The organism is Propioniciclava tarda (assembly GCF_900182665.1).
GTDB classification, from domain to species: domain Bacteria; phylum Actinomycetota; class Actinomycetes; order Propionibacteriales; family Propionibacteriaceae; genus Propioniciclava; species Propioniciclava tarda.
The window spans coordinates 1-55273 of record NZ_FXTL01000005.1 but is presented as its reverse complement, the minus strand read 5'-3'; the positions used below and the strand labels follow the sequence as shown (position 1 = coordinate 55273).

At 69.1% G+C, this 55273-nt stretch carries 59 protein-coding genes and 2 tRNA genes (1 of these 61 cut by a window edge); 38 read left to right on the top strand and 23 right to left on the bottom strand.

The window, feature by feature from the left end; translation table 11 throughout:
• A protein-coding gene (locus FN821_RS05785; RefSeq protein ID WP_131171770.1) for a UPF0182 family membrane protein crosses the window boundary here: on the top strand, positions 1-245 show its final stretch. 2635 nt of this gene lie to the left of the window's left edge; only the last 245 of its 2880 coding nucleotides appear in the window; its start codon lies off the left edge, out of view; it ends in the stop codon at positions 243-245.
• A gap of 12 nt (positions 246-257) precedes the next feature.
• On the opposite strand, the gene FN821_RS05780 is transcribed toward FN821_RS05785, so the two are convergent.
• The 4 genes from FN821_RS05780 to FN821_RS05765 form a co-directional block, all read right to left on the bottom strand.
• Positions 258-1610 carry a M16 family metallopeptidase gene (locus FN821_RS05780; protein WP_131171769.1) on the bottom strand — a complete coding sequence of 451 codons (1353 nt, stop codon included), beginning with the start codon at positions 1608-1610 and terminating at the stop codon, positions 258-260.
• Positions 1610-2899 carry a M16 family metallopeptidase gene (locus FN821_RS05775; protein ID WP_131171768.1) on the bottom strand — a complete coding sequence of 430 codons (1290 nt, stop codon included), beginning with the start codon at positions 2897-2899 and terminating at the stop codon, positions 1610-1612. The genes FN821_RS05780 and FN821_RS05775 overlap by 1 nt, the downstream gene beginning before the upstream one ends.
• A 50-nt stretch (positions 2900-2949) precedes the next feature.
• Entirely contained in the window at positions 2950-3579 is a 630-nt protein-coding gene (locus tag FN821_RS05770; protein ID WP_131171767.1) for a hypothetical protein, read from the bottom strand.
• Between the two features lie 216 nt (positions 3580-3795).
• Positions 3796-3869 (bottom strand) — tRNA-Met (locus FN821_RS05765).
• 136 nt (positions 3870-4005) lie between these two features.
• On the opposite strand from FN821_RS05765, the gene FN821_RS05760 reads away from it, so the two are divergent.
• From FN821_RS05760 to serA, 6 genes are read left to right on the top strand one after another with little or no spacing between them, the layout of a single operon-like run.
• Positions 4006-5565, top strand: a complete 1560-nt coding sequence (locus FN821_RS05760; protein ID WP_131171766.1) for an ABC transporter substrate-binding protein — start codon at positions 4006-4008, stop codon at positions 5563-5565.
• Between the two features lie 10 nt (positions 5566-5575).
• Positions 5576-6526, top strand: coding sequence for an ABC transporter permease (locus tag FN821_RS05755; protein WP_131171765.1), 951 nt, complete (start codon positions 5576-5578; stop codon positions 6524-6526).
• Complete coding sequence (locus FN821_RS05750) at positions 6523-7335, top strand: ABC transporter permease (RefSeq protein WP_131171764.1); 813 nt, start codon at positions 6523-6525, stop codon at positions 7333-7335. Before FN821_RS05755 ends, FN821_RS05750 begins: the two co-directional genes overlap by 4 nt.
• The gene (locus tag FN821_RS05745) at positions 7332-8162 is read left to right on the top strand and encodes an ABC transporter ATP-binding protein (RefSeq protein WP_131171763.1); all 831 of its coding nucleotides are present in this window, start codon (positions 7332-7334) and stop codon (positions 8160-8162) included. Before FN821_RS05750 ends, FN821_RS05745 begins: the two co-directional genes overlap by 4 nt.
• Positions 8163-8176: 14 nt before the next feature.
• Entirely contained in the window at positions 8177-8950 is a 774-nt protein-coding gene (locus FN821_RS05740; RefSeq protein ID WP_131171839.1) for an ATP-binding cassette domain-containing protein, read from the top strand.
• A gap of 58 nt (positions 8951-9008) precedes the next feature.
• Positions 9009-10199, top strand: a complete 1191-nt coding sequence (serA, locus tag FN821_RS05735; RefSeq protein ID WP_131171762.1) for a phosphoglycerate dehydrogenase — start codon at positions 9009-9011, stop codon at positions 10197-10199.
• Here serA and FN821_RS05730 read toward each other — a convergent pair.
• From FN821_RS05730 to FN821_RS05715, 4 genes are read right to left on the bottom strand one after another with little or no spacing between them, the layout of a single operon-like run.
• Positions 10196-11011: an inositol monophosphatase family protein gene (locus FN821_RS05730; protein ID WP_131171761.1), complete on the bottom strand. Its 816-nt coding sequence runs from the start codon at positions 11009-11011 to the stop codon at positions 10196-10198. The genes serA and FN821_RS05730 overlap by 4 nt on opposite strands.
• A gap of 52 nt (positions 11012-11063) precedes the next feature.
• On the bottom strand, positions 11064-12083 hold the full coding sequence (gene rsgA / locus FN821_RS05725; protein WP_131171760.1) for a ribosome small subunit-dependent GTPase A: 1020 nt from the start codon (positions 12081-12083) through the stop codon (positions 11064-11066).
• Entirely contained in the window at positions 12083-13321 is a 1239-nt protein-coding gene (aroA, locus tag FN821_RS05720) for a 3-phosphoshikimate 1-carboxyvinyltransferase (RefSeq protein WP_338324574.1), read from the bottom strand. Before aroA ends, rsgA begins: the two co-directional genes overlap by 1 nt.
• Positions 13322-13349: 28 nt before the next feature.
• Positions 13350-13955 carry a DoxX family membrane protein gene (locus tag FN821_RS05715; protein ID WP_131171758.1) on the bottom strand — a complete coding sequence of 202 codons (606 nt, stop codon included), beginning with the start codon at positions 13953-13955 and terminating at the stop codon, positions 13350-13352.
• Positions 13956-14133: 178 nt separating this feature from the next.
• Here FN821_RS05715 and FN821_RS05710 point away from each other — a divergent pair, with 178 nt between their 5' ends.
• Together FN821_RS05710 and rsrA are read left to right on the top strand one after the other, a co-directional pair.
• Positions 14134-14763, top strand: a complete 630-nt coding sequence (locus FN821_RS05710; protein ID WP_131171838.1) for a sigma-70 family RNA polymerase sigma factor — start codon at positions 14134-14136, stop codon at positions 14761-14763.
• Positions 14753-15064: a mycothiol system anti-sigma-R factor gene (gene rsrA / locus FN821_RS05705; RefSeq protein WP_165489272.1), complete on the top strand. Its 312-nt coding sequence runs from the start codon at positions 14753-14755 to the stop codon at positions 15062-15064. The genes FN821_RS05710 and rsrA overlap by 11 nt, the downstream gene beginning before the upstream one ends.
• Positions 15065-15132: 68 nt before the next feature.
• On the opposite strand, the gene FN821_RS15020 is transcribed toward rsrA, so the two are convergent.
• Positions 15133-15207, bottom strand: coding sequence for a 50S ribosomal protein bL37 (locus FN821_RS15020; protein ID WP_131171837.1), 75 nt, complete (start codon positions 15205-15207; stop codon positions 15133-15135).
• A 113-nt stretch (positions 15208-15320) separates the two neighbouring features.
• Here FN821_RS15020 and FN821_RS05695 point away from each other — a divergent pair, with 113 nt between their 5' ends.
• Positions 15321-16769: a sensor histidine kinase gene (locus FN821_RS05695; RefSeq protein WP_131171756.1), complete on the top strand. Its 1449-nt coding sequence runs from the start codon at positions 15321-15323 to the stop codon at positions 16767-16769.
• Between the two features lie 37 nt (positions 16770-16806).
• Positions 16807-17022, top strand: coding sequence for a helix-turn-helix domain-containing protein (locus FN821_RS14870; protein WP_206662020.1), 216 nt, complete (start codon positions 16807-16809; stop codon positions 17020-17022).
• On the opposite strand, the gene FN821_RS14865 is transcribed toward FN821_RS14870, so the two are convergent.
• The gene (locus FN821_RS14865; RefSeq protein ID WP_131171836.1) at positions 16995-17198 is read right to left on the bottom strand and encodes an ATP-binding protein; all 204 of its coding nucleotides are present in this window, start codon (positions 17196-17198) and stop codon (positions 16995-16997) included. The genes FN821_RS14870 and FN821_RS14865 overlap by 28 nt on opposite strands.
• 63 nt (positions 17199-17261) lie before the next feature.
• Between FN821_RS14865 and FN821_RS05680 the strand changes: the two genes are divergently transcribed.
• Positions 17262-17624, top strand: coding sequence for a hypothetical protein (locus tag FN821_RS05680; protein ID WP_131171755.1), 363 nt, complete (start codon positions 17262-17264; stop codon positions 17622-17624).
• Between the two features lie 83 nt (positions 17625-17707).
• Here the strand turns inward: FN821_RS05680 and FN821_RS05675 are convergent, their stop codons facing one another.
• Positions 17708-17956, bottom strand: coding sequence for a WhiB family transcriptional regulator (locus tag FN821_RS05675; protein ID WP_131171754.1), 249 nt, complete (start codon positions 17954-17956; stop codon positions 17708-17710).
• Between the two features lie 218 nt (positions 17957-18174).
• Between FN821_RS05675 and FN821_RS05670 the strand changes: the two genes are divergently transcribed.
• On the top strand, positions 18175-18549 hold the full coding sequence (locus FN821_RS05670) for a hypothetical protein (protein WP_131171753.1): 375 nt from the start codon (positions 18175-18177) through the stop codon (positions 18547-18549).
• Positions 18550-18577: 28 nt separating this feature from the next.
• On the opposite strand, the gene FN821_RS05665 is transcribed toward FN821_RS05670, so the two are convergent.
• Positions 18578-22429 carry a multifunctional oxoglutarate decarboxylase/oxoglutarate dehydrogenase thiamine pyrophosphate-binding subunit/dihydrolipoyllysine-residue succinyltransferase subunit gene (locus FN821_RS05665; RefSeq protein WP_131171752.1) on the bottom strand — a complete coding sequence of 1284 codons (3852 nt, stop codon included), beginning with the start codon at positions 22427-22429 and terminating at the stop codon, positions 18578-18580.
• A 163-nt stretch (positions 22430-22592) separates the two neighbouring features.
• Positions 22593-22664, bottom strand: a tRNA-Arg gene (locus FN821_RS05660).
• 108 nt (positions 22665-22772) lie between these two features.
• On the opposite strand from FN821_RS05660, the gene lysA reads away from it, so the two are divergent.
• The 19 genes from lysA to FN821_RS05565 all read left to right on the top strand — a co-directional run bounded on the left by lysA (position 22773) and on the right by FN821_RS05565 (position 40953).
• Positions 22773-24203: a diaminopimelate decarboxylase gene (lysA, locus tag FN821_RS05655; RefSeq protein ID WP_131171751.1), complete on the top strand. Its 1431-nt coding sequence runs from the start codon at positions 22773-22775 to the stop codon at positions 24201-24203.
• Positions 24200-25498, top strand: coding sequence for a homoserine dehydrogenase (locus tag FN821_RS05650; protein WP_131171750.1), 1299 nt, complete (start codon positions 24200-24202; stop codon positions 25496-25498). The genes lysA and FN821_RS05650 overlap by 4 nt, the downstream gene beginning before the upstream one ends.
• A gap of 1 nt (position 25499) precedes the next feature.
• Positions 25500-26105 (top strand): bifunctional phosphoserine phosphatase/homoserine phosphotransferase ThrH, encoded by a 606-nt coding sequence (thrH, locus tag FN821_RS05645; protein WP_131171749.1) that lies wholly within the window; start codon positions 25500-25502, stop codon positions 26103-26105.
• 230 nt (positions 26106-26335) lie between these two features.
• The gene (rho, locus tag FN821_RS05640; protein ID WP_131171748.1) at positions 26336-28120 is read left to right on the top strand and encodes a transcription termination factor Rho; all 1785 of its coding nucleotides are present in this window, start codon (positions 26336-26338) and stop codon (positions 28118-28120) included.
• Positions 28121-28282: 162 nt separating this feature from the next.
• Positions 28283-28498, top strand: a complete 216-nt coding sequence (rpmE, locus tag FN821_RS05635; RefSeq protein WP_131171747.1) for a 50S ribosomal protein L31 — start codon at positions 28283-28285, stop codon at positions 28496-28498.
• Between the two features lie 79 nt (positions 28499-28577).
• Positions 28578-29654 (top strand): peptide chain release factor 1, encoded by a 1077-nt coding sequence (prfA, locus tag FN821_RS05630; RefSeq protein ID WP_131171746.1) that lies wholly within the window; start codon positions 28578-28580, stop codon positions 29652-29654.
• Positions 29654-30532: a peptide chain release factor N(5)-glutamine methyltransferase gene (gene prmC, locus FN821_RS05625; RefSeq protein WP_131171745.1), complete on the top strand. Its 879-nt coding sequence runs from the start codon at positions 29654-29656 to the stop codon at positions 30530-30532. The genes prfA and prmC overlap by 1 nt, the downstream gene beginning before the upstream one ends.
• Positions 30529-31566 carry an L-threonylcarbamoyladenylate synthase gene (locus FN821_RS05620; RefSeq protein WP_241660127.1) on the top strand — a complete coding sequence of 346 codons (1038 nt, stop codon included), beginning with the start codon at positions 30529-30531 and terminating at the stop codon, positions 31564-31566. The genes prmC and FN821_RS05620 overlap by 4 nt, the downstream gene beginning before the upstream one ends.
• A gap of 57 nt (positions 31567-31623) precedes the next feature.
• Entirely contained in the window at positions 31624-32967 is a 1344-nt protein-coding gene (locus FN821_RS05615) for a sugar transferase (RefSeq protein ID WP_131171744.1), read from the top strand.
• Positions 32933-33424 (top strand): hypothetical protein, encoded by a 492-nt coding sequence (locus FN821_RS05610; RefSeq protein WP_131171743.1) that lies wholly within the window; start codon positions 32933-32935, stop codon positions 33422-33424. The genes FN821_RS05615 and FN821_RS05610 overlap by 35 nt, the downstream gene beginning before the upstream one ends.
• Before the next feature lie 117 nt (positions 33425-33541).
• Positions 33542-34408, top strand: a complete 867-nt coding sequence (gene atpB / locus FN821_RS05605; RefSeq protein WP_131171742.1) for a F0F1 ATP synthase subunit A — start codon at positions 33542-33544, stop codon at positions 34406-34408.
• A gap of 48 nt (positions 34409-34456) precedes the next feature.
• Entirely contained in the window at positions 34457-34681 is a 225-nt protein-coding gene (gene atpE, locus FN821_RS05600; protein ID WP_131171741.1) for an ATP synthase F0 subunit C, read from the top strand.
• Between the two features lie 10 nt (positions 34682-34691).
• The gene (locus tag FN821_RS05595; protein WP_131171740.1) at positions 34692-35225 is read left to right on the top strand and encodes a F0F1 ATP synthase subunit B; all 534 of its coding nucleotides are present in this window, start codon (positions 34692-34694) and stop codon (positions 35223-35225) included.
• On the top strand, positions 35222-36016 hold the full coding sequence (locus FN821_RS05590) for a F0F1 ATP synthase subunit delta (RefSeq protein WP_131171739.1): 795 nt from the start codon (positions 35222-35224) through the stop codon (positions 36014-36016). Before FN821_RS05595 ends, FN821_RS05590 begins: the two co-directional genes overlap by 4 nt.
• Before the next feature lie 33 nt (positions 36017-36049).
• A complete protein-coding gene (atpA, locus tag FN821_RS05585) occupies positions 36050-37672 on the top strand; it encodes a F0F1 ATP synthase subunit alpha (protein ID WP_131171738.1) in 1623 nt (540 codons plus the stop codon).
• A gap of 3 nt (positions 37673-37675) precedes the next feature.
• Positions 37676-38584 carry a F0F1 ATP synthase subunit gamma gene (locus FN821_RS05580; protein ID WP_131171737.1) on the top strand — a complete coding sequence of 303 codons (909 nt, stop codon included), beginning with the start codon at positions 37676-37678 and terminating at the stop codon, positions 38582-38584.
• Between the two features lie 25 nt (positions 38585-38609).
• A complete protein-coding gene (gene atpD, locus FN821_RS05575) occupies positions 38610-40070 on the top strand; it encodes a F0F1 ATP synthase subunit beta (RefSeq protein ID WP_131171736.1) in 1461 nt (486 codons plus the stop codon).
• Position 40071: 1 nt separating this feature from the next.
• Positions 40072-40488 (top strand): F0F1 ATP synthase subunit epsilon, encoded by a 417-nt coding sequence (locus FN821_RS05570; protein ID WP_131171735.1) that lies wholly within the window; start codon positions 40072-40074, stop codon positions 40486-40488.
• Positions 40489-40512: 24 nt separating this feature from the next.
• The gene (locus tag FN821_RS05565) at positions 40513-40953 is read left to right on the top strand and encodes a DUF2550 domain-containing protein (protein WP_131171734.1); all 441 of its coding nucleotides are present in this window, start codon (positions 40513-40515) and stop codon (positions 40951-40953) included.
• On the opposite strand, the gene FN821_RS05560 is transcribed toward FN821_RS05565, so the two are convergent.
• The gene (locus FN821_RS05560) at positions 40944-41594 is read right to left on the bottom strand and encodes a cob(I)yrinic acid a,c-diamide adenosyltransferase (protein ID WP_131171733.1); all 651 of its coding nucleotides are present in this window, start codon (positions 41592-41594) and stop codon (positions 40944-40946) included. The two genes, FN821_RS05565 and FN821_RS05560, sit on opposite strands and share 10 nt — an antisense overlap.
• 70 nt (positions 41595-41664) lie before the next feature.
• Between FN821_RS05560 and FN821_RS05555 the strand changes: the two genes are divergently transcribed.
• The gene (locus FN821_RS05555) at positions 41665-42282 is read left to right on the top strand and encodes a peptidylprolyl isomerase (protein ID WP_241660126.1); all 618 of its coding nucleotides are present in this window, start codon (positions 41665-41667) and stop codon (positions 42280-42282) included.
• 107 nt (positions 42283-42389) lie between these two features.
• Here the strand turns inward: FN821_RS05555 and FN821_RS05550 are convergent, their stop codons facing one another.
• Together FN821_RS05550 and FN821_RS05545 are read right to left on the bottom strand one after the other, a co-directional pair.
• Positions 42390-43193, bottom strand: a complete 804-nt coding sequence (locus FN821_RS05550; RefSeq protein WP_131171731.1) for an alpha/beta fold hydrolase — start codon at positions 43191-43193, stop codon at positions 42390-42392.
• The gene (locus tag FN821_RS05545; RefSeq protein ID WP_131171730.1) at positions 43193-43465 is read right to left on the bottom strand and encodes a hypothetical protein; all 273 of its coding nucleotides are present in this window, start codon (positions 43463-43465) and stop codon (positions 43193-43195) included. The genes FN821_RS05550 and FN821_RS05545 overlap by 1 nt, the downstream gene beginning before the upstream one ends.
• Before the next feature lie 31 nt (positions 43466-43496).
• Here FN821_RS05545 and nucS point away from each other — a divergent pair, with 31 nt between their 5' ends.
• Positions 43497-44192, top strand: coding sequence for an endonuclease NucS (gene nucS / locus FN821_RS05540; protein WP_131171729.1), 696 nt, complete (start codon positions 43497-43499; stop codon positions 44190-44192).
• Here nucS and FN821_RS05535 read toward each other — a convergent pair.
• The 3 genes from FN821_RS05535 to mce form a co-directional block, all read right to left on the bottom strand.
• Positions 44189-45265 (bottom strand): AI-2E family transporter, encoded by a 1077-nt coding sequence (locus tag FN821_RS05535; protein ID WP_131171728.1) that lies wholly within the window; start codon positions 45263-45265, stop codon positions 44189-44191. The genes nucS and FN821_RS05535 overlap by 4 nt on opposite strands.
• A complete protein-coding gene (locus FN821_RS05530; RefSeq protein WP_131171727.1) occupies positions 45262-46431 on the bottom strand; it encodes a DivIVA domain-containing protein in 1170 nt (389 codons plus the stop codon). The genes FN821_RS05535 and FN821_RS05530 overlap by 4 nt, the downstream gene beginning before the upstream one ends.
• Positions 46432-46583: 152 nt before the next feature.
• A complete protein-coding gene (mce, locus tag FN821_RS05525) occupies positions 46584-47036 on the bottom strand; it encodes a methylmalonyl-CoA epimerase (RefSeq protein WP_131171726.1) in 453 nt (150 codons plus the stop codon).
• A gap of 211 nt (positions 47037-47247) precedes the next feature.
• Here mce and FN821_RS14210 point away from each other — a divergent pair, with 211 nt between their 5' ends.
• Together FN821_RS14210 and FN821_RS05520 are read left to right on the top strand one after the other, a co-directional pair.
• On the top strand, positions 47248-47403 hold the full coding sequence (locus tag FN821_RS14210; protein ID WP_165489271.1) for a hypothetical protein: 156 nt from the start codon (positions 47248-47250) through the stop codon (positions 47401-47403).
• 2 nt (positions 47404-47405) lie between these two features.
• On the top strand, positions 47406-48041 hold the full coding sequence (locus tag FN821_RS05520) for a PH domain-containing protein (protein ID WP_131171725.1): 636 nt from the start codon (positions 47406-47408) through the stop codon (positions 48039-48041).
• A gap of 54 nt (positions 48042-48095) precedes the next feature.
• Here the strand turns inward: FN821_RS05520 and pgm are convergent, their stop codons facing one another.
• Positions 48096-49724 (bottom strand): phosphoglucomutase (alpha-D-glucose-1,6-bisphosphate-dependent), encoded by a 1629-nt coding sequence (pgm, locus tag FN821_RS05515; protein WP_131171724.1) that lies wholly within the window; start codon positions 49722-49724, stop codon positions 48096-48098.
• Between the two features lie 135 nt (positions 49725-49859).
• On the opposite strand from pgm, the gene FN821_RS05510 reads away from it, so the two are divergent.
• Both FN821_RS05510 and FN821_RS05505 read left to right on the top strand, forming a co-directional pair.
• Complete coding sequence (locus FN821_RS05510; protein ID WP_241660125.1) at positions 49860-50744, top strand: tetratricopeptide repeat protein; 885 nt, start codon at positions 49860-49862, stop codon at positions 50742-50744.
• Complete coding sequence (locus FN821_RS05505) at positions 50744-51829, top strand: NAD-dependent epimerase/dehydratase family protein (protein WP_131171723.1); 1086 nt, start codon at positions 50744-50746, stop codon at positions 51827-51829. Before FN821_RS05510 ends, FN821_RS05505 begins: the two co-directional genes overlap by 1 nt.
• Here FN821_RS05505 and FN821_RS05500 read toward each other — a convergent pair.
• The 3 genes from FN821_RS05500 to FN821_RS05490 are packed head-to-tail and all read right to left on the bottom strand — an operon-like array spanning position 51816 to position 55194.
• Positions 51816-52571 carry an NUDIX domain-containing protein gene (locus FN821_RS05500; protein WP_131171722.1) on the bottom strand — a complete coding sequence of 252 codons (756 nt, stop codon included), beginning with the start codon at positions 52569-52571 and terminating at the stop codon, positions 51816-51818. The genes FN821_RS05505 and FN821_RS05500 overlap by 14 nt on opposite strands.
• Positions 52568-54583, bottom strand: a complete 2016-nt coding sequence (gene glgB, locus FN821_RS05495) for a 1,4-alpha-glucan branching protein GlgB (protein ID WP_131171721.1) — start codon at positions 54581-54583, stop codon at positions 52568-52570. The genes FN821_RS05500 and glgB overlap by 4 nt, the downstream gene beginning before the upstream one ends.
• 2 nt (positions 54584-54585) lie before the next feature.
• Entirely contained in the window at positions 54586-55194 is a 609-nt protein-coding gene (locus FN821_RS05490) for a phosphotransferase (protein WP_131171720.1), read from the bottom strand.
• Between the last annotated feature and the right edge of the window lie 79 nt (positions 55195-55273).

Genomic DNA, 55273 nt, shown 5'->3' with positions numbered 1-55273 from the left:
GCGAACTGCCGGCCGGCACCCCGACGACCCCGACCGGGCCGACCGCTCCGACGACGCCGACCACGCCGACGACGCCCACGGGTCAGGTGGACCAGGCTGCCGCCAACGCGGCCCTGGACGCGGCGTCCGAGGCCATGACGGCGGCGGACGCGGCGCTCAAGAACGGCGACCTCGCGACCTACCAGGCCAAGGTCAACGAGGCCAAAGCGCAGATCGCGAAGGCGCTGCAGGCGATGGGCCGCTGATCGCCTCGCGCGCTAGCGCCCGACGACCTGAACGTCGAAGCCGGCGGCCCTGAGGTCGGGTTCGAGGGCGTCGGCATCGCCGACCACCACGACGGTGAGATCGTCGGCCGGCAGCAGCTCCGCGGCCGCCTCGGTCGCGGACTCGGGCGTCACGGCCGTCCAGCGTCGCCGCAGGTCGTCGACGAACGTGTGCTCCAGCCCGGCAGACAGCAGCGTGAGGACGCCGTTGCAGACCCCGGACGCCGTCGCGTACTGCAGCGGCTGGACCCCCATCAGGTAGCGCCGCGAGCGGTCCAGCTCGTCCGCGGTGAGCGGCTTGGCGTCAACGGCCAGCAGCGGGCCGGCCAGGGCCACGGCGTCCGCGACAACCTCATTCCGGAACGATCCGGACAAGACGGTGTAACCGCCCGCACGCAGGGGGGCGTTGGTGAGGTGGACGCCGTACGTGTAGCCCTTCTCCTCCCGCAGCACCACGTTGAGGCGGCTCAGGAATGCGCCGCCGAGCACGTGGACCGCCAGCTGATAGTCGGCCCAGCGCGGATCCGTCCGGTCGATGGTGAAGCGTCCGATGCGCACGTCGGCCTGGACCGCGCCGGGCCGATGCACGAGAACCGCGACGCGCTCGCGGCCACGCACTGACTCACCGGCGACGAGGCGCTGCGCCGGGTTCGTCCAGGTGCCGAACGCCGCGGTGACCAACTGACGGACGTCGGCGGGCAGGTCGCCGGCCACGACGACGGTGGCACGCGTCGGCCCGTAGCCGGTCTGGTGGAAGCGACGAACGTCTTCCCCGGTGATCGTGGTCAGGGCCTCCTGCTCGCCGCCCTTGCGCCGGGAGGCGCGGCAGGCGGGGTCGATCAGCGCGATCCGGGCCTCGCGGTCGGCTCGCGACGAGCCGTTGGCGAGCCGTTGCTCGAGGTCCGCCAAGGCGAGGGAGCGCTCACGGTCGACGTCGGCGTCCGACAATTCTGGCTCGCGGACGGCCTCGACGAGCAGCGTGAGGGCCGTGCCGAGGTGGGTGGCCGGGACATCGAGGTAGGCCTGGGTGCCCGCGTAGGTGACGGTGGCCTCCAGGACGGCGCCGCAGTTCTCGACGGCGTCGGCGAACGAGGTTCCGGGGTGGGTCCGGGTGCCCTGATCGAGGCAGGCCGCAGTGAGCGCCGCGACGCCCTCCTTGTCGGCCGGCTCGGCCGTGAGCGGCAGGTCGAGGGCGAGCCCCACGGAGATGACGTGCTGGCCCGGCAGGTGGTACGCGCGGACGGTCAGGCCGGTGTCGAGGGTGAAGACGTCGGCGTCCGGGAAGGACCAGGGACCGGGCGCGCCGAGCTCCGGGCGGGGACGCAGGCTGAGTGTGTCGGCTGTCATCAGAGTTCGCCTTCCGTGGCGCGTTCGTAGGTGAGGACGGCGCGCGCGTCCGGTGCCAGCCAGGCACGTGCCGCGTCGCGCACCTCCTCGGCGGTGATCGAGCAGAACTCAGCCACCCGGCTGTTCACCAGGTCGGGGGAGCCGTGCAGCGTCGCGTAGCAGCTGAACAGATCCGCGCGGGACTCGACCCGAGCGAGTTGGCTCAGCCATTCGCGTTCGAACTGGACGCGGGAGCGGCCGAGTTCTTCGTCCGTGGGGCCTTCGGCGAGGAACCGCTCGACCTCGGAGACGACGGCGGATTCCAGCTGGGGGAGCGGCGTCCCCTCCAGTGCCCGCGCATAGGCGTAGGCGAACGAGGTACCCCCGATGAGCCCGAGCGCGGCCGCGCCGGCCCCCGACGACAGCTGCTCGGAGTGCACCAAGCGGCGGTAGAGGCGCGACGTCTGGCCCCCACCCAGGATGTCGAGCGCGATGTCGCAGGCGTCGAAGGCCCTGGTGCCGCGGGCCGGGAGCCGCCAGGTCAGGTAGACCGCGCCCTCTGGCACGGGCTGCGTCACCGTGCGCCGGGGCACGCCGACCAGCGGAGGCAGCGCTACGGACTCCTCGCGGCTCGGACGCACCGCGGCGGGAATGCCGCCGAAATAGTGCTCGACGCGGGCGAAGGTGTCCTCGGGCTCGACGTCCCCGACCAGCGTGAGGACGCAGTTGCCCGGCTGGTAGAAGCTGCGGAAGAAGCGGGTCGCCGTCTCGGTCGTGGCGGCGTCCAGGTCGGCCATCGAGCCGATGACCGTGTGGGCGTACGGATGACCCGGTGGGAACGTCAGCGCCAGGGCGTGCTCGAAGACGTCGCCGTAGGGCACGTTGTCGTAGCGCTGCCGCTTCTCTTCTTTGACGACCTCGCGCTGGTTGTCCAGATTCTCCTGGCTGAGGGCGGCCGGCAGGGTCGCCATCCGGTCGGCCTCGAGCCACAGGGCGAGATCCAGCGCGCCCGTCGGCACGGCCTCGAAGTAGTTCGTCCGGTCGAAGAACGTCGTGGCGTTCACGGACGCCCCCGCCGCCTGCATCGCCCCGAGATGGTCCCCGGACGCGACGTTCGCCGACCCCTGGAACATCAGGTGCTCGAACAGGTGGGCGAAGCCGCTCTCACCGTCGACCTCGTCCCGGGAGCCCACGTCGTACCAGAGGTTCACCGCGACCACCGGCACCGCGTGATCGGGGCTGACGATGACGCGCAGCCCGTTGGGCAGCGTGCGTTCAATGAGGGGATACCCCAGCTCGAGGTTGGTCACTGCGCTATGGAAGCACACCCGGACGCCGACCGTCGGCGGTGTCTTGTCGGCTACCGCTTGCGGCGACGCCGAAGGCCGGGCGTGGTGGGTGGCACGAGTGCCAGCATCAGGCCACCAAAGACGATGCCGCCGCCGACGATCGGGGTCAGCGGCGAGCTGAGCACCTCGGCCGCCCGGGGCTTGGACGCGACCCGTGCGCTGGAGCTGGCGGTGCCGCCTGCGCCGTCGGTCGTAGCGCTCGGCGTGGCCGTGGACGCACCGGAGCTGCGGGTGGCGCTGGTCGCCTGGCCGACAGCAGTCGTCGAGGTTGCCGGGGCTGGGACCGGGGCGGTGTGGTCGCCGCTGGGGGCGGCCTGCGGTGTGAGGTTGCTCGCCGCGGGGCCCACCGACTCGCTCGTTGAGCTCGCAGTCTGTGCGGTGCTCGGCGCCGGGGCGGACGAACCCGCCGGGGACGTGCTCGACGAGCTGGGCTTGCCGGGGGCCGTGGGCCTATTTGACTGGCCCAGCCCCTTGCCGGGTGGCGTGGAGGAGGTCGTCGCGGGCGTGACCGACGGCGACGGGGACGCCGAGGCTCGGTCGGCGGCCTTGTCGGCAGCCTTGGCGGCGGCAGCGGTGGCTTGGTCGGACGCGACCGAGGGGAGTGCGGTGGGCAGGCCGACCGACGGGGTGGGCTGGGACACGGCGATGGCGCCTCCCGCGATCGCACAGAGCACGCCGAGGCGAGCCCTGGTGCTCCAGGGCGTCCGTCTGGGACTTTCCCTCACGCGACCCCGCTCTCGGTTGGGCGAACTGCCGCTCCAGGATAGGGAGCCACTGTTAAGTGAACACGTCCCTTGGAGGGTGACACGCGCCCTCAACAGCAAGAGGGACGCCGTCCGGCGTCCCTCTTGAGTTCGTAGCGGGGATAGGATTTGAACCTATGACCTCTGGGTTATGAGCCCAGCGAGCTACCGAGCTGCTCCACCCCGCGTCGGTACGCCTATCGTACGGGGCCGTCGTGGCAGAGCCAAATCGACGCCATCCGCAGCCCCGGCCCAGATCGGTTCCTTTTCAACTGTCCGGTACGATTGTGTGGCGCATTCGCCGCAGGTCTACCAGGAGGGTCCATGGTCACCCGGACGCCGCACGCTCGCTTCTTCCCCCGACGCCTGGCCGTCGCCCTCACCGCGTTGACCCTCGCGGCCATCAGCGCGTGCAGCCCCGCCAGCTCGTCGTCGACGGGCTCGTCAGCCGGCACCCCGACCGTCCACGCCCCGGCCGCCAAGACCCTCACCGTCGCCGCTACCGCCGAGCCGTCCACCCTCGACATGACGGCCGGACCCGCTGTCGCCCCCGCACAGGTGCAGCTGTACAACGTCTACGAGACGCTCGTGAAGATCGACGGGGACGGTGCCCTACAGCCGCTGTTGGCGCAGCGCTGGAGCGTGAGCACCGACCGCACGGTCTACACCTTCTACCTGAACCCGGCCTCCAAGTTCGCCTCCGGCGAGCCGGTGACGGCTGACGCTGTTGCGAAGAACATCGAGCGCATCCGCACCTCCAAGACCGTCGGCGCCAAGTATTCCGCAGCCATGGCCGTGGTCACCGGCGAGAAGGCCGTCGACTCGTCGACGCTCGAGGTGACGCTGTCGCGTCCGTCGAACACCTGGCTGTACTCCATGGCCGACACCGCGGGAATGATCGCCGACCCGGCTTCCTTCGACAAGCTGGGCACTGAGTCCGCGGGCTCCGGGCCCTACATGCTGGACAAGTGGACGCGCGGCGACAGCATCGCGCTGAAGCGCAACCCCAACTACTGGGCCAACCCGGGCCGCTTCGACTCCGTGGTCTTCAAGTACTTCCCGGACCCGAACGCCATGAACGCCGCGATGATGGCCGGCACCATCGACATCATCAGCAACGAGCAGGCCCCGGACGCCTTGAGCCAGTTCGCCGACACAGCCAAGTACACGCTGCTCGAGGGGGCCACCAACATGGAGGTGACGCTGGGGCTGAACAACTCCAGCCCCGCGTTGAAGGACCTCAAGGTGCGCCAGGCCATCGCGATGGCCATCGACAAGAAGAAGCTGATCACCAACACCGAGGCCGGCCACGGCACGGTCATCGGCTCGATGGTCGTGCCCACCGATCCCTACTATGAGGACCTCTCGGGCATCAACGCCTATGACCCGGCCAAGGCGAAGCAGCTGCTGACCGAGGCCGGCGCGACGAACCTCACCCTGCGCTTCAAGCCCGCCGCGCTGCCGTACGCGACGGCGGCCGCCCAGCAGGTGGCTGCCGATCTCAAGGCTGTGGGCATCAACACGACGATCCAGGAGCAGCAGTTCCCGGCCGCCTGGGTGGACGCCGTCTACATCAAGGCCGACTACGACCTGACGATCGTCGGACACGCCGAGGCGCGCGATCTCGTGACCTACACGAACCCCGAGTACTACTGGCGCTACAACAACCCGGCCTTCACCGCGCAGTACCAGGCCGCCGACAGCGCCGCCGCCGACGCCTACGCCCCCGAGATGAAGAAGGCTGCGAAGATCCTGGCCGACGACGCGGCGTCCGTGTGGCTCTACATGATGCCGAACCTGGTGGTGACCAAGGCGACCGTCACCGGGCTGTCGAAGAACGCGACCACGGACTCCTTCGACGTCACGACCATCGCCACCCGCTAGCCTCTGGGTCGTGATCGCGACCGTCGCACGGAGGCTGGGTGTCTTTGCCCTCAGCCTCGTCGGCGCTTCGCTCGCGATCTTCATCATCTGCCAGGCGCTGCCGGGCGATCCCGCACGGATCCTGCTCGGCGACGGCGCGTCGGCTGAGCAGATCGCCGCGAAGGCCCACGAGCTGGGCACTGACCGGCCCGCGATCGTTCGCTACCTGACCTGGGTCGCCGGCATGCTCCGCGGCGACTTCGGCACGTCGTACGCCAGCGGGGTGGCGGTGTCCGGCCTCATCGGCCCGACGCTGCCCGTCACCGGCGCGCTCGCCGGGTTCTCGTTGCTGGTCTCGGTCGTCATCGCCCTGCCGTTCGGCATGCTGGCGGCCCTGCGCCGCCGCCGCTGGGAGGGCGTCGCGGTCAGCGCCGTCGCCCAGGTCGGGATGGCCATCCCGGCGTTCTGGGCGGGCATCTTGCTCTCGATCCTGTTCGGGGTCGTCTGGCGGGTGCTGCCACCCAACGGCTACATCCCGCTGACCACGGACCCCATCGGGTGGGCGCGCAGCCTCGCCCTCCCGGTGCTCGCCCTCGCCCTGGTGCAGGCCGCAGTGTTGGTGCGCTACGTCAGGAGCGCGTTCATCGACGTGCTGAGCGAGGACTACTACCGCACCGCCCGCGCCGTCGGCTGGTCGCGCTGGGGGGCACTGCTGCGCCACGGCGTCCGCAACGCGTCTCTCAGCCTGGTGACGGTCCTGGGGCTGCAGCTGGCATCCATCCTGGTGGGCGCCATCGTGATCGAGCAGGTGTTCGTCCTGCCCGGGCTGGGGTCGCTGCTGCTCACCTACGTCCGGCAGAAGGACGTCATGGTCATCCAGGGCGTCGTGATGCTGCTCGTGCTGGCCGTGCTGCTGATCAACGCGCTCGTCGAGGTCAGCTACGTCCTGATCGATCCGCGCCTACGGACGGCCGAGCGATGAGCCGGCTCCAGCTGCGCCTCGGCTTGGTCCTCGTTGCCTTGGTCGCCGTCATGGCCCTGGTGTCGGTCTTTTGGACGCCGTTCGATGCGCTCTACAACACGAGCTTCCCGCGGCTGCGTCCGCCCGAGTGGCCCAACGTCCTCGGCACCGACCGGCTCGGCCGGGACGTGTTCAGCAGGCTGCTCGTGGGCGCCCAGTCCTGCCTGGTCGTCGGGGTCATCTCGGTGGGGATTGCGACCCTGCTCGGAGTCCCCGCCGGCATCGTCACGGCGCAGCTGCCGAAGGCGGCGTCCGAGGTCGTGATGCGCGCGACGGACGTGGCCCAGGCGTTCCCGGCCCTCTTGCTGGCCATCCTGCTGGCCGGGGTGTTCGGCGGCGGGACCGTGACGGCGATGGTCGCGATCGGCCTGGCGGCGGTGCCCCAGTTCATCAGGATCGCGCGCGCCGGCGCGCTGTCGGTGCTGGCGTCCGACTACGTTCTCGCGGCCCGCTCGTGCGGCTCGAGCCGACTCACCATCGCCCGGACGCACGTGCTGCCAAACATCGCGCCACTGGTCGGCGTCCAGGCATCGGTCACGTTCGCCATGGCGATCCTCGCTGAGGCGGCGTTGTCGTACCTCGGGCTGGGCACCCAGCCGCCGACGCCCAGCTGGGGCTCGATGCTGAAGGACGCCCAGAGCGTCTGGTACGGCAGCCCCCTGCAGGCCGTCTGGCCGGGGATCGCGATCGCGCTGGCCGTGCTGGGCTTCAACCTGCTCGGTGACGGACTGCGCGACCTGCTGGACCCGAAGCTGCGGGAGGTCACATGAGCCTCTTGCGGGTCCGCGACCTGACGGTCGCTTTCGGACGCCGACCGCCCGTCGTCCGGGGCATCAGTTTCGACGTTGAGCCTGGCCAGCGCGTCGGACTCATCGGCGAATCGGGCTGCGGCAAGACGGTGACCTCGCTCGCCGTGATGGGGCTGCTGCCCGACAACGCCCGCATCAGCGGGTCGATCCGCCTCGGCGACGTGGAGGTGGTGGGCAGCTCCGACCGGGCCATGTCGGAGCTTCGCGGCGACGAGCTGACCATGATCTTCCAGGAGCCGATGACGGCGCTGGACCCCACGATGCGGTGCGGACGCCAGGTCGCGGAGGTGCTGAGGCTGCACTCGACCGCAGCCCCGGGGGCCGCCCGCGAGCGGGTGCTGGTGATGTTGGGCGAGGTGGGCTTCGCCGACCCGGAGCGGATCGCGAACAGCTTCCCGCACGAGCTGTCCGGCGGCCAGCGGCAGCGGGTGGTGACCGCGATGGCGCTGATCAACTCACCGGACCTCGTGATCTGCGACGAGCCGACCACCGCCCTCGACGTGACGGTGCAGGCCACGGTGCTCAAACTGCTGGACCGCGTGCTGGCCTCGCAGAACGCCGCCTGCCTGTTCATCAGCCACGACCTCGCGGTGGTCTCGGAGCTGTGCTCCGACGTGCTGGTGATGCTGGACGGCGAAATCGTGGAGCGCGGCACGGCGTCCGGGATCTTCACCGACGCCCAGCATCCCTACACGAAGGGCCTGGTCGCGACGTCTCGCCTCGATCTGGTCGAGCCAGGCAGCCGTCTGCCCCTCGTCGAGGACTTCTATGCGGGAGCCGAGCGATGACCGCCGACAAGGAGATGTTCGCCGCGGTCGGCCTCACCCGGGTCTTCGGTCGGGGCGCCGGACGCGTCCTCGCGCTGGAGGGCGTCGACCTCACCGTTCGCCGCGGCGAGCGGCTCGGGGTGGTGGGGGAGTCGGGCTCGGGTAAGTCGACCTTGATCCGCCTGCTGGCTGCCCTGGACACGCCGACGGCCGGCTCGGTCTCGTTCGAGGGCCAGCCGGTGACCGGACGCCCCGAGCGCGAGCTGGGCTTCCTGAGGCGGCGTGTGCAGATCGTGTTCCAGGACCCGCGGGCCTCGCTGGATCCGCGCATGAAGGTGCGGCGGATCATCACCGAGCCGCTCCGTTCGCCGATGATCCGCGCCGAACTCGGCGATCTCGACCCGGACGCCCGCGTCCGCGAGCTGATGGAGGCCGTCGGCCTCGACTACGCGGACGCGGACCGCTACCCCCACGAGTTCTCCGGCGGCCAGCGGCAGCGCATCGCGATCGCCCGCGCGCTGGCGCCCAAGCCGCACGTGCTCATCGCCGACGAGCCCGTCTCCGCCCTGGACGTGTCCGTCCGGGCGCAGGTGCTGAACCTGCTGGACGATCTCGTCGACCGGTTCGGGCTGACCATGATCTTCGTCAGCCACGACCTCCGGGTCGTCCGCCATGTGTGTTCGCGCGCCATCGTCATGAGGCAGGGCCGGATCGTCGAGTCCGCGCCGACGGCGTCCCTGTTCAGCGACCCGCAAACGGACTACACGCGCGCTCTGCTGGCCGCGATCCCGGCGTTCCGCGGCGCCTGATCCCACGGCTGGGACGCGCGCGAAGGCGTCCGGATGGGGCCACGTAGGATCAACGCCCGTGAAGGCCCTCCTGTGCGAGAACGTCCATCCCGCCGGCGTCGCGCTGCTGCGCGACCGCGGCTTCGACGTCTCGACGGTCGAGGGAGCGCTCGGCGAGGCGGAGCTCATCGCCGCGCTCGACGGCGTGGACGTGCTGGGCATCCGGTCGGCGACGCACGTCACGGACGCCGTGATCGCCGCCTCGCCGCACCTCAAAGCCATCGGCGCCTTCTGCATCGGCACGAACCAGATCGACCTCGCCGCGGCGTCCGCGGCCGGCGTGGCGGTCTTCAACGCGCCGTACAGCAACACGCGCTCTGTCGTGGAGTTGGCGATCGGCGAGATCATCTCGATGGCGCGGCACCTGACCGACCACACGGCCCGCATGCACGCCGGCATCTGGACGAAGTCGGCCGCCGGCAGCCACGAGATCCGCGGCCGCAGCCTCGGCATCGTCGGCTACGGCAGCATCGGCAGCCAGCTCTCGGTGGTGGCCGAGGCCCTCGGGATGCGGGTCTACTTCTACGACGTGGTCGACCGGCTCGCCCTCGGCAATGCCCGGCGCTGCGCCACGCTGGCCGAACTGCTGGAGACCGTGGAGACGGTCTCGCTGCACGTCGACGGACGCCCCAGCAACCGCCTCATCTTCGGCGAGGCCGAGTTCGCCCGGATGCGTCCGCGGTCGCTGTTCCTGAACCTCTCCCGCGGGCACGTGGTCGACGAGGACGCGCTGGTCCGGCACCTCAAGTCGGGGCACATCGCTGGCGCCGCGCTGGACGTGTTCGGCCGCGAGCCGAAGACCAACGACGAAGAGTTCGTCAGCGCCTTGCGCGGGATCCCGAACGTCATCCTGACCCCCCACGTCGGCGGTTCCACCGAGGAGGCGCAAGAAGACATCGGCTTCTTCGTCGCGGGCAAGCTGGCCGACTTCGTCGAGCTGGGCTCGACGATCCTGTCGGTGAACTTCCCGCCCGTGCAGCCGGCCGCGCACGGTGGTCGACGCATCGTCCATCTGCATCACAACGTGCCCGGGGTCCTGGCGAACATCAACACCCTGCTCGCCCGGTGGGGGGCCAACATCGAGGCGCAGACGCTGGCGACGCGCGGCCAGCACGGCTATGCGGTCCTCGACCTGGACGCCATCCCGCAGCCCGAGCTCGTGGCCGCCTTGTCGGAGCTGCCCGAGACCGTCCGGGTGGAGACCCGCTAGAGCTGCAGCTCCTCGGTCGGCTCCATCGGCGCCAGCATCCTGAGCACCTCGCCATGCAGGTGCCCGTTGGTGACGACCGCGCCCGGGCCGACGGGGCCGGGGCGTCCGTCGATGTTGGTGAACGTGCCGCCCGCCTCCGTGACGACCGGGACGAGAGCGGCCATGTCGTGCAGCGCCAGCTCGGGCTCGCAGGCGATGTCGACGGCCCCCTCGGCGACCAGCATGTAGCTCCAGAAGTCGCCGTAGGCCCGCGTCCGCCAGCAGTCGCGCATCAGATCGACGAACTGCTGGCCTCGTCCCGAGTCGACCCAGCCGTGGATGGACGAGTACGACAGCGAGGCGTCCGTGACGTTCGTCACGCCAGACACCGTCAGCCTGGACGCCGACGCGAGCGACTTCCCCGTGTACGCGCCGCCGCCGACGGACGCCCACCAGCGGCGTCCGAGCGCCGGGGCCGACACCAGCCCGACGACGACGTCCGGACCATCCATGAGTCCGATCAGCGTCGCCCACACCGGGACGCCGCGGACGAAGTTGCTCGTGCCGTCGATCGGGTCGATCACCCAGCGCCGTGGACCCCAGCCGGTATCGTCGCCCTCCTCGCCGTGGACCGCGTCTCGGGGCCGAGCCCGGGACAGGTTGCGCCGGATCGACTCCTCGACGGCGACGTCCGCGTCGGAGACCTCGGTCATGTCGGGCTTCATCGAGACGGACAGGTCCAGGGCCTTGAAGCGCGCCATGGTGAGCGAGTCGGCGCTATCGGCCAGCACGTGGGCGAGCCGCAGGTCGTCGAGGAATGATTGGTCGGCCATGTCCGCACACTATCGGGCGTGGGAGGCGTGGGAGGTGGGCTCGCCCCGGCCCTCAGCGCAGGTCGTGGTCGGGCGTGATCCAGGCCTTCTCCATGCGGCGGAAGGACTCCAGCCGGCTGGACGCCAGGTCGCCGCGCTGGACGGCGGCGTCCAGAGCGCACTGGGCGGCCGACGTGTCGTGCGCGCAGGCCCGCGGGCAGTCGCCCACGAGGTCGGCGAGGTCGGGAAAGGCGGCGATGATCGAGTCGGTGGTGACGTGGGACAGGCCGAACGACCGGACGCCCGGAGTGTCGATGACCCAGCCGCCACCCGGCAGCTGCAGCGCGACGGCCGAGGTCGACGTGTGGCGTCCGCGGCCGGTGACCTGGTTGACGTGGCCGATGGCCCGGCCGGCGTCCGGGATGAGCGCGTTGACCAGGGTGGACTTGCCCACGCCCGAGTGGCCGACGAAGACGGTGCGATGCCCGGCGAGTTCGTCGCGGAGCTCATCGAGATCGGAGCCTGGGTGGGTCGAGAGCACGGTGACGTCGAGGTCGCGATAGAGCGCGCTCAGCTCGTCGGGCGAGGACAGGTCGGCCTTCGTGAGCACGAGCAGCGGCCACAGGCCGGCGTCGTAGGCGGCGACCAGGATCCGGTCGATCATGCCGGGCCTCGGCGGCGGATCGGCCAGCGCGGTGACGATGGCGAGCTGGTCGGCGTTGGCGACGATGGGCCGCTCGAACGGATCGTCGTCATCCGCGGTGCGGCGCAGCACCGAGCGTCGTTCGACGACGCCGACGATCCGGGCCAGGGTGCCGTCCGCGCCGGACGTGTCACCCACCACCTGAACCTCGTCGCCCACGATGACGCCCTTGCGTCCGAGTTGGCGGGCCTTCGTGCATGACAGCTCGCGCAGGCCCTGGTCGTTGTCGACCAGAACGGTGAAGCGCCCGCGGTCGACGGCGACCACGTAGCCCGTCTCGGAGCCCGAGTAGTCGGGTCGGTCCTTGGTCCGCGGACGCGTCCGCCGGGCCGGACGCCCGTAGCCGTCGTCCTCGTCGTGCCGGACGCCGAGGCGTCCCTTGATGGCCATCAGGCTCCCAGCATCGCGGCCCAGAGGCCGGGGAAGTCGGGCATGGTCTTGGTGGTGCAGTCGACGTCGTCGAGTTCGACACCGGGGACGCCGAGGCCCACGACGGCCGCCGCGTGGGCCATGCGGTGGTCGGCGTAGGTGCGGAAGGTCGCGCCGCGCAGGGGACCTGGCGTGATGGCCAGTCCGTCGTCGGTCTCGCGAACGTCGGCCCCTAGGGCGGAGAGTTCGGACGCCAGCGCCGCGAGCCGGTCGGTCTCGTGCCCCCGGATGTGCCCGACCCCGCGCAGGCGGCTCGGGCCGTCGGCCAGGCAAGCGACGGCCGCCAGCACGCAGGTCAGCTCGGCCACCTCGGCCAGGTCGATGTCGGCTCCGCGGACGCGTCCGGTGACGGTCACGCGTCCGGGGGAGCGGTCGATCGTGGCGCCGAAGGCTTCGAGTGCCGCGAGGACGCCGTCGGCCGCCTGGAGCGTCCGCTCGGGCCAGGCCGTCTCGATGCGTCCGCCGGTGACGAGCGCGGCGCACAGGAAGGCGGACGCGTTCATCAGGTCGGGCTCGATCGCCTCGTCCTGCGCGGCGATGCTGCCCGGGTGGACGACCCAGGTGTCGGCCTCGGGTGTGTCGATCCGGACGCCCCGGTCGCGCAGCATCCCGACGGTCATGCCGACGTACGGCAGCGAGGGAATGGGTGCTCCGCGGTGCCGGATGGTCAGGCCCCCGTCGAACCTCGCCCCGGCCAGCAGCAACGCTGACAGGAACTGACTGGACGCCGAGGCGTCCAGTTCGACGACCCCGCCTGGGACCGAGCCTGCGCCCAGCACGTCGAACGGCAGCGCGTTGCCGTCGACCGAGACGCCGGCCTGACGAAGGGCGTCCAACAGCGGACGCACCGGCCGCGCGGAGGCCGCGGCGTCCCCGGTGAACCGGCTCCGGCCCTCGGCGAGGGCAGCGATCGGCGGGACGAATCGCATGACGGTGCCCGCGAGCCCGCAGTCGATGTCCGCCGGCACGAAGCGATCCGGCGGAGTGACGGTGACGACTCCGGGTCCGGCGGGCGCGATCGACACCCCCAACGACGTCAGGGCGTCCTGCATGAGGCGCGGGTCCCGGGCGTCCAGGACGCCGGACAGGGTCGAGGGGCCGTCGGCGAGCGCGGCCAGCACGAGGGCGCGCGCCGTCGCCGACTTGGAACCGGGAACGACGACGCTGGCCGAGACCGGACCGGAGGCGGTAGGGGCCACCCACCGCCTCATCGGGCGGCCTCAGCGGTCACTGAAGAACGCCCTTGACGTCCTCGGCCACGGCGTCGAAGCGGCGCTGGGCCTGGCGAGCGGCCTTGTCGAGGTTCTTGCGCGCGCGACGGCTCAGCGCCACGGCGTCCGCCTGAGCCCCGTCCACCGCGCGCGTCGTCGTCCGGCCGAGCCGGGCCGCGGAGTCGCCAGCGCGCCACAGCAGGCTGGGGCGTCCACGGGTGTCCTGGGAGACGACCAGCGCGGCACCCGCGATGGCCAGCTTGCCGAAGAAGTCGGTCATCGCTCCCCGGCGGTCGGACGCCTGGCGCGGATCGGCGGCGACGAGGTGGGGCAGCATGGACGCCGCCGCGAGGACGCCACCTCCGCGGGGGGCGATGCCGGTGGCCATCCCGAGGCCACCCGCGATGGACGCCACCCCGCCCAGGCGCACGAGCGAGCGGGTGTCCTCGGGCACGTAGGCGCTCACCGCCTCGGGCAGCGTCTTCTGGGCGAAGGGGACGAACCTCTGGGCGATCGGCTCGGTGGCCGGCACCAGCGCGTCAGGGTCCCGCAATGCCTTCACGCCGTTGGCGATGAAGTAGGTGGCCATCATGGCCCGACCGGCCCCGCGCAGAAGGTTCATGTCCCATTCCTAGCGCGTGAAGCGGAGCCCGACAAGCCGAGCCGCCACTGTGCGGCCCACCTGGGGAATATCGGACGCCTCCGGGTGAGTTGAACGTGTCGTGACGACCACCTTCGCCCCCGTGACCCAACCTGGGTCGGTGCGCGCCGACGGCTGGAGCCCGCTACTCTCGTACGCGATGGACCTGCCACTCGATGACGCCCCCACGGTCGACCTCGCGACCGAGACCGCCCTGGCGCGTGCTGAGCGCTTCGAGCGTGATGCCCTCGTCTTCCTCGACCAGCTCTACGGCGCCGCGCTGCGCATGACCAGGAACCCGGCCGACGCCGAGGACGTGGTCCAGGAGACCTACGCGAAGGCGTTTGCCTCCTTCCATCAGTTCGAGCCGGGCACGAACCTCAAGGCGTGGCTGTACCGGATCCTCACGAACACCTACATCAACAGCTACCGCAAGAAGCAGCGGCAGCCGCAGTTGAGCGATGGCACGGACGTCGAGGACTGGCAGCTGCACCGGGCCGAGCAGCACACCTCCGACGGCCTGCGCAGCGCCGAGATGGAGGCGCTCGACCTCATGCCGGATTCGGTGGTGACCGAGGCCATGAACGCCCTGTCCCCGGACTTCCGCCTCGCGGTCTATCTGGCCGACGTCGAGGGCTTCGCGTACAAGGAGATCGCCGAGATCATGGGGACGCCGATCGGCACGGTGATGTCGCGCCTCAACCGCGGGCGCGCGCAGCTGCGCCGCGCCCTCGCCGACCATGCGCGCGAGTTGGGCATCATCAAGGACGAGGCCGGCGATGACGACTGATCACACCGCAGAGCCCGCGTCCGACTGTTCGGCCGTGCTCGACCGACTCTGGGAGTTCCTGGACGGCGAATGCTCCGAGGCCGAGGCCGACGAGATCCGCCAGCACCTGGACGCGTGCGATCGCTGCGTCGAGGACGCCGACGTCGCGGTCGCGCTGAAGGCGCTCGTCCAGCGGTGCTGCCGGACGGCGTCCGCCCCGACGACCCTGCGCACCTCGATCATGAAGCAGTACGGCTGCTCGACCTACAGCTCGGTGGAGTACACCGAGGTCACGCGCTTCATCGTCCCGCCGGCGTCCTGAGTCTGACGCCAACAAGCTCGAACCCCCCGAGGATGATCCTCGGGGGGTTCGTTGTCTGGGTCGAAGCCTCAGGCGTTCGGGCGCTTGCCGTGGTTCGCCTTCTTCTTCTTGCGGGCCCGGCTCTTTCGGCCACCCTTCGCCATCTGAGTCTCCTCACGTCAGTGTCGTCGTCGCGCCGCTGGCGCGAGGCGCCATTCTGCCACCCGGACACGGGGGGCGTCCAAACGAGGACGCAGGGACCGTTTACTGTTGGGCCATGCTTTCCCTCGCAGAGGTCGTCGCGCTGCGCACCGAGCTGTCGGCTGCCGACCTCGCCGACCTCGAGCGGCTCGTCGAAGAGTGGGAGCTGTTGGCCGACCTGTCCTTCTCGGACCTGATCCTGTGGGTCCCGGACGCCGACCCGAACGTGTTCTGGGCGGCCGCCCAGGTGCGCCCCACGACCGGACCGACCGCCCTCGAGGACGACGTCGTCGGGGATGACATCAGCTACGAGGTGGACAGCCTCGTGATGGAGGCGTACCTCTCGCAGGAGCTCGCGCACACGTCCGGCAACAAGCTGCACGCCGGCATCCCGGTCGAACAGCACGCGGTCCCGATCAGCCGACGCGGACGGGTCATCGGCATCGTGGAGATGCACACGAATAGGATGGGCGTCCGGGCGCCGGGCGCCCTGGAGGAGACCTACCTCGACCTGGCCACGATCCTGCGGGCGATGATGTTCCGTGGCGAGTTCCCCATGGACGGCGAAAAGCCCGTGCCCTGGATCAGCCCGCGCGTGGTCGACGGACTCATCCGGGTGGACGGTGCCGGGAACGTGATCTTCGCCAGCCCGAACTCCGTGAGCGCGTTCCGGCGCCTCGGCGTACCGGGCGATCTGCTGGGGGAGGAGTTCCGCCACGTCCTGGCGACCCTGCCGGCCGAGACCCGGATGCCGACGGACACGGCGGTGTCCGACCGGGTGCGTCCGCATGAGTTCGACCTCGACTCGACGACCGCCGCCGTCCGACTGCGCGTCCAGCCGTTGCTGTGTGCCGGACGCCCCTGCGGCTACCTGATCATGTGCCGCGACACCACCGAACTGCGCTCGCGGGAGCGGCAGCTGGTGACCAAGGACGCCACGATCCGCGAGATCCACCATCGGGTGAAGAACAACCTGCAGACCGTGTCCGCCCTGTTGCGCCTGCAGGCCCGGCGGACGGCGTCCGACGAGACCCGAAACGCCCTCTCGGACGCCCAGAAGCGGGTGGCCGCGATCGCCGTGGTCCACGAGATTCTGTCCCAGGCGTTCGACAGCTCGGTTCGGTTCGACGACGTGGCGGATCGCCTCTTGATGATGGTGCGCGAAGTGGCGGCGATGCACCATGTGATCATGAGACGCGAGGGCTCGTTCGGTTACGTGCCTGCCGCCGCGGCGACGAGCTTGTCCCTCGTGCTGACCGAGATCACCCAGAACGCCATCGAGCATGGGCTGGGCGAGGGTGCCGGCACCGTGACGGTGCGGGCCGCCCAGAACGACGGACGCCTCGTCGTGGAGGTCATCAACGACGGCACGTCCATGCCGACCAGCTTCCGGCTGGAGGACAGCGACAGCCTCGGCCTGTCGATCGTCGCCACCCTGGTGGCCGATCTGCACGGACGCTTCGAGGTGCTGCCGCGCGAGGACGCTCCCGGCACCCGCGCCGTGATCGACATCCCGGTCGCCTGACGGCTCAGCGACCTCTCAGGGGTCGGCACGCAGACTCATGAGGTCGGGTCGTTGGAGTGCGCCCGAGCTGGAAGGACCACGTGACCCTCACCACCACCAAAGCGACGTCTGTGACGCCCCGACGGGCCAAGCGTCGCCGGCCCACCGTCGGGACCTACGTCACCTGCGCAAGAAGATCGACGTCCCGTTCGGCCGGGCCGCGATCGAGACGGTGCGCGGCGTCGGCTACCGACTGGACGCCGACGGCGGCTGAGCGGGCGTCTGACGACCTTGGTCCGGGACAGTGGGCGGCAGTTCGATGGTGAACAGGGCGCCCCCGAGGTCCGACTCGGTGGTCCGGACGGATCCGCCGTGCGCAGCCACGACCTCGGCGACGATGGCCAGTCCCAGGCCGGAACCTCCCGAGTCCCTCGAGCGTGACTCGTCCAGCCGATCTCATCGGCGGCGGGCGGTACGGGCACGCGCTCGTCCAGGCTGCGTGTCACCGTTGACGTGCCCGGACGCGGCAGCCTCGGCTACGACTACCAGCCGGCCGAAAGCCGGGACGGACTGTTCGGCGGCAACAGCAAGTGGCGGGGGCCGGTGTGGTTTCCGGTGAACGTGCTCCTGCTGGGCGCGCTGCGGGCCTATGAGCGGGCCTTGGCCGCGGACACCACCTTCGAGTACCCGGTCGGGACGGGCCGCCAGCGAAGGCTCGGCGAGATCATCGCCGCCCTCCGCGACGGGCTCGTCGACCTGTTCCGAGTCGGACGAGACGGGCGGCGGCCGGGGGACCCGCGCACCTGCCGCAGGGTCCGCTGTGGGGGCATCCCACGTTCAGCGAGTACTTCGACGGGGACACCGGCGCCGGACTAGGGGCCTCACACCAGACAGGCTGGACGGCCCTGGTGGCCGACCTGATCTGCCGGGGCGGGGAAAAGCTAAAGCCTGGTAGGCCGTCAGCCGCGCAGCCGCGAACGCGCGTTGCGGCGCTTCATGGCACGACGCTCGTCCTCGGACAGGCCACCCCAGACACCGTGGTCCTGCCCGGCCTCCAGGGCCCATTGCAGGCACTCGGAGCGGACCTCGCAGCGGTCACACACCTTCTTGGCCTCGGCGATCTGCATGATGGCAGGCCCGGTGTTCCCCACGGGGAAGAACAGCTCCGGGTCCTCCGTCAGGCAAGCTGCGCGGTGGCGCCAGTCCATGTGGAAACCACTCCTTGTTGGATTGAACGGAAATCAGCGGTCCGCGTCACCGGCCAGAGGCGGGCGCGTAAGCCGTACAAGACTCCCAGGGATCCGCGACCCACACAAGGGATGATGCGAAATCGTCCACACTCTCCATACACTTTCGCGCCATTCGTTCACTCCCGGGCATCCTCGGGCATCCAGCGGTGCCCGGACGCCCTCGCTACGATGCGACCGTGCCTGTCTCTACCGCCCGGCCCCACAGCCTCATCGTCGCCGCAGCCCTCACCGGGGTGGCGGCCGCCTTCATGGCCGTCATGGGCGTCTTGTCCGTGCTGGCCCGGTTCGCGGCGCTGTCGGTCGGGATCGGCGCCGTGCTGGTGGCCTGGGCGCTCGTGCTGGCCTGGGCCGCCTGGGGGCTGTTCCGCGGGAAGCGCTGGGCCCGAGGACCGGTCGTCGCCGGCGGCCTCCTGCACCTGGCGTCCTTCGCGAACTTCATGCCGTCCCAGCCGCTCGCCGCCATCGGCGCCGTGGTGGCGGCAGCGACCGTGGCGACCGCCGTCTGGCCGTCCACCACCAAGGCCCTGAAACTCGACGAGCGGGACGCCTGATCCGGCGTCCCGCTCGCTGTCGAGCCGGCTACGCGCGGAAGGCGCGCTCCATCAGGTCGGCCTCCTGGGCCTTGTGCACGGTCAGCAGGCCGACCGACGGCGCGGACGCCTCCGGCCTCGTGACCCCGGTCATCCGCAGTTCGTAGTCGGGCATGACCTTGGCCAGGGCACCGGCCAGGTGCAACTGCATGAACTGGTACGCACCCTGGTTCTCGGGCTCGTCCTGCACCCACCGCACGTCGCCGACGTGGCGGTAGTTGTTCAGGATCGCGGCCAGGTGCTCGGTCGGCAGCGGGTACAGGCGCTCGATGGCGATGATCGCGACCTGTCCGTCGAGACCCCGCTTCTCGCGCTCCACCACCAGCTCCCAGCGGATCTTGCCCGAGCACAGGATGATCTCGCGGACGCGTCCGCGATCGGTGATCGTCGGGTCGTCGATGGCGTGCTGCCAGCGGCCGTTGGTGAAGTCCTCGGGCATGGACGTCGCGAGCTTGTTCCGCAGCCCCGACTTCGGGGTCATGATGACGACCGGACGGTGCCAGTTCACGTACGTGTGCGTGCGCAGCAGGTGGAAGTAGTTCGCCGGCGTCGACGGCTGGCAGACCGCCAGGGCGCCCTCGGAGCACAGCTGCAGCCACCGCTCGATGCGCGCCGAGCTGTGGTCCGGGCCCTGCCCCTCGTAGCCGTGAGGCAGCAGCAGTACGACGCCCGACTTCTGCGTCCACTTGGCCGTTCCGGAGCTGATGTACTCGTCCGCGATGATCTGCGCCCCGTTGGCGAAGTCGCCGAACTGACCCTCCCAGCAGACCAGGGCCTGCGGGGACGCCACCGAGTAGCCGTACTCGAACCCCATGGCCGCGTACTCGCTGAGCAGCGAGTCGTAGACATAGAAGTGGCCTTGAGAGTCGGCGTCCGTGAGGTGCTTCAGCGGCACGTACTCGCGGTTGGTCCGGCGGTCGACGACAGCGGCGAAGCGCTGGCTGAAGGTGCCTCGTCGGCTGTCCTGGCCGACCAGGCGGACGTCGCGTCCCTCGAGCAGCAGCGATCCCATCGCCAACAGCTCGCCGGTCGCCCAGTCGATCGGGCCCTCCAGGATCTGCTCGCGCCGGCGCTCCATCTGGGGCAGCACCTTGGGGTGGACCTCGAAGCCGTCGGGGTAGGAGACCTGCGCGTCCGCGATGAGCCGCATGGTGTCGGCCGTGATGGACGTGCCCTGGTCCTGGCCCAGCTTCGCGGGGTAGAACGGGACGCGGGTGTACTTGTCGTCCTCATCCGACGTGGCCTCGCGGACCTCCTTGAAGACAGCCTCGAGGCGCTGGCGGAACCGCTCGGACACCGCGTCCGCATCGTCCGTGGTGATGTCACCGCGTCCGATCAGGGACTCGGTGTACAGCTTGCGGACGGATCGCTTCTGCTCGATCAGGTCGTACATCTTGGGCTGCGTGAAGCTGGGATCGTCACCCTCGTTATGACCGCGCCGGCGATACGCGACGATGTCGAGCACCACGTCGACGTGGAACGCCTGCCGGAACTCGACCGCCAGGCGTGCGGTGCGAGCCACGGCCTCGGGATCGTCGCCGTTCACGTGGAAGATCGGCGCCTGCACGACCTTCGCCACGTCGGTGCAGTACGTGGACGACCGCGACTCCGACGGCGCCGTGGTGAAGCCGACCTGGTTGTTGACGATGATGTGAACGGTGCCGCCGACCCGGAAGCCGCGGAGACGGCTCATCTGCAGCACCTCGTACACCACGCCTTGGCCGGAGAAGGCCGCGTCGCCGTGCAGGAGCACCGGCAGTACCGAGAAGTTGCTGTCCCCGGCGTTGATACGCAGCCAGTCCTGCTTGGCGCGCGTGATGCCGCCCACGACGGGGTTGACCGTCTCGAGGTGGCTGGGGTTGGCCGCCACCGACGTCTTGACCTTCTTGCCCGAGACGGCGGTGAACTCGCCCTCGGCGCCCAGGTGGTACTTGACGTCGCCGGTGCCCATCGTCTGCTCGAGGTCGATCTTGCCGTCGAACTCGCGGAAGATTTGGCCGTAGCTCTTGCCTGCCACGTTGGCCAAGACGTTCAGGCGTCCGCGGTGGGGCATGCCGATGACGACCTCGGCCAGATCGTGCTCGGCCGCGCGATCGCAGACCTCATCGACTGCCACGATGGTGGACTCGGCGCCCTCGAGGCTGAACCGCTTCTGGCCGACGAACTTCGTCTGCAGGAAGGTCTCGAAGATCTCTGCCTCGTTGAGCTTGTCCAGGATCCGCAGGTGCTCCTCACGGGACCAGCGCCGGAAGGGCCGCTCGATCCGCTCCTGCAGCCAGCGGCGCTGGGCGGGCTCCTGGATGTGCATGTACTCGGTGCCGAAGCTGCCGCAGTAGGAGCGACGCAATTGGGCGAGGATGTCGCGCAGCGTCATGGTCTCGCGGTCGTGACCGCCGAAGGTCCCGACGGGGAACTCGCGATCGAGGTCCCAGATCGTGAGGCCGTGGTTGGACAGGTCTAGGTCGGGGTGGTTGCGCTGGCGGTACTCGAGCGGATCGGTGTCGGCCACGAGGTGGCCCCAGGTGCGGTAGGCCTCGATCAGCTGGATGACGCGCGCGCCCTTGTTGACCTCGTAGCTGCGGTGCGCGGAGTCGTCGTCCTCCCAGCGCAGCGGCGTGTACGGGATGCGCAGCGCGGCGAAGATCTGGTCGTAGAAGTCGTGCTTGCCGATCATCAGCTCGTGCATGACCTTGAGGAACTCGCCCGAGGTCGCGCCCTGGATGACGCGGTGGTCGTAGGTCGACGTGAGCGTCGTGATCTTGGACACCCCGAGTTCGTTGCGACGCTGATCGGACGCCCCCTGGAACTCCGGCGGCCAGTCGATCGAGCCGACGCCGAGGATGATGCCCTGGCCGGTCATGAGCCGGGGAACGGAGTGGCTAGTGCCAAGGCCCCCGGGGTTGGTCAGCGAAACTGTGGTGCCGGCGAAGTCGTCGACGGTCAGGGCGCCGGTGCGAGCCTTCTTGACGAGGTCCTCGTACGCGCGCCAGAACTCGGCGAAGTTCATCTCGTCCGCGCCCTTGATGTTGGGCACCAGCAACTGCCGGACGTCGCCCTTCTTCTGGTCGATCGCCAGGCCAAGGTTGATGGACGCCGGCACGACGACGGCTGGCTTGCCTTCGACCTCGGCGTAGGCGCAGTTCATCTCGGGCACCATCGTGAGCGCCTTGACCATCGCGTAGCCGATGAGGTGCGTGAACGAGATCTTGCCGCCCGTGGTGCGCGCGAGGTGATCGTTGATCAGCTGGCGCTGGTCGATGACGAGCTTCATCGGCACGTTGCGGACCGTCGTCGCCGTCGGCATCGACAGTGACAGGTCCATGTTCTTGGCGGTGCGCATGGGCGCACCCTTGAGGATCGTCGTCGTCGCGCCGTCCTTGGCCTGGGCCTGGACCGGTCCCGTCGGCCGGTTGGCCGACAGCCCGCCTCCGGAGCCCGGGTCCTGCGGCCCGGACTTCGCGGGGGCGGCGGCCTTGATCGTCTCGACCTGGCGTGCCACTTCCTTCTGCTTCTCCGAGTCCCGAACGGACGCCGCAGGCGCGGCCTGCGTCGCGGCCGGGGGAGCGGCGGGTGCGGCCACGGGAGCGGCCGCCACGGGGGCCGAAGCGGGAGCTGCCGCGGCCGGAGCAGGTGCCGGGCGGGCCGTGCTCGCGGGCGCCGGTGCCGAGGTGGGAGCCGCGCCCGCGGCGTCCGCGGTCTGCTTGCGGAAGAACTCGACCCAGACCGCGTCGACGGAACTCGGATCGGAGAGGTACCGGTCGTACATCTCATCGATGAGCCAGTCGTTGGCTCCGAAGTCGGAGGGGAGGTCGATGGGGTTGTTATCGGGCGTCGTCGCCACTTGATGCCTTCTTCCCGTCGCGGTCCTGCGGCAGCCAGGACCCACTGGCCTGTTCGTCCGATGGTAGGCCACGGGCACCCTCCTGGGCACGTAGCGTCCCGGTGATCTCTCGATTTCGTGAGATCTCTTCGCGGGTGGCCGAGGAGGGCGTTCGGATGTTCGGCGCCCCCAGCAGGATTCGAACCTGCGCTCCCGCCTCCGGAGGGCGGTGCTCTATCCCCTGAGCTATGGGGGCCGTTGGCCTTGTGGGCCGCCGGACACTCTAGCAAACCTCGGCGGCGTCCTTCGTTTCAGCCGCTGGGCCCGGCGGCGTCCGCAAGCCTGAAACTGGCAGAGTTGACCCATGACCCACATGCACGTCGCCGGCTCGATCCATGCCGACGTCACCTCGCCAGCCCCGCAGTGGCTGGTGAAGCCGACCGATGTCAACGCCCTCGATCGTCGCCTCTGGAGCGACACCGTCGACCGTGGCGCCGGCGGCGTCCTGACGATCGGTGGCCTGACGGCGGAGCAGATCGTCGAGCAGACGGGGTCGCCCGTGTACGTGATCGACGAGCTGGACTTCCGCGGCCGCGCCCTGTCGTGGCGCGAGGCGTTCGCGGGCTGGAAGGTCTACTACGCGGCCAAGAGCTTCCTGTGCGCGACCGTCGCCCGGTGGATCTCCGAGGAGGGCCTGAACCTCGACGTTTCGAGCCACGGCGAGCTGATGGTGGCGCTGCGCGCCGGCTTCGACCCCGCACGCCTCGCGCTGCACGGCAACAACAAGAGCGACGAGGTGCTGCGGTTGGCGCTGACCTCGGGCGTCGGACGGATCGTCGTCGACTCCTCCGACGAGATCGGACGCCTCGAGCGCCTCACCGCGGAACTGGGCGTCCGCGCATCGGTCCTGATCCGCGTGACGACCGGCGTCGAAGCGCACACCCACACCTACATCGCCACGGGCCACGAGGACCAGAAGTTCGGCCTGTCGATCACGGGCGGCCAGGCGTTGGTCGGCATGGTGCGTTGCTTCCACAGCCCCAACATCGATCTGGTCGGCATTCACAGCCACATCGGCAGCCAGATCTTCGACACTCACGGCTTCGAGGTGGCCGCTCGCCGCACGCTGAAGCTGGTGTCGCAGTTCCGCGAGGCGACCGGCGTCACCTTGTCCGAGCTCGACCTGGGCGGCGGCTTCGGCATCGCGTACACCGCGGAGGACACCCCTGCGACGGCCGCCGACCTGGCCGCCAGCCTCAAGGACATCGTCGCCCACGAATGCCGCGGCTTCGGTCTGGACGTTCCGCAGCTGTCCGTCGAGCCCGGACGCGCGATCAGCGGCCCTGCCGGCACCGCGATCTACCGCGTGGGCACCGTGAAGGCGGTCGAGATCGGCGGTGGACACACCCGCCGCTACGTCAGCGTGGACGGCGGCATGAGCGACAACATCCGCCCCGCCCTCTATGCGGCCGAGTACTCGGCCGTCCTCGCGAACCGGGCATCGGACGCCCGCCCCGTGCTGTCCCGGGTGGTGGGCCTGCACTGTGAGGGCGGCGACATTCTGGTCCGCGACGTGTTCCTGCCCGGCGACATCCGCCCGGGGGATCTGGTCGCCGTGCCGGCGTCCGGCGCCTACTCGCGCTCGATGGCGAGCAACTACAACTACACGCCGCGGCCGCCGGTCGTCGCCGTGCGGGACGGCACGTTGACGCCGTTGATCCATCGGGAGACGCTGGACGACTTGCTCGCGCTGGACGCCGGCCTGAGCCCCCGACACGACGAGGTGGAACGATGACCAAGCGCCCCCAGCCCCTGCGCGTGGCTCTGCTCGGGCCCGGGGTGGTCGGCAAGAAGGCCGCCCAGCTGCTGATCGACGAGGCTGCCGAGCTGGGAGCCCGCGTGGGGCGTCCGCTCGAGTTGGCCGCCGTCGGCAGCCGTCGCGCCTCGGTCGAGGGCATCGACCAGGCGCTGCTGACCTCCGATCTGGACGCCCTCGTCCGGCGCAACGACATCGACCTGGTCGTGGAACTGATCGGCGGCATCGAGCCGGCGCGCAGCCTGATCTTGGCCGCCATCGAGCACGGCAAGTCTGTCGTGACCGCCAACAAGGCCCTCCTCGCCCGGCACGGCGCGGAGCTCTTCGCCGCCGCGGACGCCCACGGCGTCGATGTGTATTACGAGGCCGCCGTGGGCGGAGCCATCCCGATCATCCGGCCGCTGCGCGAGTCGCTCGTCGCCGACTCGGTGACCGCCGTCATGGGCATCGTCAACGGCACGACGAACTACATCCTCGACCAGATGCACACCCACGGGGTCACCTACGCCGAGGCGCTGGCGGACGCGCAGAAGCTCGGCTTCGCCGAGGCCGACCCGACCGCCGATGTGGAGGGCCACGATGCGGCCGCCAAGGCGGCCATTTTGGCTTCGCTCGCGTTCCACACGCGGGTGACCTTCGACGACGTCGCCTGCGAGGGCATCAGCTCGATCACCGCCGGTGACATTGCCGCGGCCAAGGAAATGGGCTGCGTCATCAAACTGCTCGCCCGCTGCGCCAAGGCCGACGACGGCTCGGTCGCCGTCGGCGTCCATCCGACGATGGTGCCCCTCGAGCACCCGCTGGCGTCCGTGTCAGGGGCGTTCAACGCAGTCTTCGTCGAGCTCGAGTGGGCCGACAAGCTGATGTTCATGGGTCCGGGTGCGGGCGGACGCCCCACCGCGTCCGCCGTCGTCGGCGACGTCGTGACAGCTGCCCGTAACAAGGTGCGCGGTGTCGCGGGTCCGGGGGAGACGTCGTACAACGAGCCGAACATCTGCGACCCGGGCCGGGTCTCCTCGCGCTACTACCTGCAGATGGTCGTCCAGGACAGCCCCGGAGTCCTCGCCCAGATCGCGACCTGCTTCGCTGCGCACGACGTGTCCATCCAGGCTGTCCGCCAAGTGCCGGCCGGTCCCGACGCGGTGCACGAGGCTCAACTGGGGATCATGACCCACACCGCCCCGAACGCCCAGGTCAGGGCCCTCATCGCCGCCCTCGAGACGATGGCTGAGGTCGACGAAGGCGTCCGGGTGCTGCGCGTGGAAGGGGAGTGACGTGCTGCTCGCCTGCCTGGATATGGAAGGGGTGCTGGTCCCCGAGATCTGGGTGAACGTCGCCCAGCGGACGGGCATCGAGGCCCTGCGGCGCACCACGCGCGACGAGCCGGACTACGACAAGCTGATGCAGTACCGGATCGCCGTCATGGCCGAGCACGGAGTCACGCTGTCGGTGATCCAGTCCGTGATCTCCGAGATGGGCCCGCTGCCCGGAGCAAGAGAGTTCCTGGACGCCCTGCGTCGCGACTACCAGGTGGTCATCCTGAGCGACACCTTCTACCAGTTCGGCATGCCCTTGATGGAACACCTCGGCATGCCCACGCTGTTCTGCCACCACCTGGTGGTGGCCGACGACATGATCGTGGGCTATCGGCTCCGGCAGCCCGACTCCAAGACCCACGCCGTGCGCGCGCTGCAATCGCTCAACTTCACCTGCATCGCGACGGGCGACTCCTACAACGACACCGGGATGCTCGCGCAGGCCGAGGCGGGCATCCTGTTCTGCCCGCCCGACAACGTGATCGCCGAGTTCCCGCAGTTCCCGGTGACGACGAACTACGTCGACCTCCGAGCTGCGTTCGACGCTGCTGCCGCTGCGCTGTGACGCGTTGGAGCGCGCGCTGCGCTCGTGTAGAGTGAGCCGTGCGGCTTTCGCCGCGTTTCCAGATCACCGCAGAGGCTCTTGACGGCCTGCCCTGATCTGAACACCCTTTGACGGCTCCAGCGAGCCGGGCCCGCCCGCACAGTCAGCGAGGATCGGGCCGATCCGAGAGGACATCAGTGACCGAAAGCAACTCGACCTCACCTGCATCCAGCAGGTCTGGTCTCGACTCCATGCTGCTGCCCGAGTTGAAGAAGGTCGCTTCTTCGCTCGGCATCAAGGGCACCGGCATGCGCAAGGCCGACCTCGTGTCGGCCATCAGGGACGCCCGTCCGGCCAGCGCTCCGCGCTCCGAGCGTCCCGCCCGATCCCAGCGGGCACCCCAGGGCGAGAGCCCTGCAGCAGAGCAAGCGGCGCCGAGCGCTTCCCCGGACGCCCCCGCCGGCGAGCAACGCTCCAGCCGCCCGCGGCGCGAGCGCTCCCCGCGTCCCGAGCGGGGCGAGGCGCAGCCGGCCCTCACGGAGGCGTCCGGTTCGGACCAGGCTCCCCGCGAGGTCAACGCCGAGGTGGCCGCACGCCTCGACGCCCTTTCCGGGGGCGGTGGACGCCGCCAGCGTGGGCAGCGCGAGCAAGGCGAGCCGCGCGGTGAGGCGTCCGACGGGCAGCGCACCGAGCAGCGCCAGCCGCAGCAGCAGAACCAACAGAGCCAGGGCCAGCAGTCCAACCAGCAGGGCTACGGCGACTCGGACGACGACTCCGGCAGCCGCCGCAATCGCCGGCGTCGCAACCGCGACCGCACGAACAGCCCCCAGAATCGCCGCCAGAACCGCGGCAGCGCCGGGGCGTCCATCGAGCGGTTCGAGGCCGAGCCGGTCATCGCCGAGGACGACGTGCTCGTGGAGGTCCGCGGCATCCTGGACGTCCTGGACAACTACGCCTTCGTCCGGACGACCGGTTACCTGCCCGGCCCGAACGACGCCTACGTGTCGCTGTCGATGGTCCGCAAGTGGGGCCTGCGCAAGGGCGACATCGTGACCGGTGCGCTCCGCGCCCCCAAGGAGGGGGAGCGGCGCGAGAAGTTCAACCCGCTGGTCCGGATCGACCGCATCAACGACGACGATCCGGCCAAGGCGAAGGACCGCGTCGAGTTCAACAAGCTGACGCCGCTCTACCCGCAGGATCGCCTGCGCCTCGAGACCACGCCGACCAACATGACCGGACGCATCGTCGACCTGGTCGCCCCGATCGGCAAGGGCCAGCGCGGCCTGATCGTGTCGCCGCCCAAGGCGGGCAAGACGATGGTGATGCAGAACATCGCCAACGCGATCACGACCAACAACCCCGAGGTGCACCTGATGGTGGTCCTCGTGGACGAGCGTCCCGAGGAGGTCACCGACTTCCAGCGCTCTGTCAAGGGCGAGGTCATCGCGTCCACCTTCGACCGTCCGGCCGACGATCACACGACGATCGCCGAGCTGGCGATCGAGCGCGCCAAGCGCCTGGTCGAGCTGGGTCACGACGTCGTCGTCCTGCTGGACGGCATCACCCGCCTCTCGCGCGCCTACAACCTCGCGGCACCGGCGTCCGGACGCATCCTGTCCGGCGGCGTTGACTCGGCCGCGCTCTACCCGCCGAAGAAGTTCTTCGGCGCGGCGCGCAACGTCGAGCACGGCGGCTCGTTGACGATCCTCGCGACGGCTCTGGTTGAGACCGGCTCGAAGATGGACGAGGTGATCTTCGAGGAGTTCAAGGGCACCGGCAACATGGAGCTCCGCCTTCGCCGAGAGCTCGCTGACAAGCGCATCTTCCCGGCCATCGACCCGGTCGCGTCCGGTACGCGCCGCGAGGAGATGCTGCTGACGCGCGAAGAGTTGGCGATCATCTGGAAGCTCCGACGCGTCCTGTCCGGCCTCGACGACCAGCAGGCGCTGGAGATGCTGATCAACCGCATGAAGAAGACGCAGACCAACCTGGAGTTCCTGCACGTCATCTCCCGGACGACGCCGAACGCCGAGTAGGTCGGTCCCGACCAGAACGGACGCCGCCGGCGCAGCTTGCGCCCGCGGCGTCCGTTTGGGTTCCGGACGCCGATGGGGCAGAATGTCTCCTCGGTGCCGGTTCACGCCCGGGTCCATCAGGGCCCCGAAGCGATGGCGACCCGGCGATATCGAGGAGAATCCATGAAGCAGGGCATCCATCCCGACTACAAGGAGACCGAGGTCACCTGTAGCTGCGGCAACAAGTTCACGACGCGCAGCACCGCGCGTACCGGTCAGATCCACGCGGAAGTTTGCGCGGCCTGCCACCCGTTCTACACGGGCAAGCAGAAGATCCTGGACACGGGCGGTCGCGTCGCCCGCTTCGAGAAGCGCTACGCGAACCTCAAGAAGTCTTAGCGACCTACCAGCGCCGGGCATCGGGGAATCTTCCCCGGGCCCGGCGTTGTGCTTGTCCGGCACCTAGCAGGAGGCAGTGATGTTCGAGGCGGCCGACCAACTGAAGGTCGAGTACGCGCAGCTGGAGGGCCAGCTCTCCGATCCGGCGACCCACGCCGACATGGCGCGCGCCCGCAAGATCGGACGCCGCTACGCCGAGCTGGCGCCGATCGTCAAGGCGCTCAACGAGCACGAGGAGCTGACCGGCGATCTGGAGGCCGCGCGCGAGCTGGCCGGTGAGGACGCGTCCTTCGCCGACGAAGCCGACCGGCTGGAGGCTCGGCTGACCGAGGTCACCGAGCGGCTCAACACGCTGCTGGCACCGCGCGATCCCAACGACACCGAGGACGCGCTGCTGGAGATCAAGTCCGGCGAAGGCGGCGAGGAGTCGGCGCTGTTCGCCGGAGACCTGTTCGAGATGTACAGCCGGTTCGCAACCGCCAAGGGCTGGAAGGTCGAGGTGCTGGACTCGCAGGAGACCGACCTCGGCGGGTACAAGACGATCACCCTCGCGGTGAAGGCGTCAGGCACGGCGTCCGGGGAGAACATGCCCTTCGGCTCGCTGAAGTTCGAGGGCGGCGTCCATCGCGTGCAGCGCGTGCCGGTCACCGAGACCCAGGGCCGCATCCATACGTCGGCCGCCGGCGTCCTGGTGACGCCGGACGTCGATGCCGACGAAACGATCGTCATCAACGACGACGACCTGCGGATCGACGTCTACCGCAGCTCCGGCAAGGGTGGACAGGGCGTCAACACCACCGACTCGGCCGTCCGCATCACGCACCTGCCCACCAACACGGTCGTGACCTGCCAGAACGAGCGCTCCCAGATGCAGAACAAGGAGCAAGCCATGCGCATCCTGCGGTCGCGCCTGGCCGCGATGGCCGCGGATCAGGCGTCCGCCGAGGCGTCCGCTGCCCGCAAGTCGCAGGTCCGCACGGTCGATCGCTCGGAGCGGATCCGCACCTACAACTTCCCCGAGAACCGCATCGCCGACCACCGGATCGGTTACAAGGCGTACAACCTGGACGCCGTCCTGGCCGGCGATCTGCAGGCCGTGGTCGACGCGTTGCAGGCCGCAGATCTCGCCGAACGCCTCGCGGCCTTCTCTGGCTGATGCGGACGTCGCAGCTGGTCGCGCAGGGAGCGCAACGGCTTGGCAGTGCCGCCGAGTCGAAGACGCTGCTGGCGCACGTCCTAGGCGTCGAGCCGGCCTCGTTGCCCCTGATCATCGAGGTGTCGGACGCCCACGCCGCGGCCTTCGCTGCGCTGCTGGAGCGGCGGCGAGCCGGCGAGCCTGTCCAGCACCTCACGGGGCGCGCGTTCTTCCGCGGGGTGTCCGTCGCCGTCGGGCCGGGGGTCTTCATCCCGCGTCCGGAGACCGAACTGCTCGTTCAATGGGCGCTCGATGCCCTCGGCGCGCACCCTGGCCGGCCGGCCGAGGCGGCCGGGCACGAAGGTCCGTCGGCGCCGGTGGTCGTTGAGCTGTGTGCCGGCTCGGGGGCCATCTCGCTCGCGCTGGCGTCCGAGTGCCCGGGTCTGGTCCAGTACGCGGTCGAGGTCAGCGATGACGCGTGGCCCTACCTGGTGAGAAACGTGACGGGGACGGCCCTGCAGCCGGTGCTGGGCGACATGGCGGATGCCCTCTCCGAGCTGGACGGCACCGTCGACCTGGTCATCGCCAACCCGCCCTACATTCCGGAGTCGGCACGGTCTGAATTGCCTGCTGACGTGCTGCGTGACCCCGACATGGCCCTGTTCTCGGGGCCGGACGGGCTGGAGGCGCTGCGCGTGGTGGCGTCCGTGGCGACACGGCTGCTGCGCTCCGGGGGAGTGTTGGGGGCTGAGCACGACGACACGCATCACGAGTCTGCGCCCAACGTGCTGCGTGCCGCTGGGTTCGTCGACGTCGTCGATCACCTCGACCTCGCCGGTCGACCGCGTTACGTCACTGCACGGGTCCCGGACCTCTCACCTGGCAGGATGGGCCCGTGAGCATCGACGACCTGGCGGACCACGAGGACGCAGCGAGCACCATCGACCTCTCCGGCGAGAGCGCCGCTTTGAGCGCGGAAGAGCCGACGTATCTCGTGGTGGACGCGCACGGCGATTCGGACGTTGCATTCGATGCGGCTACCGACGCGATCTCATCCGGTGCCGTCATCGTGCTTCCCACGGACACCGTCTATGGCGTGGCCGCCGATCCCTTCTCGGCCCTGGCGGTGCAGCGCCTCCTGGACGCCAAGCGGCGCGGTCGCGACATGCCGCCGCCCGTCCTGGTCGCCGAGGTGGAGATGGTCGGCTCGTTGGCGGACGTCGATGATCGGGTACGGGCGCTGGGTGCCGCGTTTTGGCCCGGCGCGCTGACGTTGGTCCTCAACGCGTCCGACAGCCTGCGCATGGACCTCGGGGACCGCGGCGCCACGATCGCGGTGCGCGTGCCCGACCACGAGTTCACGAGGGAACTGCTGCGGCGCACCGGGCCTCTTGCGGTCACCTCCGCCAACGTCAGCGGGCAGGAGGCCGCGCTGACGATCGACGAAGCCACCAGCCAGCTTGGCAACGCCGTGAGCGTCTACCTGAACGCGGGGACGATGTCCGGACCGGTCCCGTCGACGATCCTCGACCTCAGTGGGGAGTCGGCGCAGCTTCTTCGTGCCGGACGCCTGACGATGGCAGAGATCAACGAGGTGGTCCCGGGTCTGCTCCCCGAGGTCGCGCCCGACGAGGCGACGGTGCCTGAACCCACCCTGCAGGACGCGGCGGAGCCCGAAGCGGCGTCCAGCGACGCGGCAGATCCCGACCCGGCTTCCCACGCGGCGGAGCCCGCTGAGTCGTCCCACGAAGCGGCAGAGCTCGACCTGGCTTCCCACGCGGCGGAGCCCACTGAGGCGTTCCACGATCCGGCAGAGCCCGCCCCGGCTCCGCTCGCGGCGGAGCCCGCTGAGGCGTCAGTCGAGCATCTCGGACGCGTGACCGCGGGCGACGCCGAGCAACCCGCCAACTCGACCGACCCGGCGGAAAGCTAGAGGCGCGGCGATGTCGACCGCGAGCGGCGAGCGTGGGTGTGATCGGGGGCGATCCTCGTGTCGCTGACCACGCGCTACCGACGCGTCCTGACGCTCCAGGTCCTGGAGGTGGTGGGCGTCGTCATCGCGATCATGGCGTCGTACGTCGTCACGGGAGCCGTGGTCTACGGAGACCACCTGCCGATCTTCGTGAACCGCGGCCTGCTCGGCGCCGGGTCCGCGAGCTTCCTCTCGCTGGTCCTGTTCGGACCGCTGCGCTACTTCACCGTGCGGGAGCGGCCGACCGTCGAGCGCCTCGCCCAAATCGTCGGGGTGGTGCTGTTCTCTGAGCTGACATTCGTTGCGTACATGTACTTCACGCAGAACACCCGCTTCGAGATCGTCGCCTTCTTCATGGCCGCGGGCCTTCAGATCGTGCTGCTCATGGCGGTGAAGCTGCTCGTCACGGCGCGGAAGAACCGCATCCTGGCGTCCTACCCGGCGGCCGTCATCGGGCCCGCCGACGAGGCCCCCGAGCTTCTCCAGCGTGTGCGAGCCGCCGGGGCCAAGGACCTGCGTTTCTTGGCTTACGACCAGCCGAGCTTTGGCGATGACCTGAAGGCCGTCGAGGTCGTCTACGTGGCGGTCGATGCGCCCTTCGACGTCAAGCGCCATGTCGTCGCCGAGTCGGTCCGGTACAACCAGGACGTCTTCCTCGTGCCCGAGACGTACGAGATCTCGATGCATCGGTCGTCGGTGTCCCAGATCGGCGATGTTCCGGTCTTCGCCCTGGAGCGCTACCGGCTGGGCGCCTTCGATCGCATCGTCAAGAGGGCCTTCGATCTGGTGCTGGGCTTGATCGGTCTCATCGCGAGCGCGCCGATCACCCTGCTGGTCGCCGCAGCGATCAAACTGGACGACGGGGGACCGGTCTTCTACCGACAGGTCCGCGTCGGACGCCGCGGGCGTCCCTTCCAGATCGTCAAGTTCCGCACGATGAAGACGGACGCCGAGGACGCCACCGGGCCTGTTTTTGCGCAGCGCAACGACCCCCGGACCACCCGCATTGGTAAGTTCCTGCGCTCGACCCGGCTCGACGAGCTGCCCCAGTTGCTCAACGTCGTGCACGGCACCATGAGCCTCGTGGGACCCAGGCCGGAGCGTCCCGAGTTCGTGGAGCAGTTCCAAACGCAGATTGATGAGTTCCACATTCGCACCTTGGTCAAGCCGGGCCTGACCGGGCTCGCGCAGGTGATGGGCCGCTACACCACCCCGCCCGAGGACAAGCTCCGCTTCGACATGATCTACATCCAGGAGTACTCCGTCCCCCTGGACCTGAAGATCATGCTGCTGACCTTCCGCGTCTTGTTGGCCAAGGCGAAGGCGGATGGCTTCGAGCCCGACGCGGACGGCCGTGGCTGACCGCGCCCCGATCAGCGCCGATCGAGCCCGCGCGCTGCACCTGCTCAAGGCGGGGGTCCTGGGCGGGCACATCGGCGCCCTGGTCTCGTCGCTGGCCTTCTTCTGGACGCGTGGCCCCGCCAGCGGGGTCTCCTGCCTGATCGCCGCCATGATGGCGCTGGCCTTCTACACCATCGGGCAGGCGGTCCAGGTGGCCTACTCGGACGCACCGACCGGCACCGTCCTCACCGCCTCGCTCGTGTCCTACGCCGTCCGGGTGAGCGCCCTGGGCGGCGTCCTCGCGCTCTCGATGACGCAACAGGAACGCCTCACCTCGATGGATCCCACGGCGGTCGTCGTAGGAACGTTAGCCGTAGTGGCCACGTGGCTGGCCGCCGAGATCTTCGCGTTCTCACGCCTGCGCTTTCCGGTATTCGACACCCCCGCATCCAACTCTGGAACGGGAACTGCGTCCTGAGTTTGAGTGCTGCTAGGCTCGCGGAGTCATCGACGAGCAGGGCAAAGAAGACCGGGCGCTCGCCTGGCCAGCACCGTCCTCGATCGCGTGACCGCACAGACACCGACAGGAGGACGCATGGGAGGGCTGACAAGCCTCTTGATCCCACTGGAGGGCGGCGCCGAGGCGACCGGCTGGGCTGATTGTGGTGGCGAACACCACTGGCCCCCGGGGCAGTTGAGCTTCTGCTCTCGCCCATTGTTCCCGGGCCTCGGCGAGCAGTTCTTCTGGCTCAACAACATCCTCGCGCAGGCGGTCATCGCCGCCATCTTGGTCATCACCTTTTGGGTGCTGGTCTCTCGGAACATGAAGATGGTGCCGGGCAAGCTGCAGTCGTTCGGCGAGATGGCCTACGACATGGTGCGCAACGGCGTGGCCCGCGACATCCTGGGCCACGACTTCCGCCCGTTCGTGCCGTACCTGCTGACGGTCTTCTCGTTCATCCTGGTGAACAACTTCTTCGGCCAGTTCTTCTTGTTCATGATGCCGACGTTCAGCAAGATCGGGTACGTCTACGCGCTGGCCCTGCTGTCGTGGCTGCTGTACAACGCGGTCGGCATCAAGAAGTACGGCTTCGGCGGCTATATGAAGAAGATGTGCCTGCCTCCCGGCGTGCCGCCGGCCCTGTGGATCATCATCATCCCGCTCGAGTTCCTCTCGAACATCATCGTTCGCCCGGTGACCCTGGCCCTCCGTCTTTTCGCGAACCTCTTCGCCGGTCACCTCGTGGTTTTGGTGTTCGTCGCCGGCGGATCGATGTTGCTTCTGGCCAACGAGACCTACGGTGGGTTCCCGATTCCGCTGCTCAAGACCGCGGGCGTCGTGTCCATCCTGTTCAGCTTCGCCGTGTTCGCGCTCGAGCTGCTGATCGCCTTCATTCAGGCCTACGTGTTCACGGTTCTGACCGCCCAGTACGTCTCCTCGGCCCTGGCCGAGGATCACTGATAGTCCTAGTCATCCCCTGTAGTAATCAATCCACGAAAGGCAAGTGCAATGCTTGAGCTCCTCGAGATCAGCGGTTCTCTCAACATGATCGGCTACGGCCTTGCGACGATCGGCCCCGGCATCGGTGTCGCCATGGTCTTCAGCTCGGTCATCAACGGGACCGCCCGCCAGCCCGAGGCTCGCGGCGCCATGATGGGTACGGCCTGGATCGGCTTCGCGATCGTCGAGGCTCTGGCCATCATCGGCATCGCCCTCGCCTTCGTCCTGAAGTAGGTCGCGCGCGATGCGACCGTTGCTGGATTTCGGACCCCTGCTGCCGCAGGATCCGTCCGAGATCATCGTGGGCCTCGTCCTCTTCTTCATCATCCTGTACGCGATGTCGAAGGTGGTCGTCCCCATGTTCGAGAAGACGTACGCCGAGCGCAGCTCGCTGATCCAAGGCGGCATCGAGCGCGCCGAGGCTGCCCAGCGTGAGGCGCAGGCCGCCCTGAGCGACTACAAGGCGCAGCTTGCCGGTGCCCGCGAGGAGGCCGGCCGTCTCCGCGAGGAAGCCAAGGCCCAGGGTGCCGCGATCGTCGCCGAGATGCGTCAGCAGGCCCAGGAGGAGTCGGCTCGACTGCTCACCAACGCGAAGTCGCAGATCGAGGCCGAGCGCGCGTCCGCCGTGACGCAGTTGCGGACCGAGGTCGGTGGCCTGGCCACGAGCCTGGCCGGACGCATCGTGGGCGAGTCCTTGAGCGACGACGAGCGCGCCAAGCGCACCGTGGATCGCTTCCTGGCCGAGCTGGAATCTCAGGCACCCGCGGGGCGGGCATGAGCGCTAACGCCGATGCCCGGCAGAACGCGCTCGACCGGGTTCTCGATCCCGCCGCGGCGACCGCCGCGGTGGGCGAGGAACTGTTCGCCGTCGCCGACGCGCTGAGCGGATCACCGAGTCTCCGTCGGGCGTTGACCGACGCGGGCACGGCCGAGGAAGCACGCGTGAACGTCGCCACGTCGCTGTTCAAGGGCAAAGTGTCGGACGCCGCCCTCTCCGTTCTGCTGGGAGCGGTGAAGCTCGCGTGGTCCACGACCGGCTCGTTCGTCGCGGCCATCGAACGCCAGGGCGTCCGTGCGGTGCTGGAGCAGGCCCGGGCGGCCGGCCAGCTGGACGAGGTCGAAGACCAGCTGTTCAAGGTCGGACGTGCGGTCGACGCCCATCCCGAGCTGCGCGTCGCCCTGGGCGAGCGTCAGGTTCCCGTGGCGCACCGGCAGCAGCTGATCGTCGACGTGCTGGGCCGAAACGCGCTCGCGGCGACCGCGACGCTGGCCCGGAGGGCCGTGGTGGCCCGGCAGCGCACGTTCGATCTCACGCTGCAGAGCTACCTCGCGACGGCTGCCGAGCTGCGCAACCGCGGCATCGCTACCGTCGAAACCGCACGTCCCTTGTCGGACGACCAGGCGTCCAGGCTCAAGACGGCGCTCAGCCGTCAGTTGGGCCGCGACGTCACCCTCAATGTGATCGTCAATCCCGCCGTCCTCGGCGGAGTACGCGTGTCGATCGGTGACGAAGTCATCGAGGGCACCGTGGCCGGGCGTCTGTCGGACGTGCGGCGCCAGCTGAGCTAACCCAAGACCATTTCGAAGCGAGAAGGACCCATCATGGCGGAACTCCAGATTCGTCCCGAGGAGATCAGGGACGCCCTTGATCGATTCGTGCAGAACTACACGCCCGATACCGCATCCCGCGACGAGGTCGGCATCGTCGCCACCTCCGGCGACGGCATCGCGCGCGTCGAGGGGCTGCCGTCGGTCATGGCGAACGAACTGCTGGAGTTCGCCAACGGCACCCGCGGCATCGCCCTGAACCTCGACGTCAGCGAGATCGGCGTGGTCGTGCTCGGCGAGTCGGACGGCATCGAAGAGGGCTCGACGGTGCGGCGCACCGGCGACGTCCTGTCGGTTCCGGTGGGCGACGCCTTCCTCGGACGCACCGTCGACGCGATGGGCGTCCCGATCGACGGCCTAGGCGAGATCAAGGCTGAGGGACGCCGCGTCCTCGAGCTTCAGGCCGCCGGCGTCATGGACCGCCAGGAGGTCCGCGAGCCGCTCCAGACCGGCATCAAGGCCATCGACGCCATGATCCCGATCGGACGCGGCCAGCGCGAGCTGATCATCGGTGACCGCAAGACGGGCAAGACCGCAGTCGCGATCGACACGATCATCAACCAGAAGGCGAACTGGGAGACCGGCGACCCCACCAAGCAGGTCCGCTGCATCTACGTCGCCATCGGCCAGAAGGGCTCGACGGTCGCCTCGCTGCGCAAGATCCTCGAGGACGCCGGCGCGCTGCAGTACACGACGATCGTGCACGCCCCGGCGTCCGCTCCGGCCGGCTACAAGTACATCGCGCCGTACGCCGGCTCGGCCATCGGCCAGCACTGGATGTACGCCGGCAAGCATGTCCTGATCGTGTTCGACGACCTGACCAAGCAGGCCGAGGCCTACCGCGCCATGTCGCTGCTGCTGCGCCGCCCGCCGGGCCGCGAGGCCTACCCCGGCGACGTCTTCTACCTCCACAGCCGCCTGCTGGAGCGCTGCGCCAAGCTCTCCGACGAGCTCGGCGGTGGCTCGATGACCGGCCTGCCGATCATCGAGACCAAGGCGAACGACGTCTCGGCTTACATTCCGACCAACGTGATCTCGATCACCGACGGCCAGATCTTCCTCCAGTCCGACCTCTTCAACGCCAACCAGCGTCCCGCCATCGACGTCGGCATCTCGGTGTCCCGCGTCGGCGGCGCCGCCCAGATCAAGGCCATGAAGGGTGTCGCCGGCACGCTGAAGATCGGCCTCGCACAGTTCCGTGACATGCAGGCGTTCGCGATGTTCGCCTCCGATCTGGACGCTGCGTCCCGCCGCCAGCTCGATCGAGGCGCTCGCTTGACCGAGTTGCTGCGTCAGCCCCAGTACACGCCGTTCCCGGTCGAGGACCAGGTGGTCAGCGTGTGGGCCGGCAACAACGGCTACTTCGACTCGATCCCCGTCGCCGACGTGCTGCGGTTCGAGAGTGACCTGCTGGAGCACCTGCGCCGCAACACGCCGATCTTGACGACGATCGCCGAGACGAAGACCTTCGACGAGGACACGCAGAAGGCCGTCGTCGCCGAGATCGACAAGGTCAAGGCGTCCTTCCGGACGACCGAGGAGAAGGCGGCCGACGAGGAGACGCACGCGAAGCCGTTGGAAGACGGCGTCGCCCAGAACGAGCAGATCCGGGTCTGATCCATGGGCGCCGGATTGCGCGAGTTGAGGCAGCGACGAAAGTCTGTGACCTCGACCAAGAAGATCACCAAGGCGATGGAGTTGATCGCTGCCTCGAAGATCATCAAGGCACAGCACGCCGCCAACGACGCGCTGCCGTACACGCGTGAGCTGAACAAGGCCGTGTCGGCCGTTGCGACGCGCTCGCGCGTGAACCACCCGCTCACCAACGCCAAGGGCGAGCGCAAGCGGGTGGCCCTGATCTTCTTCACCTCTGATCGGGGCATGAACGGGGCCTACAGCTCCAACGCGATCAAGACCATGCAGCGAATGGCGAATCGCCTGCACGCCGAGGGCAAGGACGTCGTCCGCTACGCCGTCGGCAAGAAGGGCATCGACTACCTCACCTTCCGCGCGCTGCACGTCGAGGCCAGCTGGCACGGTTTCAGCGACACGCCGAGGTACTCGGACGCCCACGAGATCGCAGATCGTCTGATCGCCGACTTCCTGAAGCCCACCGAGGAAGGCGGCGTCGACGAGATCTACGCCGTCTACACGCGCATGGAGTCGATGCTCACCCAGACCCCGCGCGTCCGTCGCCTGCTGCCACTCGAAGTGGTGGAGGGCGTCCGCGAGGTCGGGCAGGGCGAGATTCCGCCGCTGTACGAGTTCGAGCCGGACCCGGAGCAGGTGCTCGACGAGCTTCTGCCGCTGTATGTGCGGAGCCGGGTGTGGTTCTACCTGCTTCAGGCGGCCGCGTCGCAGTTGGCGAGCCAGCAGCGCGCCATGAAGTCCGCCACGGACAATGCCGAGCAACTGATCGAGGACCTGACGCGTCAGGAGAACCAGGCGCGGCAGAGCGAGATCACCCAGGAAATCAACGAGATCGTCGGCGGCGCGAGTGCGCTGAACGAATCCCAGGCAGCCGACTAGGGCATCGAGAGCGAGAGATAGACCAATGACTGTGACCCTTGATAAGACGCCGGACGCCGCAGCGAAGGCTCCGGGCGTAGGCCGCGTGGCGCGGGTCATCGGCGCCGTGGTGGACATCGAGTTCCCCCCGGACCAGATGCCCGAGATCATGAACGCCCTCCTCATCGACATCGAGGCCGGCGAGCTGAGCCGCACGATCACCGCCGAGGTGGCCCTGCACATCGGCGACAACATCGTCCGCGCGATCTCGCTCAAGCCCACGGATGGCATGCGCCGTGGCACCGAGGTGCGCGACACCGGCAAGCCGATCTCGGTTCCCGTCGGTGACATCACCAAGGGCCACGTCTGGAACGTGACCGGCGACTGCCTCAACCTGGCCGAGGGCGAGAAGCTCGAGATCACCGAGCGCTGGCCGATCCACCGTCAGGCGCCCAACTTCGACGAACTCGAGCCGAAGACCCAGATGCTGGAGACGGGCATCAAGGTCCTCGATCTGCTCACCCCCTACGTGCAGGGCGGCAAGATCGGTCTGTTCGGCGGCGCCGGCGTCGGCAAGACGGTGCTGATTCAGGAGATGATCTACCGCATCGCCCACAACTTCGGTGGCACCTCGGTGTTCGCCGGCGTGGGGGAGCGCACCCGTGAGGGCAACGACCTCATCCACGAAATGATCGAGGCCGGAGTCATGAAGGACACCGCCCTGGTGTTCGGTCAGATGGACGAGCCGCCGGGCACGCGTCTGCGCGTCGCCCTCTCGGCGCTGACGATGGCCGAGTACTTCCGCGATGTCGCCGGGCAGGACGTGCTGCTCTTCATCGACAACATCTTCCGCTTCACCCAGGCGGGCTCCGAGGTGTCGACCCTGCTGGGCCGCATGCCTTCGGCCGTGGGCTACCAGCCCAACCTGGCTGACGAGATGGGCCAGCTCCAGGAGCGCATCACCTCGGTCAAGGGCCACTCGATCACCTCGATGCAGGCCATTTACGTGCCCGCCGACGACTACACCGACCCGGCTCCGGCCACCACGTTCGCCCACCTGGACGCCACCACCGAGCTCAGCCGCGACATCGCTTCGCGTGGTCTGTACCCGGCCGTGGATCCGCTCACGTCGACCTCGCGCATCCTCGACCCGCAGTTCGTGGGGCGCGACCACTACGACACCGCGACCCGCGTCAAGCAGATCCTGCAGCGCAACAAGGAGCTTCAGGACATCATCGCCATCCTGGGCGTCGACGAGCTGTCCGAAGAGGACAAGATCATCGTGTCCCGGGCCCGCCGCATCCAGCAGTTCCTCAGCCAGAACACCTACATGGCTACCAAGTTCACCCAGATCGAGGGCTCGACCGTCCCGCTGAAAGACACCATCGAGTCGTTCAAGATGATCTGCAACGGCGAGGTCGATCACATCGCCGAGCAGGCCTTCTTCAACGTGGGCGGCATGGACATGGTCATGGAGAAGTGGGACAAGATCCAGAAGGAAGGCTGACATGGCAGACGACTCCCTGTGGGTCGAGGTGGTGAGCGCGGATGGCCGGGTCTGGGAAGGCGAAGCACTGTCGGTCGTCGCTCGCACCACCGAGGGCGACATCGGCATCCTGTCTCGGCACGAGCCGATTCTGGGCGTCCTGGTGCCCTGCGCTGCTGAGGTCCTCACGACGGGGGGCGAGCGGAAGATCGTGGCCGTCGACGGCGGCTTCCTGTCGGTCAACGACAACAAGGTGTCGATCCTGAGCCAGTACGCGACGCTCGCCGAGACGATCTCCCTGCACGAGGCCGAACTGGAGATGGCGAGCGCTGCCAAGGCGCTCGAGGCCGGCAACGTCGACGAGGAGACGAAGCGGCACTACAACCGGGCGGCCGCGCAGTTCAAGGCCGCGCAGAAGGCGTCCAGCGGTCTTCGCTGACGCCCAACACGAAGGAGACGGCTCTTGGCAGACGGGCTCACGCTAGCCGAGTTGACCTTGGCTGTTCTCCTCGTGGCGGCCCTGATCCCCGTGGTCTGGCTGATCGGCCGGCGGCGATGGCTGGCCAGATCGGGGTGGGTCTTCGACTGTTCGCTGCGCTCCGCCATCATGACTCCGAGCACCTGGATGCTCGGAGTCGTGCGGCTTAACGGTGAGCTGGTGGAGTGGTACCGCGTGTTCTCGTGGTCGCTGCGCCCCAAGGTCACCCTCCGCCGCGGGCAGGCCCAGCCGACCGCCAGTCGCGTCCTGGAGCCCGCGGAGCGGGCGCTCTTGGTCGATCAGGACCGAGTCGTCCAGCTCACCGATCCTGAGGGGCGCTCCGTGGAACTCGCGATGGCGCCCGCCCGGATGACCGCCTTTTTGTCCTGGCTCGAGGCGGCTCCGCCTGGGAGTGGCTACCGCTGAGACTCGGTGATCCGGTCGCGTTGCGCCTGCGCCCTCGGCGAGGGGGCCGCGCGATCCTTGCCGGGCACCCAGAGCACCTCGTGGTCTGTCCCGTTCGCCACGCGGGAGGCAATGAAGAGCAGGTCCGAGAGCCGGTTGAGATAGGTGATGGCGAGCGGATTCATGCCGCCCGGTGCGGCGTCCGGGCCGGACAAGCCGTGGACTTCCGCCGCGCGCCAGGCCGTCCGTTCGGCCCTGCGGACGATGGTACGGGCCAGATGGAGGTGCGCCCCGGCCGGCGTCCCCGCCGGCAGGATGAACGAGCGCAGATCGGGCAGAGCGGCCGAGAACTCGTCGCACCACGCCTCTAGGCGCTCGATGCTCGCCGCCTCGATGCGCAGGGGCGGCCACTCGGGGTTGGGGTCGTACGGGGTGCTCAGGTCGGCTCCGACGTCGAAGAGCTCGTTCTGCACCTCGCGCAGGACGCCGGCCAGCGGCTCCTCCACGCCCAGGGCCAGCACGATGCCCAGCGTGCTGTTCGCCTCGTCGACGTCGCCGTAGGCCTCGACACGCAAGTCGGTCTTGGACGCCTCCGAGTTGTCGGAGAGCCGCGTGCTCCCCGCATCTCCGGTGCGCGTGTAGATGCGTGTCAGGTTGACCATGACGCCACCCTATGTGACGTTAGCTGTCGTGTTCCGCGCAGCCGTTTCCGCCGTCCTGCTTGCTCTCGCCTTGAGCGCATGCGCCGTTGCCCCCAACCCCACCAAGGCCCCGAGCGCCGGCGCGGGGGCGACCTGCATCTACCGCTCGACCAACACCCCGGCCAAGGCCGTGGACCCGCCCCCGACGAGCAACGTGCCCAACTCCGGGGTCGGCGTGGTGACCCTGACCTTCGCCAGCGGGCCGGTGCAGGTCACCGTCGACCGGGCCGCGGCCCCGTGCACCGCCAACTCGTTCGAGTCGCTGGCGCAGCAAGGCTTCTTCACCAACACGACCTGCCACCGGATGAGCAGCGGCGGCGGGTACCGCTTCCTGCAGTGCGGCGATCCCACCGGCACCGGTCGAGGCGGCCCGGGGTACTGGTTCGACGACGAGCTGTCGCACACCAAGGCGTACACGGAGGGCGTGGTGGCGATGGCGAACTCCGGACGCAACACGAACGGCTCCCAGTTCTTCATCGTCTTCGGCGACTCGCCGTTCCCGCCCAACTACACGGTGTTCGGACGCATCGACGCCAAGGGGCTGGCGGTGCTGCAGGCGATGGGGGAGCAGGGCACGGACAAGTCCGAGGCTCCGATGGCCGGACGCCCCCTTGCCAACACGACCATCACCCAGGTCACCGTCGGCTGAGCGTCCGCCGGCTCGACCTCGGCGAGGCCACCGTCGCAGCCCTGTCCGCCAACGGTCCACGATGCGGCCGACGTCCAAGCGTCGCTGCGCAGGGGCGGGGGCGTCGGTCAGGGCAGGTCGCGGTTGAGCCCCTCGGCCACCAGATAGTGGCGGATTCCGTCGGTCACGGCGTCCGGGGCGTCGCTGTGGACCCAGTGGCCAGCGTCCGGCACCGTCAGCAGCGCCGCCCTCGGGAAGAGGGCGAGCATCGCCGCGAAGTGTTCCTCGCGGACGTACTCGGACCGCTCCCCGCGGATCCACAGCACCGGTCCGCCGTAGCTGCCGGACGCGTCCGCCGGCCAGCCGCTGATCTGCGGCAGCGCCCCGGACAGGAGGTCCAGGTTGCACTGCCAGCGCCACTGGCCCTTGTGGCGGCGCAGGTTCTGCAGCAGGAAGTCCCGGACGACCGGGTCCGCGATCTCGTCGGCCAAGAGATCGGACGCCGCCGCGCGGCTCTCCAGGCCGTCCAGTCGCAGGCCGAGCAGGGCGTCGACGAGGCGTCCGAAGCCGTAGCCGTGCGACGAGTCGTCGGGGGCGATGTCGACGATCACCAGTCCGCGGACGAGCTCGGGGTGCCGCAGTGCGAGCAACATGGCCACCTTGCCGCCCATCGAGTGACCGACGACGGTCAGGGCGGCGGCCGAGCCCAGTCGCTCGCTCACGTCGGCGGCGACGGCGTCCGCCATCGACTCGTAGGAGAACTCGGCCGACCAGGGGCTGTGCCCGTGGTCGGGCAGATCGACCAGCAGCGAGGTCGCCTCGGGCAGCAGGCCTTGGGCGATGCCGGTCCAGTTCCGACCCTGGCCGAAGAGGCCGTGGAGGAACAGCAGGTTGGGGCGTCCGGGGCCGACGAGGCGGACGTGCAGGCTCATCAGCGTCTCCGATCCCAGCAGGGCCGGTGCCAGTGCTTGCGGTCGTCCAGGCCCGACGTCGCGCCGATCGCCGGGACACTGGGCCACACGACCACGTGCGACGCGCCAGCCGCGATCTGCTGGTTGCAGCCGGGGCACAGGTAGGCCTTCTCAGAACGTCCTGCCCCGATGCTCTGCAGGACCCAGTCGCCGTCGCTCTTGACCTGCGAGCCAGCGAACGAGCTTGCCAGCGCCCTAGCCGGACGCACGTGCTTGCTGGGACGTCGAGCCATGCACAACACCCTAACGGGTAGGCTTCGCCGGGTGCGATTGTTGATAGCCCGGTGCCAGGTGGACTATGCCGGACGCCTCTCCGCGCACCTGCCGATGGCGCCGCGGCTGATCCTGTGCAAGGCGGACGGCTCGATTTCGGTGCATGCGGACGACCGGGCCTACAAGCCGCTGAACTGGATGAACCCGCCCTGCACCATCACGGTCCGCGATGCCGACCCGGATGATCCCGACGACGAGGGACTCGTCCAGGTCTGGGAGGTGCGCAACCGCGACGACGACACCTTGCGGGTGTCGATCGCCGAGGTGCTGCACGACAGCGATCACCCGCTCGGGGTCGACCCCGGCCTGGTGAAGGACGGCGTGGAGGCCCACCTGCAGGCGCTGCTGGCCGAGCATCCCGAGACCTTCGGACCCGGCTGGCGGCTGGTCCGGCGCGAGCATCCGACCGCGATCGGCCCTGTTGACCTGCTGTGTCGCGACGGGGCCGGTGCCTACGTAGCCGTCGAGATCAAGCGGCGCGGCGACATCGACGGCGTCGAGCAGCTGGCCCGCTACCTCGAACTGTTGAACGCCGACCCCCACCTGCGTCCGGTCTCAGGGGTGTTTGCGGCCCAGCTGATCAGGCCGCAGGCGCGGGTCCTGGCCAGCGCCCGGGGCATCACCTGCGTGACCGTCGACTACGACGCCCTCCGCGGGCTCGACAACGCCGAGGATCGTCTCTTCTAGCTCGCGTCCAGATGCGGGACCAGTACCTCGCGGTAGAGCAGCAGCAGGGACGCCACGGTCGGAATCGCCAGCAGTGCGCCGACGATGCCCAGCAGGAGGCCACCGCTGAGCGCGCCCAGCACGATCAGCACCGGAGGCACGTTGAGCGACGAGCTGAAGATGCGCGGCTGAACGACGTAGGCGTCCAGCTGGCTGTAGATCAGGAAGTAGACCGCGCAGATCACCCCGGCGGTCGGCGACACGGAGATCGCGATGGTGACCACGAGGGCGGCCGAGACCATCCACCCCACGATGGGGATGAAGGCCAGGGCGGCGACGACGATGCAGAGCGCGAGGGCGTACTGACCCAGACCCACCGCGTTGAGCACCAGGAAGCTGCCGAGTCCCCAGAGCAGGACCACGAGGAACATCCCGGTGAGGTAGCCGCCGATCCGCTCGAACATCTCGTTGGCGAGGAAGCGCACCCGATCGCGTCGGGACGCCGGCGCGAACTGGTAGATCAGGTTCTTGATCGCCGGCAGCGACGCCAGGAAGTAGAGGGTCAGCACCAGGGTCATCACCACGGACGCCATGGTCGTCGCCAGGGCAACGCCCGCCCCCAACAGCCCTCCGAACAGCGCGTTCACCCAGGCTCCGGACGTGACGAGCTCGGTGATCTTGCCGATGATGTTGAACTGGTGGTCGAGCGCGGCGATCTGGCCGTTCTCCCGGAGCGCCTGAAGGTAGCCGGGGGCATTGCGCAGCAGCCGGACGCCCTGGTCGCTGACCATCGGAACGACGGCCCACATGCCGAGTCCGAGCACGGCGAGCACCGCGAGCGTGACGGCCACCACGGCCAGCGAACGCCGCACGCTGCGGCGCACGAGCCAGTCCACGATCGGGTTGATGCCCAAGGCGAGGAACAGCGACAGCACCACGACCACCAGGACGGACTGGAGGTTGACCAACACCGTGACGAGGCCGATGGCGGCGATGCCGCCGAGGACGGCCAGGAAGCCCGCCTCGAACGGCGAGCGTTCCAGGAGCGTCCGGCGCGTGCGCGGTCTGCTCGACGGTGCCCCGGGATCCGTCACCGAGGCTCTTCTTCGGAGTCCTCGGCCTTGCGGTCTTGGGCTCGGTGGTCCTCAGCGTGGTCGGCCTGGGGATCAGCACCTTTGGAACTCTCAGCCTGCGGTGCGGCGTCCTCGATGTCGATGAGTTCGGCCGAGATGGGATGGTTGCCGTCTTGATCGGGGAACTCGAGCGCCGACATGGTCGCCAAGGAGCTCAGGTTGCTGAGCTGGGCGATGAGGGCTTCCTTGCGCTGCTTGAGCAGGTTCTGCTCGCGCTGCAGCTCCTCGGAGCGGCTGATCAGCGCGGTTTCGGTCTCGACGCGATGAGCCTCGGCCTCGGCCTTCGCGCGGTCGATCAGCGCCGCCGCCTCGGTGATGGCCGCGGCCTTGAGGCTTTCGGCGTCGGCCAGCGCGGCCTGCTGGCGGGTGCGCAGGTCGGCCGCGGCCTGGGCGAGGGTGTCCTGCAGGGCGTCCGACTTGGACCGCGCGTCGGCCATCAGGGACGCCAGTTCGTCGCGGAGGCCGGCCTGCTCGGACGCCAGCGCCGCCAGCGACTCTTCGCGGTGGCGGGCGACCTCGGCGCGAAGGGCGTCCGCGTCGGCCTGGGCGACGGCCACGAGGTGCGCAGCTTCGGTGCGCGCCGCCGCGATCAGGGCGGACGCCTGCGTCTCGGCGTCCTTGATCACCATCTGCCGATGCTGGTCGGCCGACTGGCGCAGGGCCTGGGCTTCCGCCTGCGCGGAGTCCAGCTCGCGCTTGGTCTGGGCGTCGAGCTCGGCCCGCAGCCCCTGAAGTTCGGCAATCCCGAAGGCCCGCTGCTCGTGGTGCGTCCGCTCACGCTCGCTCTTGAGCCTGTCCGCCGCTTCTTGCGCCTGGGCCCGGATCACCTCGGCCTGGCTCTCGGCCTTCATGACCAGCTCGGCGGCCTGAGACTCGGCGACCTTGAGCATGGACGCCGTGTGCGCGCCGAGCTTGCTGTAGTCGGTGTCGTCGTGCCGCAGGTTCGCCGCCGTGAGCTCCTGCTGGGTCTGGCGTAGTTGGTGCTTGAGCTGGGCCACCTGCTGCTCGATGTCGCGGATGTAATCGTCCACCGACTTCTTCTCGTAGCCCCGCATCACGGTCGAGAAACCGCGCACGGCGGAGGCCTTCTCATCGAACAGGTCGAGTCCACTGGGGTGCTGGCTCACGAGATCCTCTTCTCACATCTTGAACGCTCATTCCTCCGTGCCCATGCTAGTCGGAGCGCGGACGGGCGCCGCCGCTGGTAGACGCTCCGGGCGCTATGGAGTCTCTGAGAATCCGACATTGATGAGCCGTCGACCCCGCTCGGGGCGAGGGATCAGTGATGCGGCGCCGCCGGTGGCTCCGTGATCTCGAGCAGGACGCCCCCGGTGCTCTTGGGATGGATGAAGTTGATGCGGGCCCCGCCCGTTCCTGACTTCGGTGCCGGGTAGAGCAGCGTCGCGCCGCGCTCGCGGAGGGTCGCGTCCACGGCGTCCATGTCGGCGACGCGGTAGGCGATGTGCTGGATGCCGCCGCGTCCGCCGTTCTTCTCGATGAACTTGCCGACGGCAGACTCAGGGGACAGCGGGGCGAGCAACTGGATCATGGCGTTCTCGTCGCCCTGCGCGCCGGTGCCCAACATGGCCTCGTCGACGCCCTGCTCCTGGTTCTGCTCGCGATGCAGCAAGCGCCAGCCCATCACGTCAACGTGCAGCCGGAGGGCCTCGTCCATGTCGGGGACCGCGAGACCGATGTGATCGATGCAGACGAAGAGATCTGAATTATCCATGCCACAACCTTGGCACAGACGCCAGCCGCCGGGGCGCGCGTTCGAGGCAAGGGCGGCCATGAATTGGGCGGTTCAAGGGGGCCTTGCCGGACGCTCCAGCCCCGGTCGAGACTTCGGACGCCGCGATCCACGTCGGCGCGTCGCGGGCCGGACGCAGGCGCCGTCCGGAAGAGTGTCCGCGTAGTCTCGCCATCTTCCCCGGAGGCTTGTCATGGGCAAACTCATCAAGAACGCCATCTGGGCGCTCATCGTCGCGTTCCTGATCTTCTACCTCGTCACGCGTCCCGAAGCGGCCGCCGGCATCGTGAAGACGGTCTTCACCGCATTCGACTCCATCGGCCGGTTCTTCACCCAACTGGCCGCCTAGCGATGTCGTTCTTTGCGGGCCTGCTGAGTCCGCGAGTTGAGCGTCACCTGCTGTCGTCGGAGGGGGAGTTCGTCGTCGATCAGGTGGAACGGCACTGGATCACCCGCGTGCCGGGCCTGGGCCTCGTGCTGCTCGGGATCGTCTGCTTCGTCGCGATGCCGCTCCTGCGCCAATGGTGGGCTGCCGGGCTCTGGGCCGGTCTGATCCTCGGCTTGGTCGGCATCTGGAAGATCCACACGCAGAACATGGACAGGTTCGTCGTCACCAACATGCGAGTGTTCCGCGTGCACGGGGTGCTGAACCAAGAGATGGCGAGCGTGCCGATCGCGCGACTGCTGGACATCACGATGAACCGTCCGCTGCTGGGCCAGGTGCTCAACTATGGCCACTTCGTGTTCGAGACCGCCGCCCAGGACCAGGGCCTCAAACGCGTCCCCTACGTGCCCGACATCGTCCGCCGCGACCTGATGATCCAAACGGTCATCCAGCGCTCGGGCCTGCGCGCGCAGGCTGGCGACGCGAGCGAGTACGACGACTTCTTCGACGAAGCTTCGGACGCCGACCCGTCGCGGTTGGCTCGCATCGCCGGACGCCTCAGGCGCAGGCGCAGCCCGCAATCGGCCGGAGACGGCAGCTGACCTCAAAACCATGAGGGCCCCGGATTGCTCCGGGGCCCTCGTGCTGTGCGGGACTCAGGACAGGACGGCGTCCACGACCTTCTTGGCCTCCGCCTGGACCAGGGCGAGGTGCTCGGGTCCCTTGAACGATTCCGCGTAGATCTTGTAGACGTCCTCGGTGCCGGACGGCCGCGCCGCGAACCAGGCGTTCTTGGTGACGACCTTGAGCCCACCGATGGCGGCGCCGTTGCCCGGCGCATTCGTCATCTTGGCGACGATCTGCTCGCCCGCGAGCTCCGTGGCGGTGACGTCGGTGGGGGAGAGCGCACCCAGCTTGGCCTTCTGCGCGCGGTTCGCCGGGGCGTCCACGCGCGCGTAGGCGGTCTTGCCGAACTCGGCCTCGAGATCGGCGTAGTGCTGCGACGGCGTCCGTCCGGTGACGGCCAAGATCTCGGACGCCAGCAGGTCGAGGATCAGGCCGTCCTTGTCGGTCGTCCACGTCTTGCCGTCGAGCGTCAAGAAGGACGCCCCCGCGGACTCCTCGCCGCCGAAGCCGATGGAACCGTCCATCAGGCCGGGCACGAACCACTTGAAGCCGACGGGCACCTCGACCAGCTTCTTGCCCAGCTTGGCCGCGACGTTGTCGATCATCGAACTCGAGACGAGCGTCTTGCCGATGCCGGCGTCCGGGTTCCAGCCCTCGCGGTGGGCGAACAGGTACTGGATGGCCGCCGCCAGGTAGTGGTTGGGGTTCATCAGGCCGGCGTCCGGGGTGACGATGCCGTGGCGATCGGCGTCCGCGTCGTTGCCGGTCGACAGGTCGTAGCGGTCGCGGTTGGCGATGAGGGACGCCATCGCGTACGGGCTGGAGCAGTCCATGCGGATCTTGCCGTCCCAGTCGAGGGTCATGAACGGCCACGCCGGATCGACGGTGCGGTTCACGACCGAGAGCCCGAGTCCCATGGTGTCGGCGATGTACTCCCAGTACTGCACGGACGCCCCACCCATCGGGTCGGCCCCGATTTTGAGTCCGGCCGCGCGGATGGCGTCCAGCTTGATGACGTTTGCGAGGTCGGCGCAGTAGGGCGTCCGGTAGTCGTGGCGGACGATCTCGGACTCGCAGCGTTCGTAGGGCGTCCGCTTGATGGAACGCCAGTCGCCCAGCAGCTCGTTGGCGCGGGCGGCGATGACCTTGGTGGCGTCGCTGTCGGCCGGGCCGCCGTGGGGCGGGTTGTACTTGAAGCCCCCGTCCGGCGGGGGATTGTGCGACGGGGTGACGACGATGCCGTCGGCCCGCGGGCCACTGTGATCGCGGTTGTAGACGATGATCGCCCGCGAGACAGCCGGCGTCGGGGTGTACTCGTCGTCGCGCTCGGCGCGGACGTCCACGCCGGCGGCGTGCAGCACTTCCAGGGCGGTCTTCCAGGCGGGCAGCGACAGCCCATGGGTGTCCTTGCCGATGAACAGCGGCCCCGTGACGCCCTGGGCGGCCCGGTATTCGACGATCGCCTGGGTGGTGGCCGCGATGTGGGCCTCGTTGAACGCCGTCTTGAGCGACGAGCCGCGGTGCCCGGACGTGCCGAAGGCGACCTGCTGGTCAGGGTTGGCCGGATCGGGGATCAGGTCGTAGTACGCCGCGATCAGGGCGTCGATGTCGGTGAGGTCGCTGGGGAGCGCGCGCTGTCCTGCTCGTTCGAAAACCATGCCCCCATCTTGCCGTGCCCGGTGCTCGCGCCGGTGAGGTTGTCGCTTGTTGGCGCGTCGGGTGGAGCGGGTCGGCCTCCCGGGCGCTCGATCGCGTGACGGAGCGTACGGTTCGGTGATGCGAGAATGGGCGCCATGAACGCCAGCTTCGGTGCCAATGCCATGGACCTGTCCGGACTCGCCGCCGCCGCCAAGACGCCCGCCGGGGCGTCCTACGTGGTCGAGGCCGACGAGAAGACGTTTGAGAACGTCCTGAACCTGTCCATGCGGCATCCGGTCGTCATCGAGTTCTACAGCCCGCGCGCGAACGCGGACGCGTTGTCGGCCGACCTCAAGTCCCTCGCCAACGCCGCCGCCGGACGCTGGCTCCTGGTCCGGCTGAACGTGGACGCCGCCCCGCGCATCGCGCAGGCGCTCGGCATCCAGGCGGTCCCGATGGTCGTCGGCGTGCTGTCGGGGCAGCTCATGCCACTGTTCCAGGGCACCCGGGAGAGATCCGAGGTGTCGGCGCTGATCGATCAGCTGATCCAGGCGGCCGTCGCCAATGGGGTTGTGGCCAAGGCGCAGCCCGTCGCGGCCGGTGCGGAGGCCGAGGCGCCGCTCGAGCCGGACGTTCGGTTCGCAGCCGCCGATGCCGCCATGGAGGCCGGCGACTACGCCCTCGCCGTGGCCGAGTTCGACAAGATCCTGTCGGCCACCCCTGGCGACTCCGAGGCGGCGGCGGGCAAGGCGGGGGCGGAGCTGTTGGTCCGGCTCGGGGACGCCGACCCGAACCTCGTGATCGCCCGCGCGACGGCCCACCCCGACGACGTCGACGCCCAGCTGGCCGCCGCCGACATGGAGGTGGCCGGCGGTGTGCCCGAGGCAGCGTTCGCCCGGCTGATCGGAGTGGTCCGCGCCACGTCCGGCGCCGATCGGGACAAGGCCCGGGTTCGATTGCTCGCCCTGTTCGAGACGATCGGCTCGTCGGACCCGATGGTCCTCAAGGCCCGCCGCGACCTGATGTCGGCGCTCTACTGATGGCGCGCCTGAGCGTCGACCTGAGCGGCATCGACGTCCCGACTGACGCGCCCGTCCTCGTCACCGGGGCCACCGGCTACGTCGCGGGCTGGGTCGTCAAGGCGCTGCTGGACGCCGGCGTCACCGTTCATGCGGCCGTGCGCGATCCGGACGCCTCCGCTCGCGTCGCGCACCTGGTCGCCATGGCCGACGCCGCTCCCGGGGAGCTGAAGCTGTTCGCCGCCGACCTACTCACCCCCGGGGCCTACACCGAGGCCATGCGGGGCTGCCGGGTCGTGATCCACACGGCATCGCCGTTCACCCGGGCGGTCGCCGACCCGCAGCGCGACCTCGTCGACCCCGCCGTCCTGGGCACGCGTTCGGTGCTGGAATCGGCGAGCGCGACGCCGTCGGTCGAGCGGGTGGTGCTGACGAGCTCCATCGCGGCCGTCTACAGCGACGCCATCGAGTCCGAGCAGGCGCCGCACGGCGTCCTGGACGAGTCGCTCTGGAACACCACCGCGTCGTTGACCTACGAGCCCTACCTGTACAGCAAGACCCTCGCCGAGCGTGAGGCGTGGCGGATCGCGGACGCCCAGGACCGCTGGCGGCTCGTGGCGGTGAACCCGGGCATGGTCCTCGGGCCGGCGCTCAACCCGGATCCGACGTCGGACTCCTTCACCATCATGAAGATGCTCGGCGACGGCACCATGCGCTTCGGAGGGGTCCGGCTGCCGCTGCCCGCGGTGGACGTCCGCGACGTCGCGCGGGCGCACGTGGCGGCCGCCTTCCTGCCGGACGCCTCCGGCCGCTACCTGCTGTGCGGCCACGACACCGACACCATGGAGATGGCTCGGTTGCTGCGTCCTCGATTCGGACGGGCGCTGGCGCTACCCCGGTTCGCGCTGCCCAAGCCCCTGGTGTGGGCGGTCGGGCCGCTGGTCACCATCCAGCGCCGGTACGTGACCCGCAACATCGGGCACGTGCTGCTCGTCGACAACACCCGCAGCCGCGAGAGCCTCGGCGTGAACTACCGGCCGCTGTGGGAGTCGCTGGAAGACATGGCCGCCCAGATGATCGATCGCGGGGCGTTCAAGCGCCGATGACGTCGCCGGCTTCGAGGTAGACGGACTCCCCAGCCTCCCGTGCCTTCAGCGCCGCTCGCAGGTGCCGTCCGGCGATCGGGGTCATGGCGGACGCCGCGGCGTCCGGCTCGAGCCAGTGCAGGGCGACGATCTCGGCGCCGTCGGGCACGAGGCCGGCCGCAGCGTCGGCGTCCAACATGCCAGCATCGAAGATCAACTCCAGCGCGTCCTCCCACCCGAGGTAGGGCGGCAGCCAGTCGAGGACCAACACCCGGCCTACGGCCAGCGGACGTCCGATCTCTTCGGTGAGCTCGCGGACCAGACCCACGCGAGGCGACTCGAAGGGCTCCACGATGCCGCCCGGCAGCTCGAAGTCGGCCTTGAACGAGGTCTCGCACAGCAGGACGCGACCCGCGGCGTCCGTCACCAACGCGTGCGCGATCAGCCGCTTGCGCGGCGTGACCGAGTTCATGACCGCGGTGAACCGCTCCCGGCCCTCGGCGGGATCGTCGGCGAGGCGGGCGTAGTGCAGCACGTCGGCCGGCCCGGACGCCGTCTGGCGGGACTGTCGCGACCGCCCCTCCAGCCGGAAGCCGTGCTGGTGCAGCAGCGTCCGGACGCCGCGTGGCGAAGGCGACGCGACCGCCACCTCCACCCGCCCCGATACGGGACCGCCCGCGGCGTCCAGGGCAGCCAGGACGCCGCGCAGCCGGTCAACGGAGGTAGCGTCGTCCCAGCTCAGCCGCAGAACGTCGTCGCTCACTCCCGCTCGACGGCCAGGTGCTCGGGGGCGGCGTCCAGGTCGAAGGGGGCCGTCACGCGCGTCGCGCCCGACCGCTTGGGCACGTAGTCGGCGTCCGCCTTCTCCTCGATGGCGACCGGCTCGGGTTCGTAGCGGAAGAACACCGCGCCGAGCGGTGGCACCTGCACCAGCGCGCTGTGGTCGAAGCCGTTGCTCGGATCGGCGGTCGAGATGACCCGACCCAGGTTCCCCACGCCGCCGGAGCCGTCGTAGACGGCCGCGTCGCTGTTGAGGATCTCGGTCCAGGTGCCGGAGGCCGGCAGGCCGATGCGGTAGTCATGCCGCGGCTCGGAGCTGAAGTTGATGACGCACGCGATCTGCTGACCCTCGCCGTCGCTGCGCACCCAACTGAAGGTGTTGCCGCTGACGTCGTCGGCGTTGATCCAGCGGAAGCCCGCCGGATCGCTGTCCAGCTTCCAGAAAGCCGGATGGGCGACGTACAGCTCGTTGAGGTCCTTGATCAGGCGTTGCAGGCCGTGGTGGCCCCACAGATCCGTGACCCACCACTCCAGCGAGGCGTCCTCGTTGAACTCCGAGCGCTGGCCGAACTCGCAGCCCATGAACAGCAACTGCTTGCCGGGGAACGCCCACATGTAGCTGTAGAAGGCGCGCAGCGTCGCGAACTTACGCCAGTCGTCTTGGGGGATCTTGTTGATCATCGAGCCCTTGCCGTGCACGACTTCGTCGTGGCTGATCGGTAGCACAAAGTTCTCGGTGTACTGGTACACCATCGCGAAGGTCATCTCGTTGTGGTGCCACTGCCGGTAGATCGGCTCGAGCGCGAGGTAGCGCAGCGAGTCGTTCATCCAGCCCATGTTCCACTTGAAGCCGAAGCCGAGCCCGCCGTTGTGAACCTCACGGGTGATGCCCGAGAACGACGTCGACTCCTCGGCGATCAGGCAGACGCCCGGGACGCGCTCGTAGAGGTGCTTGTTGACGTAGCGCAGGAAGTCGATCGCCTCGAGGTTCTCGTTGCCGCCGAACTGGTTCGGGACCCATTCACCCGGCTCCCGGCTGTAGTCCAGGTAGAGCATGGACGCCACGGCGTCCACCCGCAGCGCGTCGATGTGGAACTCGCTCACCCAGTACAGCGCGTTGCTGACCAGGAACGACTTCACCTCGTTGCGGCCGTAGTTGAAGATGTAGGTGCCCCAGTCCTTGTGCTCACCCTGGCGCGGATCGGCGTGCTCGTAGAGCGCCGTCCCGTCGAAGCGCCCGAGGGCCCACTCGTCCTTGGGGAAGTGGCCAGGCACCCAGTCGAGGATCACGCCGATGCCCGCCTTGTGCAGCGCCTCGATGAGGTTGCGCAGGTCGTCCGGACGCCCCAGGCGGCTCTGCGGCGCGAAGTAGTTGGTCACCTGGTAGCCCCAGCTGGGCACGAACGGATGCTCGGCCACCGGCATCAGCTCGACGTGGGTGTAGCCCTGCCACTTGACGTACTCGACCAGCTCGTGGGCCAACTCGAGGTAGCTCTTACCCTTGCGCCAGCCGCCCAGGTGGACCTCGTAGATCGACATGGGGGCGGCGTGGGCTTGGGTCGTGGCGCGCTTGGCCATCCACTCGTCGTCGTCCCAGACGAACTTCGACTCGTACACGATCGACGAGTTGGCCGGCGCCTGCTCGGCGAACGTCGCCATGGGGTCGACCTTCTCGCGCCAGACCCCGTCGGCCCCGAGGATGTTGTACTTGTACAGCGTCCCCTCGCCGACACCTTCGACGAAGATCACCCACACGCCCGTGTTGGGGATCAGTTGCATAGCGTCGCCGGTCCACCAGTTGAAGTCGGCGTTGATGCGCACGGCTTGGGCGTTGGGGGCCCACACGGTGAAGCGCGTGCCCTTGACCTCACCGCGCTCGTCGTCGTGCAGGGTGACGAGGTGGGCGCCGAGGCGCTTCCAGCACTCGGTGTCTCCGCCGGAGTGAAACCCCTCGAAATCCCAGCCACCAAGCCCGCCGAACTGGTCTATTGCCATGACTACTCCTTCACCGATGTTGCTAGTAAGGCAACGGCTCCCAGGGGAATCGCCACCCAGTCCGGACGGTTGCGCGTCTCGTAAACCACCTCGTACGCGGCCTTGTCGGCCTCGTATGCACTCAGGAGGGCACGGGGTGCCTCCCTGGCCCCACAGTAGCCCTCGCAGAACGCCGTCTGTGCCTGTCGCGTCCAGTTTCGAGCGCTGTCGCCGAGGGGCTCGGCGTGCGCGCTGCGGGCGTAGTCGAACGACCTCAGCATGCCCGCGACGTCGCGCCAGACCGAGTCGGGAGCACGTCGCTCTGCGGCCGACTTCGCCGGCTCGCCCTCGAAGTCGATGATCGTCCAGCCGTTGGGCGAGTGCAGCGTCTGCCCGAGATGGAAGTCGCCGTGGACGCGCTGCACCGCCAGGTCCGCGCTCCGCAGGGTGTCGAACTCGGACGCCAGCGCGTCGCGGTAGGGCGCCAGCGCGGGGGCCGCTGCGACGGCCGCGTCGAGCCGGCGGGTCATCTCATTCGCGAGGTCGTCGCCGGACGCCGTGGAGGTCGCGAACTTCTCTGCCAGGGCTGCGTGGACCCGGGCCAGCTCGGCGCCTAGGAGCCTGCTGAACAAGGCGTCTATCTGACGGCGGGTTGGTCGTGGGTGGCGGGTGGGTCGCCGTCGCGGCTGTCGAGCGGCGAGGGTGAGTCAG

Excerpts from the sequence above, each read along its gene's own strand:
- FN821_RS05780 (WP_131171769.1), bottom strand. The coding sequence starts at position 1,610 with ATGACAGCCGACACACTCAGCCTGCGTCCCCGCCCGGAGCTCGGCGCG.
- FN821_RS05760 (WP_131171766.1), top strand. The coding sequence starts at position 4,006 with ATGGTCACCCGGACGCCGCACGCTCGCTTCTTCCCCCGACGCCTGGCC.
- FN821_RS05750 (WP_131171764.1), top strand. The coding sequence starts at position 6,523 with ATGAGCCGGCTCCAGCTGCGCCTCGGCTTGGTCCTCGTTGCCTTGGTC.
- FN821_RS05745 (WP_131171763.1), top strand. The coding sequence starts at position 7,332 with ATGAGCCTCTTGCGGGTCCGCGACCTGACGGTCGCTTTCGGACGCCGA.
- FN821_RS05740 (WP_131171839.1), top strand. The coding sequence starts at position 8,177 with ATGTTCGCCGCGGTCGGCCTCACCCGGGTCTTCGGTCGGGGCGCCGGA.
- FN821_RS05730 (WP_131171761.1), bottom strand. The coding sequence starts at position 11,011 with ATGGCCGACCAATCATTCCTCGACGACCTGCGGCTCGCCCACGTGCTG.
- rsgA (WP_131171760.1), bottom strand. The coding sequence starts at position 12,083 with ATGGCCATCAAGGGACGCCTCGGCGTCCGGCACGACGAGGACGACGGC.
- FN821_RS05715 (WP_131171758.1), bottom strand. The coding sequence starts at position 13,955 with ATGAACCTTCTGCGCGGGGCCGGTCGGGCCATGATGGCCACCTACTTC.
- FN821_RS05710 (WP_131171838.1), top strand. The coding sequence starts at position 14,134 with ATGGACCTGCCACTCGATGACGCCCCCACGGTCGACCTCGCGACCGAG.
- rsrA (WP_165489272.1), top strand. The coding sequence starts at position 14,753 with ATGACGACTGATCACACCGCAGAGCCCGCGTCCGACTGTTCGGCCGTG.
- FN821_RS05695 (WP_131171756.1), top strand. The coding sequence starts at position 15,321 with ATGCTTTCCCTCGCAGAGGTCGTCGCGCTGCGCACCGAGCTGTCGGCT.
- FN821_RS14870 (WP_206662020.1), top strand. The coding sequence starts at position 16,807 with ATGAGGTCGGGTCGTTGGAGTGCGCCCGAGCTGGAAGGACCACGTGAC.
- FN821_RS05675 (WP_131171754.1), bottom strand. The coding sequence starts at position 17,956 with ATGGACTGGCGCCACCGCGCAGCTTGCCTGACGGAGGACCCGGAGCTG.
- lysA (WP_131171751.1), top strand. The coding sequence starts at position 22,773 with ATGACCCACATGCACGTCGCCGGCTCGATCCATGCCGACGTCACCTCG.
- FN821_RS05650 (WP_131171750.1), top strand. The coding sequence starts at position 24,200 with ATGACCAAGCGCCCCCAGCCCCTGCGCGTGGCTCTGCTCGGGCCCGGG.
- rho (WP_131171748.1), top strand. The coding sequence starts at position 26,336 with ATGCTGCTGCCCGAGTTGAAGAAGGTCGCTTCTTCGCTCGGCATCAAG.
- rpmE (WP_131171747.1), top strand. The coding sequence starts at position 28,283 with ATGAAGCAGGGCATCCATCCCGACTACAAGGAGACCGAGGTCACCTGT.
- prfA (WP_131171746.1), top strand. The coding sequence starts at position 28,578 with ATGTTCGAGGCGGCCGACCAACTGAAGGTCGAGTACGCGCAGCTGGAG.
- prmC (WP_131171745.1), top strand. The coding sequence starts at position 29,654 with ATGCGGACGTCGCAGCTGGTCGCGCAGGGAGCGCAACGGCTTGGCAGT.
- FN821_RS05610 (WP_131171743.1), top strand. The coding sequence starts at position 32,933 with ATGGCTTCGAGCCCGACGCGGACGGCCGTGGCTGACCGCGCCCCGATC.
- atpB (WP_131171742.1), top strand. The coding sequence starts at position 33,542 with ATGGGAGGGCTGACAAGCCTCTTGATCCCACTGGAGGGCGGCGCCGAG.
- atpE (WP_131171741.1), top strand. The coding sequence starts at position 34,457 with ATGCTTGAGCTCCTCGAGATCAGCGGTTCTCTCAACATGATCGGCTAC.
- FN821_RS05595 (WP_131171740.1), top strand. The coding sequence starts at position 34,692 with ATGCGACCGTTGCTGGATTTCGGACCCCTGCTGCCGCAGGATCCGTCC.
- FN821_RS05590 (WP_131171739.1), top strand. The coding sequence starts at position 35,222 with ATGAGCGCTAACGCCGATGCCCGGCAGAACGCGCTCGACCGGGTTCTC.
- atpA (WP_131171738.1), top strand. The coding sequence starts at position 36,050 with ATGGCGGAACTCCAGATTCGTCCCGAGGAGATCAGGGACGCCCTTGAT.
- FN821_RS05580 (WP_131171737.1), top strand. The coding sequence starts at position 37,676 with ATGGGCGCCGGATTGCGCGAGTTGAGGCAGCGACGAAAGTCTGTGACC.
- atpD (WP_131171736.1), top strand. The coding sequence starts at position 38,610 with ATGACTGTGACCCTTGATAAGACGCCGGACGCCGCAGCGAAGGCTCCG.
- FN821_RS05570 (WP_131171735.1), top strand. The coding sequence starts at position 40,072 with ATGGCAGACGACTCCCTGTGGGTCGAGGTGGTGAGCGCGGATGGCCGG.
- FN821_RS05560 (WP_131171733.1), bottom strand. The coding sequence starts at position 41,594 with ATGGTCAACCTGACACGCATCTACACGCGCACCGGAGATGCGGGGAGC.
- FN821_RS05550 (WP_131171731.1), bottom strand. The coding sequence starts at position 43,193 with ATGAGCCTGCACGTCCGCCTCGTCGGCCCCGGACGCCCCAACCTGCTG.
- FN821_RS05545 (WP_131171730.1), bottom strand. The coding sequence starts at position 43,465 with ATGGCTCGACGTCCCAGCAAGCACGTGCGTCCGGCTAGGGCGCTGGCA.
- mce (WP_131171726.1), bottom strand. The coding sequence starts at position 47,036 with ATGGATAATTCAGATCTCTTCGTCTGCATCGATCACATCGGTCTCGCG.
- FN821_RS14210 (WP_165489271.1), top strand. The coding sequence starts at position 47,248 with ATGGGCAAACTCATCAAGAACGCCATCTGGGCGCTCATCGTCGCGTTC.
- FN821_RS05520 (WP_131171725.1), top strand. The coding sequence starts at position 47,406 with ATGTCGTTCTTTGCGGGCCTGCTGAGTCCGCGAGTTGAGCGTCACCTG.
- pgm (WP_131171724.1), bottom strand. The coding sequence starts at position 49,724 with ATGGTTTTCGAACGAGCAGGACAGCGCGCGCTCCCCAGCGACCTCACC.
- FN821_RS05510 (WP_241660125.1), top strand. The coding sequence starts at position 49,860 with ATGAACGCCAGCTTCGGTGCCAATGCCATGGACCTGTCCGGACTCGCC.
- FN821_RS05505 (WP_131171723.1), top strand. The coding sequence starts at position 50,744 with ATGGCGCGCCTGAGCGTCGACCTGAGCGGCATCGACGTCCCGACTGAC.
- glgB (WP_131171721.1), bottom strand. The coding sequence starts at position 54,583 with ATGGCAATAGACCAGTTCGGCGGGCTTGGTGGCTGGGATTTCGAGGGG.